Origin of the sequence: Psychrobacillus lasiicapitis (assembly GCF_006861795.1) — a bacterium.
Taxonomy (GTDB): Bacteria; Bacillota; Bacilli; order Bacillales_A; family Planococcaceae; genus Psychrobacillus; species Psychrobacillus lasiicapitis.
Map to the genome: position 1 here is coordinate 169,928 of NZ_VDGH01000004.1, position 54,065 is coordinate 223,992.

Annotated in this window: 82 protein-coding genes and 1 riboswitch (1 of these 83 cut by a window edge); of the genes, 67 read left to right on the forward strand and 15 right to left on the reverse strand. The window is 35.8% G+C overall.

Annotated elements, in window-relative coordinates; all coding sequences use genetic code 11:
* The 6 genes in view from comGB to FG382_RS22595 are tightly spaced (at most 14 nt apart) and all read left to right on the forward strand, a layout consistent with a single transcriptional unit that may run on beyond the window.
* On the forward strand, positions 1 to 680 hold the 3' portion of the coding sequence (gene comGB, locus FG382_RS08175) for a competence type IV pilus assembly protein ComGB (RefSeq protein WP_211356379.1). The gene continues 355 nt to the left of window position 1, outside the view; 680 of the gene's 1,035 nt are visible here — the last part of the coding sequence; its start codon lies beyond the left edge, outside the window; its stop codon occupies positions 678 to 680.
* Positions 681 to 694: 14 nt separating this feature from the next.
* Positions 695 to 1,018 (forward strand): competence type IV pilus major pilin ComGC, encoded by a 324-nt coding sequence (gene comGC / locus FG382_RS08180; protein ID WP_142538407.1) that lies wholly within the window; start codon positions 695 to 697, stop codon positions 1,016 to 1,018.
* Positions 1,019 to 1,021: 3 nt separating this feature from the next.
* Positions 1,022 to 1,474 carry a competence type IV pilus minor pilin ComGD gene (gene comGD / locus FG382_RS08185; RefSeq protein WP_142538408.1) on the forward strand — a complete coding sequence of 151 codons (453 nt, stop codon included), beginning with the start codon at positions 1,022 to 1,024 and terminating at the stop codon, positions 1,472 to 1,474.
* Complete coding sequence (locus FG382_RS08190; protein ID WP_142538409.1) at positions 1,464 to 1,772, forward strand: hypothetical protein; 309 nt, start codon at positions 1,464 to 1,466, stop codon at positions 1,770 to 1,772. The genes comGD and FG382_RS08190 overlap by 11 nt, the downstream gene beginning before the upstream one ends.
* The gene (comGF, locus tag FG382_RS08195; protein WP_142538410.1) at positions 1,751 to 2,206 is read left to right on the forward strand and encodes a competence type IV pilus minor pilin ComGF; all 456 of its coding nucleotides are present in this window, start codon (positions 1,751 to 1,753) and stop codon (positions 2,204 to 2,206) included. The genes FG382_RS08190 and comGF overlap by 22 nt, the downstream gene beginning before the upstream one ends.
* Positions 2,184 to 2,360: a hypothetical protein gene (locus FG382_RS22595; RefSeq protein ID WP_170206476.1), complete on the forward strand. Its 177-nt coding sequence runs from the start codon at positions 2,184 to 2,186 to the stop codon at positions 2,358 to 2,360. Before comGF ends, FG382_RS22595 begins: the two co-directional genes overlap by 23 nt.
* A gap of 87 nt (positions 2,361 to 2,447) precedes the next feature.
* Here the strand turns inward: FG382_RS22595 and FG382_RS08200 are convergent, their stop codons facing one another.
* From FG382_RS08200 to FG382_RS08230, 7 genes are all read right to left on the reverse strand, one after another.
* A complete protein-coding gene (locus FG382_RS08200; RefSeq protein ID WP_142538411.1) occupies positions 2,448 to 3,608 on the reverse strand; it encodes a tyrosine-type recombinase/integrase in 1,161 nt (386 codons plus the stop codon).
* 130 nt (positions 3,609 to 3,738) lie between these two features.
* Positions 3,739 to 4,209 (reverse strand): ImmA/IrrE family metallo-endopeptidase, encoded by a 471-nt coding sequence (locus FG382_RS08205; RefSeq protein WP_142538412.1) that lies wholly within the window; start codon positions 4,207 to 4,209, stop codon positions 3,739 to 3,741.
* Positions 4,210 to 4,282: 73 nt separating this feature from the next.
* Entirely contained in the window at positions 4,283 to 5,134 is an 852-nt protein-coding gene (locus FG382_RS08210; protein ID WP_142538413.1) for a DNA adenine methylase, read from the reverse strand.
* Positions 5,135 to 5,184: 50 nt separating this feature from the next.
* Positions 5,185 to 6,900, reverse strand: a complete 1,716-nt coding sequence (locus FG382_RS08215; RefSeq protein WP_170206477.1) for an ATP-binding protein — start codon at positions 6,898 to 6,900, stop codon at positions 5,185 to 5,187.
* 77 nt (positions 6,901 to 6,977) lie between these two features.
* Complete coding sequence (locus FG382_RS08220) at positions 6,978 to 7,241, reverse strand: excalibur calcium-binding domain-containing protein (RefSeq protein WP_142538595.1); 264 nt, start codon at positions 7,239 to 7,241, stop codon at positions 6,978 to 6,980.
* A gap of 117 nt (positions 7,242 to 7,358) precedes the next feature.
* Positions 7,359 to 8,144, reverse strand: coding sequence for a hypothetical protein (locus tag FG382_RS22930; RefSeq protein WP_142538415.1), 786 nt, complete (start codon positions 8,142 to 8,144; stop codon positions 7,359 to 7,361).
* Positions 8,145 to 8,336: 192 nt separating this feature from the next.
* Positions 8,337 to 8,696, reverse strand: a complete 360-nt coding sequence (locus FG382_RS08230; protein ID WP_170206478.1) for a helix-turn-helix domain-containing protein — start codon at positions 8,694 to 8,696, stop codon at positions 8,337 to 8,339.
* Between the two features lie 159 nt (positions 8,697 to 8,855).
* On the opposite strand from FG382_RS08230, the gene FG382_RS08235 reads away from it, so the two are divergent.
* From FG382_RS08235 to FG382_RS08280, 10 genes are all read left to right on the forward strand, one after another.
* Complete coding sequence (locus FG382_RS08235) at positions 8,856 to 9,086, forward strand: helix-turn-helix domain-containing protein (protein WP_142538417.1); 231 nt, start codon at positions 8,856 to 8,858, stop codon at positions 9,084 to 9,086.
* Positions 9,087 to 9,100: 14 nt separating this feature from the next.
* Positions 9,101 to 9,862, forward strand: a complete 762-nt coding sequence (locus FG382_RS08240; protein WP_142538418.1) for a phage antirepressor — start codon at positions 9,101 to 9,103, stop codon at positions 9,860 to 9,862.
* A 39-nt stretch (positions 9,863 to 9,901) separates the two neighbouring features.
* Positions 9,902 to 10,195: a DNA-binding protein gene (locus FG382_RS08245; RefSeq protein WP_142538419.1), complete on the forward strand. Its 294-nt coding sequence runs from the start codon at positions 9,902 to 9,904 to the stop codon at positions 10,193 to 10,195.
* An 88-nt stretch (positions 10,196 to 10,283) separates the two neighbouring features.
* Positions 10,284 to 10,805: a helix-turn-helix transcriptional regulator gene (locus FG382_RS08250; RefSeq protein ID WP_142538420.1), complete on the forward strand. Its 522-nt coding sequence runs from the start codon at positions 10,284 to 10,286 to the stop codon at positions 10,803 to 10,805.
* Positions 10,805 to 11,074 (forward strand): hypothetical protein, encoded by a 270-nt coding sequence (locus tag FG382_RS08255; protein ID WP_142538421.1) that lies wholly within the window; start codon positions 10,805 to 10,807, stop codon positions 11,072 to 11,074. Before FG382_RS08250 ends, FG382_RS08255 begins: the two co-directional genes overlap by 1 nt.
* A gap of 219 nt (positions 11,075 to 11,293) precedes the next feature.
* Positions 11,294 to 11,500 carry a hypothetical protein gene (locus FG382_RS08260; protein ID WP_142538422.1) on the forward strand — a complete coding sequence of 69 codons (207 nt, stop codon included), beginning with the start codon at positions 11,294 to 11,296 and terminating at the stop codon, positions 11,498 to 11,500.
* Positions 11,501 to 11,601: 101 nt separating this feature from the next.
* A complete protein-coding gene (locus FG382_RS08265) occupies positions 11,602 to 12,537 on the forward strand; it encodes a YqaJ viral recombinase family nuclease (protein WP_142538423.1) in 936 nt (311 codons plus the stop codon).
* Between the two features lie 13 nt (positions 12,538 to 12,550).
* On the forward strand, positions 12,551 to 13,399 hold the full coding sequence (locus FG382_RS08270) for a recombinase RecT (protein WP_142538424.1): 849 nt from the start codon (positions 12,551 to 12,553) through the stop codon (positions 13,397 to 13,399).
* A 55-nt stretch (positions 13,400 to 13,454) separates the two neighbouring features.
* The gene (locus FG382_RS08275) at positions 13,455 to 14,435 is read left to right on the forward strand and encodes a Lin1244/Lin1753 domain-containing protein (protein WP_142538425.1); all 981 of its coding nucleotides are present in this window, start codon (positions 13,455 to 13,457) and stop codon (positions 14,433 to 14,435) included.
* A gap of 362 nt (positions 14,436 to 14,797) precedes the next feature.
* A complete protein-coding gene (locus FG382_RS08280; RefSeq protein ID WP_142538426.1) occupies positions 14,798 to 15,232 on the forward strand; it encodes a DUF1064 domain-containing protein in 435 nt (144 codons plus the stop codon).
* 42 nt (positions 15,233 to 15,274) lie between these two features.
* Here the strand turns inward: FG382_RS08280 and FG382_RS08285 are convergent, their stop codons facing one another.
* Positions 15,275 to 15,454, reverse strand: a complete 180-nt coding sequence (locus FG382_RS08285) for a hypothetical protein (protein WP_142538427.1) — start codon at positions 15,452 to 15,454, stop codon at positions 15,275 to 15,277.
* A gap of 421 nt (positions 15,455 to 15,875) precedes the next feature.
* Positions 15,876 to 16,259: a VOC family protein gene (locus FG382_RS08290; protein WP_142538428.1), complete on the reverse strand. Its 384-nt coding sequence runs from the start codon at positions 16,257 to 16,259 to the stop codon at positions 15,876 to 15,878.
* A 124-nt stretch (positions 16,260 to 16,383) separates the two neighbouring features.
* On the opposite strand from FG382_RS08290, the gene FG382_RS08295 reads away from it, so the two are divergent.
* From FG382_RS08295 to FG382_RS08495, 43 genes are all read left to right on the forward strand, one after another.
* Positions 16,384 to 16,626, forward strand: coding sequence for a hypothetical protein (locus FG382_RS08295; RefSeq protein ID WP_142538429.1), 243 nt, complete (start codon positions 16,384 to 16,386; stop codon positions 16,624 to 16,626).
* 40 nt (positions 16,627 to 16,666) lie between these two features.
* Entirely contained in the window at positions 16,667 to 16,873 is a 207-nt protein-coding gene (locus FG382_RS08300; protein WP_142538430.1) for a hypothetical protein, read from the forward strand.
* Positions 16,870 to 17,361, forward strand: a complete 492-nt coding sequence (ssb, locus tag FG382_RS08305; RefSeq protein WP_142538431.1) for a single-stranded DNA-binding protein — start codon at positions 16,870 to 16,872, stop codon at positions 17,359 to 17,361. The genes FG382_RS08300 and ssb overlap by 4 nt, the downstream gene beginning before the upstream one ends.
* A gap of 13 nt (positions 17,362 to 17,374) precedes the next feature.
* Positions 17,375 to 17,566, forward strand: coding sequence for a hypothetical protein (locus FG382_RS08310; protein ID WP_142538432.1), 192 nt, complete (start codon positions 17,375 to 17,377; stop codon positions 17,564 to 17,566).
* An 84-nt stretch (positions 17,567 to 17,650) separates the two neighbouring features.
* Positions 17,651 to 17,851 (forward strand): XtrA/YqaO family protein, encoded by a 201-nt coding sequence (locus tag FG382_RS08315; protein WP_142538433.1) that lies wholly within the window; start codon positions 17,651 to 17,653, stop codon positions 17,849 to 17,851.
* The gene (locus FG382_RS08320) at positions 17,848 to 18,492 is read left to right on the forward strand and encodes a hypothetical protein (protein ID WP_142538434.1); all 645 of its coding nucleotides are present in this window, start codon (positions 17,848 to 17,850) and stop codon (positions 18,490 to 18,492) included. Before FG382_RS08315 ends, FG382_RS08320 begins: the two co-directional genes overlap by 4 nt.
* A gap of 262 nt (positions 18,493 to 18,754) precedes the next feature.
* Positions 18,755 to 19,945, forward strand: a complete 1,191-nt coding sequence (locus FG382_RS08325) for a hypothetical protein (protein ID WP_142538435.1) — start codon at positions 18,755 to 18,757, stop codon at positions 19,943 to 19,945.
* A 93-nt stretch (positions 19,946 to 20,038) separates the two neighbouring features.
* A complete protein-coding gene (locus FG382_RS08330) occupies positions 20,039 to 20,230 on the forward strand; it encodes a hypothetical protein (protein WP_142538436.1) in 192 nt (63 codons plus the stop codon).
* An 11-nt stretch (positions 20,231 to 20,241) separates the two neighbouring features.
* A complete protein-coding gene (locus FG382_RS08335; RefSeq protein WP_142538437.1) occupies positions 20,242 to 20,727 on the forward strand; it encodes a sigma-70 family RNA polymerase sigma factor in 486 nt (161 codons plus the stop codon).
* A 124-nt stretch (positions 20,728 to 20,851) separates the two neighbouring features.
* Positions 20,852 to 21,181 (forward strand): YjcQ family protein, encoded by a 330-nt coding sequence (locus FG382_RS08340; RefSeq protein WP_170206479.1) that lies wholly within the window; start codon positions 20,852 to 20,854, stop codon positions 21,179 to 21,181.
* 98 nt (positions 21,182 to 21,279) lie between these two features.
* Complete coding sequence (locus FG382_RS08345; RefSeq protein ID WP_229677371.1) at positions 21,280 to 21,699, forward strand: terminase small subunit; 420 nt, start codon at positions 21,280 to 21,282, stop codon at positions 21,697 to 21,699.
* Positions 21,692 to 22,924 carry a PBSX family phage terminase large subunit gene (locus FG382_RS08350; RefSeq protein WP_142538440.1) on the forward strand — a complete coding sequence of 411 codons (1,233 nt, stop codon included), beginning with the start codon at positions 21,692 to 21,694 and terminating at the stop codon, positions 22,922 to 22,924. The genes FG382_RS08345 and FG382_RS08350 overlap by 8 nt, the downstream gene beginning before the upstream one ends.
* Positions 22,925 to 22,941: 17 nt before the next feature.
* On the forward strand, positions 22,942 to 24,324 hold the full coding sequence (locus FG382_RS08355; RefSeq protein WP_142538441.1) for a phage portal protein: 1,383 nt from the start codon (positions 22,942 to 22,944) through the stop codon (positions 24,322 to 24,324).
* On the forward strand, positions 24,302 to 25,213 hold the full coding sequence (locus FG382_RS08360; RefSeq protein WP_170206480.1) for a phage minor head protein: 912 nt from the start codon (positions 24,302 to 24,304) through the stop codon (positions 25,211 to 25,213). The genes FG382_RS08355 and FG382_RS08360 overlap by 23 nt, the downstream gene beginning before the upstream one ends.
* Before the next feature lie 167 nt (positions 25,214 to 25,380).
* Positions 25,381 to 25,569, forward strand: coding sequence for a ribosomal-processing cysteine protease Prp (locus FG382_RS08365; protein WP_142538443.1), 189 nt, complete (start codon positions 25,381 to 25,383; stop codon positions 25,567 to 25,569).
* Between the two features lie 31 nt (positions 25,570 to 25,600).
* Entirely contained in the window at positions 25,601 to 26,251 is a 651-nt protein-coding gene (locus tag FG382_RS08370) for a capsid assembly scaffolding protein Gp46 family protein (protein ID WP_142538444.1), read from the forward strand.
* Between the two features lie 13 nt (positions 26,252 to 26,264).
* A complete protein-coding gene (locus tag FG382_RS08375; protein ID WP_142538445.1) occupies positions 26,265 to 27,215 on the forward strand; it encodes a phage major capsid protein in 951 nt (316 codons plus the stop codon).
* A 56-nt stretch (positions 27,216 to 27,271) separates the two neighbouring features.
* Positions 27,272 to 27,424, forward strand: a complete 153-nt coding sequence (locus FG382_RS22605; protein WP_170206481.1) for a hypothetical protein — start codon at positions 27,272 to 27,274, stop codon at positions 27,422 to 27,424.
* The gene (locus FG382_RS08380; RefSeq protein WP_142538446.1) at positions 27,411 to 27,785 is read left to right on the forward strand and encodes a phage head-tail connector protein; all 375 of its coding nucleotides are present in this window, start codon (positions 27,411 to 27,413) and stop codon (positions 27,783 to 27,785) included. Before FG382_RS22605 ends, FG382_RS08380 begins: the two co-directional genes overlap by 14 nt.
* Positions 27,757 to 28,266 (forward strand): hypothetical protein, encoded by a 510-nt coding sequence (locus FG382_RS08385; protein WP_142538447.1) that lies wholly within the window; start codon positions 27,757 to 27,759, stop codon positions 28,264 to 28,266. The genes FG382_RS08380 and FG382_RS08385 overlap by 29 nt, the downstream gene beginning before the upstream one ends.
* Entirely contained in the window at positions 28,263 to 28,604 is a 342-nt protein-coding gene (locus tag FG382_RS08390; RefSeq protein ID WP_142538448.1) for a hypothetical protein, read from the forward strand. The genes FG382_RS08385 and FG382_RS08390 overlap by 4 nt, the downstream gene beginning before the upstream one ends.
* Positions 28,597 to 29,079 (forward strand): phage neck terminator protein, encoded by a 483-nt coding sequence (locus FG382_RS08395; RefSeq protein WP_142538449.1) that lies wholly within the window; start codon positions 28,597 to 28,599, stop codon positions 29,077 to 29,079. Before FG382_RS08390 ends, FG382_RS08395 begins: the two co-directional genes overlap by 8 nt.
* Positions 29,079 to 30,080, forward strand: coding sequence for a DUF3383 family protein (locus tag FG382_RS08400; protein ID WP_142538450.1), 1,002 nt, complete (start codon positions 29,079 to 29,081; stop codon positions 30,078 to 30,080). Before FG382_RS08395 ends, FG382_RS08400 begins: the two co-directional genes overlap by 1 nt.
* A 15-nt stretch (positions 30,081 to 30,095) precedes the next feature.
* A complete protein-coding gene (locus FG382_RS08405; protein ID WP_142538451.1) occupies positions 30,096 to 30,500 on the forward strand; it encodes a phage structural protein in 405 nt (134 codons plus the stop codon).
* A 44-nt stretch (positions 30,501 to 30,544) separates the two neighbouring features.
* Positions 30,545 to 30,874 carry a hypothetical protein gene (locus FG382_RS08410; RefSeq protein ID WP_244950526.1) on the forward strand — a complete coding sequence of 110 codons (330 nt, stop codon included), beginning with the start codon at positions 30,545 to 30,547 and terminating at the stop codon, positions 30,872 to 30,874.
* Between the two features lie 179 nt (positions 30,875 to 31,053).
* Positions 31,054 to 33,087: a phage tail family protein gene (locus FG382_RS08415; protein ID WP_142538453.1), complete on the forward strand. Its 2,034-nt coding sequence runs from the start codon at positions 31,054 to 31,056 to the stop codon at positions 33,085 to 33,087.
* A gap of 2 nt (positions 33,088 to 33,089) precedes the next feature.
* Positions 33,090 to 33,671, forward strand: coding sequence for a LysM peptidoglycan-binding domain-containing protein (locus FG382_RS08420; RefSeq protein ID WP_142538454.1), 582 nt, complete (start codon positions 33,090 to 33,092; stop codon positions 33,669 to 33,671).
* Between the two features lie 6 nt (positions 33,672 to 33,677).
* Positions 33,678 to 33,995, forward strand: coding sequence for a phage baseplate plug family protein (locus FG382_RS08425; protein WP_142538455.1), 318 nt, complete (start codon positions 33,678 to 33,680; stop codon positions 33,993 to 33,995).
* On the forward strand, positions 33,992 to 34,795 hold the full coding sequence (locus FG382_RS08430; RefSeq protein WP_142538456.1) for a phage protein: 804 nt from the start codon (positions 33,992 to 33,994) through the stop codon (positions 34,793 to 34,795). Before FG382_RS08425 ends, FG382_RS08430 begins: the two co-directional genes overlap by 4 nt.
* A complete protein-coding gene (locus FG382_RS08435; protein WP_142538457.1) occupies positions 34,792 to 35,223 on the forward strand; it encodes a Gp138 family membrane-puncturing spike protein in 432 nt (143 codons plus the stop codon). The genes FG382_RS08430 and FG382_RS08435 overlap by 4 nt, the downstream gene beginning before the upstream one ends.
* Positions 35,224 to 35,232: 9 nt before the next feature.
* On the forward strand, positions 35,233 to 35,592 hold the full coding sequence (locus FG382_RS08440) for a contractile injection system sheath initiator (protein ID WP_142538458.1): 360 nt from the start codon (positions 35,233 to 35,235) through the stop codon (positions 35,590 to 35,592).
* Complete coding sequence (locus FG382_RS08445; protein ID WP_142538459.1) at positions 35,582 to 36,766, forward strand: baseplate J/gp47 family protein; 1,185 nt, start codon at positions 35,582 to 35,584, stop codon at positions 36,764 to 36,766. Before FG382_RS08440 ends, FG382_RS08445 begins: the two co-directional genes overlap by 11 nt.
* Entirely contained in the window at positions 36,759 to 37,397 is a 639-nt protein-coding gene (locus tag FG382_RS08450) for a DUF2612 domain-containing protein (RefSeq protein ID WP_142538460.1), read from the forward strand. The genes FG382_RS08445 and FG382_RS08450 overlap by 8 nt, the downstream gene beginning before the upstream one ends.
* An 11-nt stretch (positions 37,398 to 37,408) precedes the next feature.
* Positions 37,409 to 37,936: a hypothetical protein gene (locus tag FG382_RS08455; RefSeq protein WP_142538461.1), complete on the forward strand. Its 528-nt coding sequence runs from the start codon at positions 37,409 to 37,411 to the stop codon at positions 37,934 to 37,936.
* 12 nt (positions 37,937 to 37,948) lie between these two features.
* Positions 37,949 to 38,296: a hypothetical protein gene (locus FG382_RS08460; protein WP_142538462.1), complete on the forward strand. Its 348-nt coding sequence runs from the start codon at positions 37,949 to 37,951 to the stop codon at positions 38,294 to 38,296.
* 14 nt (positions 38,297 to 38,310) lie between these two features.
* Positions 38,311 to 38,619: a hypothetical protein gene (locus tag FG382_RS08465; RefSeq protein WP_142538463.1), complete on the forward strand. Its 309-nt coding sequence runs from the start codon at positions 38,311 to 38,313 to the stop codon at positions 38,617 to 38,619.
* A gap of 23 nt (positions 38,620 to 38,642) precedes the next feature.
* Entirely contained in the window at positions 38,643 to 38,798 is a 156-nt protein-coding gene (locus tag FG382_RS22610) for a hypothetical protein (RefSeq protein ID WP_170206482.1), read from the forward strand.
* A 107-nt stretch (positions 38,799 to 38,905) separates the two neighbouring features.
* Positions 38,906 to 39,241 carry a hypothetical protein gene (locus FG382_RS08470; RefSeq protein ID WP_142538464.1) on the forward strand — a complete coding sequence of 112 codons (336 nt, stop codon included), beginning with the start codon at positions 38,906 to 38,908 and terminating at the stop codon, positions 39,239 to 39,241.
* A gap of 130 nt (positions 39,242 to 39,371) precedes the next feature.
* A complete protein-coding gene (locus FG382_RS08475) occupies positions 39,372 to 40,166 on the forward strand; it encodes a hypothetical protein (RefSeq protein ID WP_142538465.1) in 795 nt (264 codons plus the stop codon).
* The gene (locus FG382_RS08480; protein WP_142538466.1) at positions 40,167 to 40,634 is read left to right on the forward strand and encodes a Panacea domain-containing protein; all 468 of its coding nucleotides are present in this window, start codon (positions 40,167 to 40,169) and stop codon (positions 40,632 to 40,634) included.
* A gap of 156 nt (positions 40,635 to 40,790) precedes the next feature.
* Entirely contained in the window at positions 40,791 to 41,153 is a 363-nt protein-coding gene (locus tag FG382_RS08485; RefSeq protein WP_142538467.1) for a hypothetical protein, read from the forward strand.
* 18 nt (positions 41,154 to 41,171) lie between these two features.
* Positions 41,172 to 41,447, forward strand: a complete 276-nt coding sequence (locus FG382_RS08490) for a phage holin (RefSeq protein WP_142538468.1) — start codon at positions 41,172 to 41,174, stop codon at positions 41,445 to 41,447.
* 3 nt (positions 41,448 to 41,450) lie between these two features.
* Positions 41,451 to 42,170: an N-acetylmuramoyl-L-alanine amidase family protein gene (locus FG382_RS08495; RefSeq protein WP_142538469.1), complete on the forward strand. Its 720-nt coding sequence runs from the start codon at positions 41,451 to 41,453 to the stop codon at positions 42,168 to 42,170.
* Between the two features lie 422 nt (positions 42,171 to 42,592).
* On the opposite strand, the gene FG382_RS08500 is transcribed toward FG382_RS08495, so the two are convergent.
* The 3 genes from FG382_RS08500 to FG382_RS22615 all read right to left on the reverse strand — a co-directional run bounded on the left by FG382_RS08500 (position 42,593) and on the right by FG382_RS22615 (position 44,506).
* Positions 42,593 to 43,567, reverse strand: coding sequence for a hypothetical protein (locus FG382_RS08500; RefSeq protein ID WP_142538470.1), 975 nt, complete (start codon positions 43,565 to 43,567; stop codon positions 42,593 to 42,595).
* A 298-nt stretch (positions 43,568 to 43,865) separates the two neighbouring features.
* Positions 43,866 to 44,114 carry a helix-turn-helix domain-containing protein gene (locus tag FG382_RS08505; protein ID WP_142538471.1) on the reverse strand — a complete coding sequence of 83 codons (249 nt, stop codon included), beginning with the start codon at positions 44,112 to 44,114 and terminating at the stop codon, positions 43,866 to 43,868.
* Positions 44,115 to 44,356: 242 nt separating this feature from the next.
* Positions 44,357 to 44,506 (reverse strand): hypothetical protein, encoded by a 150-nt coding sequence (locus tag FG382_RS22615; protein WP_170206483.1) that lies wholly within the window; start codon positions 44,504 to 44,506, stop codon positions 44,357 to 44,359.
* A gap of 148 nt (positions 44,507 to 44,654) precedes the next feature.
* On the opposite strand from FG382_RS22615, the gene FG382_RS08510 reads away from it, so the two are divergent.
* The 7 genes from FG382_RS08510 (at position 44,655) to gcvPB (ending at position 50,634) form a co-directional block, all read left to right on the forward strand.
* On the forward strand, positions 44,655 to 44,876 hold the full coding sequence (locus FG382_RS08510; RefSeq protein ID WP_142538472.1) for a transcriptional regulator: 222 nt from the start codon (positions 44,655 to 44,657) through the stop codon (positions 44,874 to 44,876).
* Entirely contained in the window at positions 44,876 to 45,229 is a 354-nt protein-coding gene (locus FG382_RS08515; protein WP_142538473.1) for a YhjD family protein, read from the forward strand. The genes FG382_RS08510 and FG382_RS08515 overlap by 1 nt, the downstream gene beginning before the upstream one ends.
* A gap of 51 nt (positions 45,230 to 45,280) precedes the next feature.
* Complete coding sequence (locus FG382_RS08520) at positions 45,281 to 45,463, forward strand: hypothetical protein (RefSeq protein ID WP_142538474.1); 183 nt, start codon at positions 45,281 to 45,283, stop codon at positions 45,461 to 45,463.
* A 361-nt stretch (positions 45,464 to 45,824) separates the two neighbouring features.
* Complete coding sequence (locus FG382_RS08525; protein WP_142538475.1) at positions 45,825 to 46,337, forward strand: shikimate kinase; 513 nt, start codon at positions 45,825 to 45,827, stop codon at positions 46,335 to 46,337.
* A gap of 117 nt (positions 46,338 to 46,454) precedes the next feature.
* A riboswitch (glycine riboswitch) is annotated at positions 46,455 to 46,550 on the forward strand.
* Between the two features lie 127 nt (positions 46,551 to 46,677).
* Positions 46,678 to 47,811 (forward strand): glycine cleavage system aminomethyltransferase GcvT, encoded by a 1,134-nt coding sequence (gcvT, locus tag FG382_RS08530; RefSeq protein ID WP_142538476.1) that lies wholly within the window; start codon positions 46,678 to 46,680, stop codon positions 47,809 to 47,811.
* A 23-nt stretch (positions 47,812 to 47,834) separates the two neighbouring features.
* Positions 47,835 to 49,181, forward strand: coding sequence for an aminomethyl-transferring glycine dehydrogenase subunit GcvPA (gene gcvPA, locus FG382_RS08535; protein WP_142538477.1), 1,347 nt, complete (start codon positions 47,835 to 47,837; stop codon positions 49,179 to 49,181).
* A complete protein-coding gene (gene gcvPB / locus FG382_RS08540) occupies positions 49,174 to 50,634 on the forward strand; it encodes an aminomethyl-transferring glycine dehydrogenase subunit GcvPB (RefSeq protein WP_142538478.1) in 1,461 nt (486 codons plus the stop codon). The genes gcvPA and gcvPB overlap by 8 nt, the downstream gene beginning before the upstream one ends.
* A gap of 32 nt (positions 50,635 to 50,666) precedes the next feature.
* Here the strand turns inward: gcvPB and FG382_RS08545 are convergent, their stop codons facing one another.
* The 3 genes from FG382_RS08545 to FG382_RS08555 form a co-directional block, all read right to left on the reverse strand.
* Positions 50,667 to 51,215 (reverse strand): hypothetical protein, encoded by a 549-nt coding sequence (locus FG382_RS08545; protein WP_142538479.1) that lies wholly within the window; start codon positions 51,213 to 51,215, stop codon positions 50,667 to 50,669.
* A 139-nt stretch (positions 51,216 to 51,354) separates the two neighbouring features.
* Positions 51,355 to 52,623, reverse strand: coding sequence for an ATP-binding protein (locus tag FG382_RS08550; RefSeq protein WP_142538480.1), 1,269 nt, complete (start codon positions 52,621 to 52,623; stop codon positions 51,355 to 51,357).
* 117 nt (positions 52,624 to 52,740) lie between these two features.
* Complete coding sequence (locus FG382_RS08555) at positions 52,741 to 53,100, reverse strand: rhodanese-like domain-containing protein (RefSeq protein WP_373287607.1); 360 nt, start codon at positions 53,098 to 53,100, stop codon at positions 52,741 to 52,743.
* Positions 53,101 to 53,228: 128 nt separating this feature from the next.
* Between FG382_RS08555 and FG382_RS08560 the strand changes: the two genes are divergently transcribed.
* The gene (locus tag FG382_RS08560; protein ID WP_142538482.1) at positions 53,229 to 54,065 is read left to right on the forward strand and encodes a lipoate--protein ligase family protein; all 837 of its coding nucleotides are present in this window, start codon (positions 53,229 to 53,231) and stop codon (positions 54,063 to 54,065) included.

Here is a 54,065-nt window from a genome sequence, read left to right on the forward strand (position 1 = left end):
TTGTCGCCATTTTTATGTTGTTTACGATTTTCAGAATATATTTTCTTCCCAATATGGAAACTCTGCTCAATACAAGAGAGTCCAGCAAACCAGATAACTCTATAGCTTGGACCAGTGTATTATTGCAGATGCCAAATACTTTTTTAATCATAATGATTGTAGCTATAGTGCTTATAAGCATATTTCTACTTTTTATGAATAAGCGAACAGTGGAAGAACAGCTTAGTTTCTATCGGAAGATACCAGTTGTAAATAGATGGTACAAACTATTGTTGACTAGAGTGTTCTCTAGAGAAATAGGTGGACTAATCGAAAGTGGTATGCCTCTGCAACAATCTTTAGATGCATTAATTCAACAAAAAGAACATAAAGCCCTGCAGTTTATGGCAATACAAATGAAAAACAAAATTGTGCACGGTGAGTCTTTTTCTAAATCAGTTTTACTATTAGACTATTTCACGGAAGACTTTCATCAATTTGTCGTGCACGGAGAAAACAGTGGGTATCTTGGTAGGGAATTAACATTATATAGCGAGTTTCTATCAGATCGGATTGAAACAAAACTTTCACGGTATTTAAGCATTCTCCAACCAACATTGTTTTTCATATTAGCTGTTTTCATTATCGGTGCGTATTTAGCAATCTTATTACCAATATACGAAATGATAAATATTGTCTAAGGGAGATAATTATTATGAAGAAAATATGGAAAAATCAACGAGGCTTCACTTTAGTAGAAATGATGATTGTTTTACTTATTATTTCGGTTTTGATACTTATCTCTATTCCAAATGTTACGAAGCATTCTGCCAATATTGATGAGAAAGGCTGCGATGCTTTTTTGAAAATGGTGGAAGGACAGATTCAGGCATATAAAATAGAAAATAAAAAAATACCAACCATGGAGGAACTAAGTGAAAGCGAATTTTTAAATGGGATGGATGCGTGTCCAAATGGAGATAAAATAGAAATTGCCGCAGATGGAAGTGTGGATGTCATAAAAGGAAAAACGGAATAATAGATGGAGCAATTCAAACGAAATGAACAAGGCTTTACATTAGTGGAAACAATTCTTGTATTATCTATCGTGATGGTTATTACAGCCTCCGTTGTTTATGTGACGACTTCAAGAATAGAAGCTGCAGAAGAAAAACGTTTTTTTAGACAGTTTCATTTAGATATGCAAAAAATCCAATCTATTGCTATTGGAGAAACCAAATATACACATATTTATTTTGATGAAAATGGCTCTAAATATGTGGGGGAATGGGCAAACACTCGTCTATTTGAGTATAAAGTGCCGAAGCATATACGTCTTTCTGCTGATAGTAGTTTAAAGAGGGTCTCTTTTCATCCAAATGGCATGGTGAGTCAATTTGGAACATTTTTATTTGAGATTAAAAAAGGTACTAAAACAGTTACAAAAACGGTTACAGTGTATATCGGCACGGGCAGGTTAAATTATGAGGAATAGTGATGGGTTTTCTTGGCCTGAGACTATACTGGCACTCAGTATAACTTTTATCATTGCGACCACTCTACTTCCATTACTAAATAATATGCAAGTTCAATTAGAAGATAAGAAAAGAAAATATCATGCCTCTGTTGTTATGCTGGAAGCTGCTAAAAAATATGTAACAGAAACTAGCTTAAATGGATCAGTGGATATTGAAAAGGTTACGTATGCGTATGAAATTCATAATCATCAAATTTGCGTGTACTACGAAGGAATGCGAGAGGAGAAGTCGAAATGCGTAACTTTTTCAAATTGAGCATGAGCAACCAGGAAGGATATACACTAGTGGATGGAATTATACAGTTATCTGTATTAATGCTTTTTTCACAAGTATTTGCCGTAACGGTCGGCTGGACAAATAAAGTAGAAGAAAGTATAACAAATCCACTGGACACGGAATGGGCATTATTTGTTCAAAACGTAGAAACATATTTAAATGATATAGACTCACTCATCATTCAAAAAGAGCAACCGGGAATACGACTCAAAAAAGGTGGAGAAGAGTATGACATCGAATTGTACCAAAATTTAATAAGAAAACAAAAAAATCGTTTGGGACACGAGCAGATGTTATTACATGTAAAATCTATCGCGATATCCATCGAAGGTCAAATTCTACACTTCTCTGTCGATTTTTCGAATGGAATGGAAAAGGAGCATACTTTTTATGTTAAATTTCGTTCAGAATGAGAAAGGAGTATTGTTTCCAGCTGCAATGTTACTATTATTAATCGTTTGTTTGTCCTTATTTTCGACAGCCGCTGCATATCAATCTAAATATCGAACATATGATTCGTTGGAATTGAGCAATATTAATGCTACTATCATTAAAATAGTAGTATAAAATTCAAGAAACGTTGACATATAAGCTTTAAAGCAATAAAAAATGCGAGTTAAAAATGCAAAAATCACATTTCACTCACATTTCTTTTTATTTCTTCTTAAAATCCATTAAATCGTTAAATAGTTCTCCAACTTTTTCTTGAACTTGTTCTCGCATACCTTTTGTTACATGCATATAAATTTGAGTAGTGGTATCAGAATTTTTATGACCTACTTGTTTCATTATGAATGGAAGACTGAATCCTTTTTCTGCTAACATGCTAATATGTGTGTGCCTTAAAATGTAAGGATACAATTTTTTCTTGATTGGAGTTGTTGCACGAATTTCATTTAATGCCTTTGCTAAGTACTCTTCTTTAATAGGATAACCATCTGGTGTGGAAAAAACATGATCACTTTTAGTGAAATGATGTTTTTCTTTGTATTCCAGCACATTTTTTATCATATTCATTATTCTTTCTTCCATATCGATTAACCTTATGCTAGTTGTATTTTTGGGAGGAGTAAGCTTAAATACTTTCTTTAAATTTTTCTTTCTATAAATCGTCTTGGTAATACTTAATTGATTCGATTCGAACAATACATCTTTTTCTTTTAACGCGATTGCTTCGCCGGGGCGCATTCCGGAAAAGGCGATTGTATAAATTGCAATCACATTCACGTAGTTATAATACTTGTCCGCAGCATTTAACAACTCCCATAATTCTTCTGTCTCAAGATATTTTTCTGAGACGTTATCATTTTCAATATCTTCTACAGTCTTTTGTTTTTTAGGGATTTCCGCATTTAGCGTTGGATTGGATTTTATCAAATTTATTTCAGTGGCATATCTAAAAATCATCCTCGCAGTAGTGTGGATCATTTTCATCGTATTCAAGGATTGTTCCTTTTTAAATAAATCATTTAAGATTTTTTGATAATGCGTTAATGTGACGCTTTTCATTTTCAGACTTCCTATATACTTTATCAGGACTTCTATGCAATATTCCCTTATTGCATATGTCGATTCTTTTTGACCTTTAAGTAGGTACTGTTCAAACCATTGATAAGCAAAGTCTTTAAAAGTAATATTAGGGTCATATATTAGATTGTGGTCGATTTCTTCAATAGCAGCTAATACCTTTGCTTTTGCTTCTTTCTGGCTTTTACCTCGCCTAGATATTTGTTTTCTTCTTCCGGTAGCTGGATCACGCGGACCATCAGCAACACAAACCCATTTTTTCCCCTTTATTAATTCGCGACAATACATAAAATCACTCCTTACTATCACGCTAACACAGATTTTCAGGATAATAGGTCTCTTTAGGTGAGCGTTTACACCATTATGTGAGCCGTAGGATTAATGCTTTGTCTTAAGCATTAAAATTACTTTCACAGGCTCATTTGTTGATGTATTGTTTCCGATTACTTAAGTACTGGTGAAGCCTTTTTTCTGCAAATTCATAGTTGACGCGGAACGTCTTCTGAAGCACCCAGACAGCTTTCTTTTGATTTGTGGGTAAATCTATTCGTTCAAGCATAAAAGTCGGTACACAGGCATGATAGGCGAAATTTGACGCTTTAAATTCTTGATACTCCAAAAATGAAGAGGGGAGAACTCTCTGATTGCCATCGTGCCACTCAATATGGCATAACTCATGACCAAAATCTTGCCATTGTTCGCATTCAGTCAATCTATCATCTATCAAAATAGCATTTCCTACCGTCATGGAGCTGTATGGTAGATAGACAAGGGTTGTACCTAAACGTGCAGCTATAGATTCCATATCTAACTGATGCGGCCAGTAAATGCCGATTGAGTTGTACATCTTTCTCACGTATTCTTCCATAATGTTGTAAGTATATCTCATGAAGTTAACTCCTTTTGGAACGTATGTTCTATTTTAAGTATAAAAGAAATCCCTGCAAATTGGAAGCAGGGATTCAAACTATGTTAAGAAAGTCATTAATATTACCAATTTCAATATTTTTTGAGAAAAACATAAACTCTTGTCCTTTAGAAGGAGTAGCAATTGAATAGTTAAGTGAGTATTTAGTAGCGCGATTGTTTTTATACAACTCTTCTATTTGTTCAGCAATATCATATGTTAATATCCAGTATCTATTTTTCATAACTGATTTAATTTGATTGGCCAACTCAACATGATCCTCGTGTGAATAGAAGTTAGTATACAAATCGGGACCCTTTAAATAATAGGGAGGATCAAAGAAAGTTAATGATTTTCTAGTATACTTAATTTCATTGTCAATAAAATCTTTTGCGTCCATATTGCAAACTTTAATTTGATTTCTAAACGAATGGATTCTTTCAATCCGCTTAATAATATCTTCTTTGTTAAATCTACAATCTAACTTATAGATACCGTCTTGTTTTTTTCCGCCAATTACACCAGCTTTTATAATCCCTGAACGATTAGTTCGATTTAGGAATAGTGTAGAAAATGCTAAAGATAATTCATCTGCTGTCATTTTTTCTTGCTGAATTTCTTTTTGTTTATACCATTCTGTCATCGTAATCGGAGTATTTCTAACCAAAGAAATTAGCGAATCAGCGTTTGTTAAAAGGGTACTCCATAAAGCATATATACTTCGATCATAATCGTTTATAATTATCTTTTTTACATCACCATTTAATAAAAGTCGAAGTGCAACGGCAGCTCCTCCTGCAAAGGGTTCAATGTAAGTTGAAATGTTATTTTGGTTAACTAAATGTTTCACATAGTTATACGTTTTATCTTTCCCACCAGGATACCGCAATGGAGATAGCGTAGCCATTTTATCACCTCTTTAATATAATATTATAATTTGATAAAAATGGCCATTGTTTAATTAGTTTTTTCTAGTAAGGTAGATTTAACATAATTAATAGAAAGATTGAATTGATTAACAAAACCTTTAATGACATCAGGATTATCGTTCATCCAGTACTGGATTAATTTAGTTTTGTCAAAAATAGGTTCATAGTTTCTAAACCATTTCTTATATATTTCTCTGATTTTTTCTTGTTTAGCTATTTGGTCTAGACTCTGTGATAGTTCTTGAAGTATTTTATCCCTAACATATTGGATTGTTAATTCATCGTTATCAAACCAAAAGCTATGATCAGGTTGTTGAACTAAAAGAGTTAAATAAGATTCTATAGTTTTCTCAGGTGTTTCACTACCTGGCAGCGTGCATATATTTAAATTATCTTCTAGCATATTTCGGTAGTTCTGTTTTCGTTTAACATCTTCATCAAGAACTATAACAACTGACTTAAAATATGTATCTTTGCTTGGTAACTTAATTAATGTGTCACATCCAATTTCAGCACTAATTTTATTTAGATTTACTTCATCTAAATCTAAAGAAGATGTGAATTCTGATATTTTATTAAAAAAGTAAAGGCCTTCGTCATCTTCAAAATAAATTTTTATCTCCTGTTTAGTATCAATAAATAAAGTATCTTTTAAAAACATATCACTTTTTATTTTCTTATATGTCGGATCCCTCATTATCTTTGGTGATACAGTATCCTTTATGTAGATAACATTGTAATAAAGTGTATGATCGCTAGTATTTATTGAAGTTTTAAATTGCTTGTTTAGAACGTTCTTAATTATTGTTAGTGAATGTGTTGTGCAAATAATTTGTAAGTTTAATTCCTTAGAACATCTATCTAAAATATTTAGTAATTTTTCTTGAGCATCTGGATGCAAACAAGCATCAATTTCATCTATTACAAGTATTCCACCAGAATAGGTCTCATTTAAATCTCGTTTTAGTTTTTTAAATGATAGTAATGCTGTAAAAATTGTAGATAAACTATCTTGTCCAAGAGAAACAGCGTGATATGAATAGTCTCCAAAAGCTGGACCAATTGATTTTTTAGTAGAATCTTTTAAGTTCTGTTTAATTACTTTTGTTGAATCTATATTTTCCTGCCCCATGACTTCTTGATACCATATATTCATTTGATTACTATCTTCTACTTCGATTGTGGATTCTTTTAATTCATAACTAAGTTTTTGAGATTCCCCAATAGGAAAAACCCTGCTCATTCCAATATATAGTGTGGGAATAGGAATTTTAGAACTTGCTTTAACTCCTGATATCTCCTCTTGAATTTGTTTTCCGTTCTCATCTGAGTTTCTAGGTACTATTTTTAATCTTTTTATTTGTATAGTCTTTTCTGATGCAGAACTGCCATTGCCTGTTTTGACTGTTTTACTCTCATTATGCTGAGTTATTGTACAAAACTTGTAAAAAGGGGAAGATTGAAAATTATATTTCAAAATGACTGAATATTTTTTATCCAAATCTTTAGTAAAATCTTTTTCTATATCAAGTCTAAAAATTTCATTAAATTTAGATTGAAAAATTTTATCGAAATAGCTCTTATAACCTCCTAATTCACTTCCATTTGCAATTAAGCCTAGGATTGTTGATTTACCTACACCATTATGACCGGATATTATCGTAATTCTTTTAGCAACATTTATGTGCATTTCTTTAAGTTTTCTAAATCTCTGGATATGCACTTTTTCTAAAGTATTTGACATAAAAACCCTCCTATTCATAGATAACTATATCTCATGAAAACAATGAAAAATAATATGACATACTGTCTTATTATTACTTACCTCTCACAAGCAATCCCATCTTTGTCTCGATCACTTTTGACGTTAGCGTCATAAATTTCTTTCGATACAAATGGCGTATATTTTGTTTTTCCACCTTTATTTTTAATGTTTGCGGCTTTTGCTACTCCACCTTTATAGGTTTTGTTTAACTCTGTGCAGTTTTTAAATGTCTTTCCCGCAGCATCTGCTTGAGTGGGGGAGGCAGATGAAACACTAAGTACCAATGTAGTTGCTAATGCAATTGATAAGATTTTTTTTATTTTAGTTCCTCCATTTTTTGGATAAATTCTTATCAAAAGAATAGCCCAGAAGGGCTATAGCTTGTGTTAGATTCCTAATAACTCTTTCTTATTCTCACCAATTTCTATCTAAAAATTTTATTCTCTTTCGACCTCTAATGTGGCCTCTAAAGTTGTTAATGAAATGATCGCTGATAACATTTCGGAATCTGCGTATTCCACATCACCTTTCATCTTATCCAAGCTTGAAGGGCTAAAATCTCCTTTGTCAAACATTTTTTGTGCTTTAATAGCAGCCTCAGCTCTCCACATAGAAGCGTTTCTCATTTTTGATTTAAATTCGGAGAATAATTTTTGGTTTTCTTTAGATAATCCTTCGTCCGAAATAGCAGGAATAGAACTTTGTAGAGTTTTATATCTTTGCTCTACAGTTTTCATATTGTCATATGCTGTGTATACGTCTACAGTTCCGTTTCCAACTCCTTCAAAGGTTGGTTGCCAAACGGAACTCCATGCATCATCATACATTTGCATTTGTGTATCCACTTTAGACTTTATTTCATTTATGTAGTATTCCTTTTCTTTAGCGAGTTTCTTTTTAGATTCCTCCGCTTTTTCAGCCTCTTTAGCTTTTTTCTCTTCTTCAGCTTTTGCTTTTGCTTCAGCTTCATTTTTTGCTTTTTCCTCAGCAGTAGGTTCCTCTGTTTTTGCTACTTCACCTGCAGTTTCTACTGTTTCAGTTTCTTTTTTCTCAGTTTCTTCAACACTTGGAGAAATTGCTGCGCCTAAGACCGTTAATGCAAACGCACCACCAGTAATTAGCCCCCATTTTTTTTTCGGTTTTCTTCGGATTAGTAATATAATTAACATAAAAATTCCGACTGTAAATCCTAAAGAACCGACTAAAATAAATAATGCTCCCATAATAACACTCCTATTATTAATTATTAAATAAACGCTATGTTAATAGCATGAATTTATAACTCCATATGATTCTGCTAAATTCCTTTTATGGAAAAATGAGTGTATATATAATACGATTGACTTGCGTAAATATAACTATCTCATATCTATAAAAAAGAGACGTAGCAAAAACTACATCTCCTATTTAAGAAATTAAAGCTTTCCTTGACCTTTCAAAATTTCCCACATCTTCAGCAAAGCTTCTTTTTGTTCGTCGGAACTTTCGTTAAATTCCTTGAATAATATTTTCGAGCGTGGATCATTAAGCCATTTATCGAATTCATCATTTCCTGTATCAGTGGATTGATGTTTAATTTCTGATATTCCTATTATGTAATCTGCTGAACAGTCTAAAGCTTTTGCTAATTCTTTTAAATCTTCTTTTCCGATTTCCGTATATCCTCTTTCCCAGTTAGAGATTACTTGGGAAGACACGTTTATTTTATCTGCCAGTTGTTTTTGGGTTAAATGTAATTCTTTTCGAAGCTGTCTTATGCGATTTTCGCCTGCCACAAGTAACACTCCCTTCACATTAAAATATAACAATAAGTAACGGAATATGATACATAACTAACGATAATTGAGAATTTTTTTATTAATTATGTTGACACTAACGGAAAACGTTAGTATAGTTGTATTAACGGATTACGTTAGTTTATTGGAGGTGATTTAATGGTTTTTGAAAACTTAAAAAGAATACGTCTCGCTAAGGGTGTTACTCAAATGCATTTATCTAAGAAGCTAGGGATTAGTAATATGGCTTATAGTCGAATGGAAAATGGCGAGACGAAAATTGATGTAGAAAGATTAAGAGTAATAGCAGTTTTACTAGGAGTTGATATTAATATTTTTTTTGATAAAGAACTAACGGAATTCGTTATCGAAAAACACTATGTTTCATAAAAGGAGGAATGAAGATGAATCAATTACAGGTGTTTAACTTTGAAAGCCATTCAGTTCGTGTCATCGAGCAAGAAGGAGATCCTTGGTTCGTAGCAATTGATGTATGTGAGTTTTTAGGTCTTACAAATCCAACGATGGCTTTATCCAGATTAGATGATGATGAACGCGCTAAGTACAACTTAGGCCGTCAAGGAAACACGAATATTATCAACGAATACGGATTATACTCACTTATTTTGGCGAGTCGAAAACCGGTTGCTAAAAAATTTAAAAGATGGGTTACCCATGAGGTGATTCCTTCAATTAGAAAGCATGGAGCATATATGACACCGGAAACAATTGAAAAAGTTCTAACGGATCCGGATACTATTATTCAACTTGCTACTAATTTAAAAGAAGAACAAACGAAACGTCGAGCTGCTGAATTGAAACTGGAGGAACAAAAACCGAAAGTACTCTTCGCTGAATCGGTAGAAACAAGTCAATCTTCCATATTAATTCGTGAATTAGCTATCTTGCTTAAACAAAACGGAATTGATACTGGAGAAAAACGTTTGTATGAATGGTTACGAGAAAACAACTACCTTATTAAACGATTTGGTACGGATAGAAATACTCCTACTCAACGTAGCATGGATCTTGGCTTGTTCGAAGTTAAAGAAACGCCTATTAATCATAACAGCGGAATGATTTCAATTAATAAAACTACTAAAGTCACTGGCAAAGGACAAGTTTATTTTATCAATAGGTTTTTAACAGCTAAAAAAGCAATTTGAGGGGGCTGTCAATCGACAGCCGGGAAGGAGGAACACAAAATGTTAAACGTTCAGTTCGATGCAGAGGCATTGCGGCAGATTATCCGCGAGGAAATTCGTGAAGCGGTGATTGATACACAAAAGGCGAGAGAGCTTCCGCCACTTTTAACGAGAAAAGAGCTTATGGAGTTACTTCATATAGGCCAAACAAAAACATCGGAGTTACTAGCTCGCTCAGACTTTCCGGTGTTTCGAGAAGCAGGATTGTTAATACCTACTGACCTCTTATTCAAGTGGATTGTAAAGAATACTAAGTGGGTTGAAGAAAACTCGAACTATCTCTCTGTAAGTTAATTATAGCTTTATTGACTATAAGCAACGGTCTACAAGAAGTTAACTCGGAAATGAAATGTGAATTCAATTAAATAGAAAGGTTGGTAAAATGACTAGAACAAAAGTGGGGGAAATGTTGAAAGAAATGAGAGGGGAACAAACGCAGTTGTCTTTAGGGCTAGATATCAATTTAACTCGTGAAACTGTGTCGAAATATGAAAATGGACGTTCGAAGGTTCCTTCGGACATATCTAGAACACTAGTGAACAAATACGATAATCCGAAATTCGCAATGACAATTCGTAATGAATATACAGGTACTGGTCCTAAATGGCTTGATGGTCCAAATGTAGATCTCCATCGCTCAAGTGTTAAAGAGAAAACATTAGAGGAATTACGTGAGGCATTAGAAACACTTGAAAGTTTTAGCTTAGCAAAGCCTTTAAAAAAACTACAACTATTCGAAAGACAGTTGCTTGAGCGTGTATTGGATGAATTAGTAGAAGCGCAAACAGCGATAGATCATATGGTTGCGGTTGTATGCAAGGAAGCGGACATAAGCTACACCGGAGTGTGGGATAAGCATTATAGATCGCTTGCATCAGCTGGATATATAGGAGGAGCGAAATGATGAGACAGGAGCTATTCAGAAAGCAAGATTATCATGCAGCATTACGAGAACATGCGAGCATCATCGATTGCGGAAAAGCGATAGAAGATTGCATGCGTACAGGCGATTTAAAAGAAGCGCTTATGTTTGTTCGGGACATTAATAAATCGTTAGAAGCATTAAAAAGCATGGCGGTAAAAAAGCAACTGGATGTAAAAGTTAAGAGTTTGCTAGACGAACTGGTAGCTGCAGGAGTAAACGTAATGGTGGTGAAAAGACGTGAAAGTTAAAGTATCTGAGTGGTTGGCAATGGAACCAGTTGAACGGTACTTGTTAATCGTAAAAAAAGCAAATAAAAAAACTAACTGACTCGGCAAAGTCAATTAGCAAAATTGAATACGTATGAATATTATAACATGAGAGCATTTGCTCTCGTCAAGAAGTCTGAGATTTCCCTTTGATATCTAAGATTTCTTGTTGGGGTTCAACTATTAGAAAGAGGTGGAAACATGTTGGAAAATAGTATGGTAGCAGGCTATGGATACGAGGAGCCATTACGAGAACCTAGAATGGTTGGTCAATGCATCTACAAACATTGTAGAGAAGAACTGTACGAAGGTGAAGGTTACGAACTTTATGGTCATTTATATTGCTCTACAGGATGCATGGGAGAACATCTTATCGAAAAAGGCGAGGCAGTCGATTTAAGCGCATAAGAAAATCCACTATTAGAAGTAGTGGATTGGTAAGAAGCTCTAGAATTAAATTTATATTTTTATTATATCGGTAGGCATCAGAAATTTCAAGGAGGGGTATTGTGCAAGCCAAAACGTTTATAAAAACTGTTGATTTGACCCGTGAAGAGTGGTTGGAAGCAAGAAAGCTTGGTATTGGTGGTAGTGATGTATCAGCAATTGCAGGTTTAAACAAGTGGAAGTCACCAGTTGGAGTTTATTTAGATAAGGTCGGTCAAGCACCTCATGAGGATTTGGCTGGGGAAGCTGCATACTGGGGCAATGTTATGGAAGATATAGTTGCTAAAGAATTTACTGTACGAACTGGTTTAAAGGTACGTAGAAGAAACGCAATATTGAAACACTCAGAATATCCTTTCATGTTAGCTAATGTGGACCGTTTGATTATTGGTAAACGAGAAGGTTTGGAGTGTAAAACAACTTCTGAATACCTAAAAGGTGAGTGGGATTGTGAAGAAATACCAACCGCTTATATACTCCAATGTCAGCATTACATGGCAGTTACAGGCTTCACAGCTTGGCACATAGCAGTACTTGTTGGAGGAAATAAATTTGTCCATAAAAAAATCGACCGTGATGAGGAATTAATCACATACCTCATAAATATAGAAAAAGATTTTTGGGAAAACCACGTGTTGAAACAAATTCCGCCTGCATTTGATGGTTCTGATGCATCTGTAGACTTACTAAAAGCACTTTATCCTGAATCGGATCATGACACAGAAATTAATCTACCTACTGAAATGGAAACACTTATTGATGCATTAGACCAAATAAAAGTTGATATGACTGAACTTCAAACAAAAGAGAAGGAATATAAAAATCAAATCAAAGCGTTTATGGGTGTGAACGAAAATGCTTTTACAGCTACTCGGAAAGTGACATGGAAATCAAATGATGTAACACGCATTGATTCAAAACGCTTAAAAGAAGAGGAACCAGAATTATTTAAAAAATATTCGAGTACTACTTCGGAACGAAAATTCTTAATCAAATAGGAGGAAAACAGTAATGGCAACAAATACACAAGTGAAACAACAATTAGCGAATAAGGTTAACGGTGGCTTACAAAAAAATGTTCCTCCAGAGCAAACATTAAATGCGCTGTTAAAGCGCATGGGTCCAGAAATCCAACGAGCATTACCCAAACATATGGACGCAGACAGAATCGCACGTATCGCTCTTACAGCGGTACGTACTACACCTAAGCTACTAGAATGTGACCAGACATCTTTCTTAGCTGCAATAATGCAATCTGCGCAACTCGGAGTAGAACCAAACACAGGATTAGGACAAGCTTATTTAATCCCTTATGGCAAAAACGTACAGTTCCAACTAGGTTATAAAGGGTTAATCGATTTATCGGTGCGTAGTGGTCAATACAAAGCGATTTACGCTCATGAAGTGTACGGAAATGATGAGTTTGAATTTCAGTATGGCTTGAATAAAGACTTGATTCATAAACCATCTACCACTCCAGAAGGTGAACCAATCGGTTACTATGCTGTGTATCACTTGAAAAACGGCGGATTCGATTTTGTGTACTGGACAAAAGAACGCATTGATCAACATGCTCAAAAGTTCTCACAAGCAGTACAAAAAGGATGGACAAGCCCTTGGAAAACTAATTTCGATGCAATGGCAAAGAAAACAGTATTAAAAGAGGTACTTAAATACGCTCCAAAATCCATTGAGTTGCAGAAGACGATTGAAGCAGACTCAACTATTAAAAATGAAATTTCGGCTGATATGAGTGAAATTATCGATGTTACTGACTATAGCGTGATTGAAGAGCAGGAAGAGCAAAAAAAAGAAGATGGAAAAATGCCAGGTCAAGTATTTGAGGACAAGCTAGTTTAATTCGGAGGGGGTTTCCCCTCTAATTCTTATCAGGCAAAAATGAGGAGGAAGTGTAATGGCGAGACCGAGAAAACAAGGGCTGGATTACTTTCCACTTGATGTAGATATCGACCAAGATGACAAAATCCAGTTGGTCGAAGCCGTGCATGGTCCAGTCGGATTTGCAGTAGTAATCAAATTATTAATGCGTATTTACAAAGACGGTTATTTCTCTAAGTGGACAGAAACAGAACAATTACTCTTTTCAAAGAGAGTTAATGTTGACATTAATATCATTAATGAGGTCATTAATGATTGTGTTAAATGGGATCTATTCGATAAAAGTATATTCGAAAACTACGGGGTACTTACGTCTAATGGTATACAATCGAGATTTTTAGAAGCAGTAGGACGTAGGCAAAAGGTTGAAATGGTGCAAGAATACCTACTTTTGGAGTTAGAGGACATTAAAGTATACAAAAACCTCTCAATTAAAAGCATTAATGTAGACATTAACTCGATTGATGTAAACATTAATCCCCAAAGTAAAGTAAAGCATAGTAAAGAAAAGAATAGTAAAGAACAGCATACAAAAACAGATGAAATAGTTGCTGACGATTTAACAATAAAAAATTCTGAAATGAATGATGCAGGATTCGCGGTTATAACTCAATTTTACTTAACCAACATCGGACCTTTAACTCCTCATATCGGCGAGGAATTAGGACACATGTTTGATAACCATCCAGTTGAATTAATACTAGAAGCATTTAAAAAAGCACTGGAAGCAAATGCTACAAACAAAATACGTTATGCAAATTCTATTTTAACTAACTGGAAAAACCAATTATTAAAATCACTGGAAGACGTTAAAGCAGCTGATCAACGTAGAACGAATTCATTTGCTAATCAAAAAAGTACAAGGATTGAGTTAGTACCTGAATGGTTCGGAAAGGATAAGCGGCCAATGGAAAATGTAGCTGAAGAAGATGTTGATTTAGATGCTGAACGAGAAAAATTGAAGCGAGAATTACAAAAACTTTCAAAAGTGAGGTAACGAAAATGAAAGTAATCGTGGCAGTATGTGAGAATGATCGTTGCGAAATGGTAATCCACAAAGGTGACAGAGTATGGAACAAGGGCTCTGAACTGTATTGCTCAGGGAAATGTCTATTCGAGTCATTCGGACACGTTAAACAAACGGTTTTGTGTGAAAAACAGGTTGTTGGAGGTACGAGATAAATCTTACAAAATTATTTGAAACTCAGAGGGTGCTAGATGATTGAATCATGCGACAAAACCTGAGCTGAGAGGTCAAAATAATCCGGATTGGAAAATACTCGTTTTGCAAGTTGAACTAGGAGAATGTGCGAATGAGTGGAGAGGGTTTAACCTCTTTAATTATAAGGGAGTGGCAGCATGGCGGAGACAAAGACTAAATATAACAGTAAAAAAATCGAGCTAGATGGGCATGTTTTTGATTCTAAAATAGAAGCGCAATATTACGAGGAATTGAAGTTGCAACAGCAGCAAGAAAAGATATTATTCTTTCGACTACAACCAAGATATGAGTTGCAAGAAAGCTTTAGGAAAGATGGTAAGCTACATCGAAAAATTGAATTAGTTGCTGATTTTGAAGTACATCACACGGATGGTTCAATTGAAGTAGTAGATGTTAAAGGTTTTCAAACAGAAACATTTGGAGTTAAACGTAAGCTCTTCGAAAAGAAATATCCTCACAAGTTAAGTCTATTGACCTTTTCACAAATCGATGGTGGTTGGATCGAGCTAGATGACTTAAAAAAGGCCAGAAAGGAACGGAAGAAAGCAAAGCAGTTGTCAGTATCATATTAAATTCCTTATACGATATAAGTAGGAATGAAATGAATGGTAATACTAGTTAGATTCTAAGGGTAGGGTAACTTCTGTTTTAAGTTCAGTTTCATGAGAGCTCAATAATGCATCAGTTAAAAAAATAAGATCATTTAAAATAAGCTCTTTAATATGAAGATCAGGACATTTGTAATAATCATCTACAAGTTGATTAAGTTCTTTATACATCAATAAAATAGTCATAAATACACTCCTTCATAGTTCCTTTTTCTTAGTTCCATTATGCTCTATTTTTTATGGAATTGTAAGTCGAATTAAAAAATTGATATTCTCATTTCGTAAATTAAGTACAACAACTGGTATTCATCCTTTCTTACGGTATTCCTTTATAAAAATAAAATAAATAAAGGTGCTGTATAGAAGGCTAATAGCAACGATTAATGTAATTGGATGCATGGCCCACCTCGTTTGAATTAAAAACAACAGAACCTAGATCGGCAAAAATCAACAGAGCTTACTATGAACTGCTTTCGGTTCTGTGTAAGCATTATTAGCAAATGAAATTAAATTTATACTTTAGGGTTCATAGAAACGTTGCAGTAGACACAAACTGTGTATTAAAAAAGAGCAATGATTAGTTAAAACTAACCATTGCTCAAAGCATTTAACAATTGCAGATCATTAATACGTTTCCATCTAAGTCTTGAAAGTTAAAATAGGCAAAATCACCAATACGTTCTATTTCTCTAACAACTGTTATCCCATGGTTTTTGATAAATTTGTATGCTTCATCTATATCTTTGACGAAGAAGTTAAACAAAACATGGTTTGAAGGATTTAATTTGAAGCCTGGATCGAAAGTATGATCATCTAAAGTAAGCCCTGTATCACCTGAAACAGGGATATTGTAAACAGGCGATGATACATGATCCTTTTGAAAAGGTATACCAAGTAGTTTGCTGTACCATTCGACGGATTTTTCTAAGTTACTAACATGGATAAAAACATTATTTACCTTACAAGCAATTGGAGAAGCAATCAAATTCATAAACATTCCACCTTTTCTGTTAATAAAATAAATTATTCGATAGATAAAGAAAAAAACCTTTAAAAATTTCAAGAGAAGTAAGATGCAGTTCGTAGACTTAGAGAATTAGAAGAGGGGGAAAACAGTGGATGGTTTTGTAATATACCTATCTAGTGAGAGTTACCGAAGTAGTTCAAATGACTATGGTTATTGGACGGGTAAAGTATTCAGAGGTGAAGATGTAACATACCCAGGTTACGAAGATGATAAAACCCATAACAATGTAAAAGTATACACAAGTAAAAAAAGAGCCGAAAATATGGCGAAAAAGTTGGAGAATAGATGTACCTATGTATTCACTGCAACAGTCGAAAAAGTAGAGGATTAATATACAGTTCGTAAATAAAGCGAAGTAAAGGGTGGTTTGAATGGCATCCGCAAGAACACGATTGAGAAGCATTCGTAAAAGAGCGAGTAAGCGAACGGATCCTAAGAACAACATGATTGAAATTGCTGGTGATGACTTCTGGTGGATTATGAATCTTTTTTATCAGGCCGACAAAATTGAACTGTTGGAAACTAATCTGAAACTGCAGGAAAGAATAAAAGAATTAGAGATGGAGGAAAACTCATGATTAACCGAGTCGTATTAGTTGGAAGGCTCACAAAAGATGTTGAGCTTAGATATACTCCTTCGGGAGTAGCGATGGCAAGATTTACACTAGCTTGTAACAGACCATTCAAAAGTGAAGGTGGCGAGCAACAGGCAGATTTTATAAACATCATCGTTTGGAGAAAGCAAGCTGAGAACACAGCAAACTTCTTGAAGAAAGGAAGTTTGGCAGGTGTTGAGGGACGTATTCAAACAGGCAGTTATGAGGGCCAAGATGGTAAGCGTGTCTATACGACTGACGTTGTCGCTGATAGCGTTCAATTCCTTGAAACGAAGAATGGACAGGCTAACCAAAACAACGGTACTACAGAGCAACCTAACGACCATCAGCGAAGCCGTTCAGAGTACCAGCACCCACAAACTCAGCCAAATTATACGAGAGTGGAAGAAGATCCATTTGCTAATAGTAGTGGACCCATCGAAGTGACCGATGATGATCTCCCGTTCTGAGTGAGGTGATATCATGAATTACTATTTGTTTGAGGATGATAAGCACAGAGTCAATATGATATTTCAAGAGTCAGAGCTAGAAGCGTTTGTATGGTACTGGAAAGAAGGCTATGACATTACGAAAATAGCGAAAGAAATGAAGAGGAAGCCGATTGAAGTGTTGTTACTGGCTTTAGATAGGGCGGAAAGGAAAGATAAAGCGTAGGAAACATAGTATTTTTGGATAACAAAAAAGACAGGACTCCTCCTGTCTCGCACAACTCAATTATAACACAATGGAGGGGTCTTGATGGATACAAACAATTTAGAAATAGACACTAGAACTATGCAGTTAACTGTCGATATAATGGATATACCTACCAGTTGTGTGATAGTAATCTGTGACGGCAAAGCAAAACTCAGAGAACTTCCGACTCACGGTGAATATAAGATTGTGACGCACCAAGGGAAAGTGAAGAGGATGAGGACGGAAATGGGGGAAGAGTTTTGAGTGAAAGTAAACTTGAAAAGAAAATATTATATACTCTTGTCTGCGTGTTACTAGGAATATTGCTAGCGCTGATTTTAAGAATGAATATCACTCTTTCAGAAATTAAGATATCAAGTTCTCTAGCTACTTTTTTAGGAGCTCTAGCAGGTGCTGGAATATCAGGTGGTACAGCAATTTATGTAATGCATAGAGATATCTCTTTTAGAAAAGATGAAAAACAAAAGGAAGCAAAAGATAACTTTGATAAATCATTGGAACTAATTCGAATGTGGACACGGTCTTATTTATTAACTGTCGGTAATATAAACAATTTTATGAATTTGAATGGAGGCAAAGCAAAACAGTCTTTATTGCAAGAATTAGAAGCCATTAAGAAATGTAAAGCTAGTCTAGATAATATAAATGATGATTATATACCTAGAGATATATATAAACATTTCCTTGAGTTAAAATCTTATATAGAACTAAAATATCACCAGTATAGCGCTTATGTATCTACGATAGAACTTACCTATGGCGATGACGAGGTTATTGTTGTCAAAGAGAATGAGTCTTTAAAAGAATTTCTTATTGATAATTATAAACAAGACAAAGAAAGTATTAGATCTAGATTTTTTGAAATTTCAAATTATAAAATTTAATTATAAATGTTCTACCAGCCAACTGGAGGACAACATTTGATTACAGCAACCGCTGTGTCATTTGTTGTCTTTTTTTATATCAAAAGTTAAATAATGTTGAAAGTAGAAAACTCTTTTCTGATATAATGGAACTATATAAAGAAAGTGACATTAGATTCATATGAAAGTAGGTAAATCAAAGTGAACCACCATAGAGAATTTAAGAATGTAACGCATCAGGAAAAGGATATGAGGAGGACACGTAGGGAAGAAGGGAAAGATCTTGAGTAAGGACAGTAAGAATATATTTTATATTATTCCAATTATCTGGTTGCTAGGATTTGTTTCTTTATTGGTTACAATATATTTTTCTTCAATAATAACTTCGATATTTAATTGGCCAAACATTTTATATAATTACTTTAATATTTTTCAGTCTAATGATGAGGATATCAAGGCAAATATCTTTATTACTGTTATAGTAATTTGGTTTCTGTTATCATATTTTGTTTATTTGTTATTTGTAAAATTTTTAATGAAAAAATCTTTGAGTTTTCAAAGGAGGTATTTAGAGTTAAATTTAAAGAGGATTGTAGCCATATTAACTATTATGATAGCTTATTTAGGCTTTATTCCACTTTTTCTAACGTTTATCGTTATTGAGCAAAATGTAATCACCAGTATAAGTAATTTCTATTTATTAGTATTCATGGGTTTAATTTTACCTTATACAAATTTTATTTTAAACGAATCTAAAATTTCAGATAGTCAGTCTAATTTTCAAGAAGAAAAGGATGAAGTCATGAAATATGATGTATATAAAATTAAGAGTTTAAAGCTTCATTTTACTTATACTGCTATAATTTTGATATTACTTACTTGTTTGGTAGGGGGGTTATCATTATATCGTCAGGACCTAGCAATTTCAGGATTATCAAATGCTTCTTTACTTTTATCTATAGTTCTAGCTGTAATTGCTATTTTAATAACACTTTGGGATGTAGCAGGACAAAAACAAAATGTTTATGATATGAAAAAAGAAATTGAAAAATTAAATAAAATTGTGAGGAAATCTTCTAATTTTTCTCAGGAACTAGAAGATGGTTTATCAAAGATAGAAGGTATGAATAAAGAGAATCTTAGTTTGTTAACATCTTTACAAAAGCTAATGATAGAGAGTAAAACAAATGATAAACCTGAGGAGTTTTATGAAAAAGTAGAAGAGTTATTGAATTATAATAATTTTATTAATAATTACAATACTATTAGTGGTTCTAGAGATATAAAGATTGCAAAAAAAGAAATTATGAGATATGTTCTAACAAATCCTGGATTAAATTCTAATGAAATACTATATAACTTTAAAGGCAAAAGTCCTTCACATTATCTTTTTTATAAAGATGCTCTAAATGATTTAATCTTTAGTAAAGAACTAGAGGTAGACAACGAGGGGAAGTTGAAAATAACATTTTAGTCCACCCAGCCAACTGGAGGACAACAAACGATTACAGCAATCGCTGTGTCATTTGTTGTCCTCTTTTTTATTTCATCTGAGGGAGAGAAGGGAATGGGAACGTTACAAACAGAACTAGTCGAAAAAGGGATAAAACAAGCTACTAGGGGTGAGTTAGTCAATCCGAATACAAAGACGAGTAAGAAGGGTAAAGAACGCTATTCTCGTAGGGAAATTGAAGAATTGATGGGGTGCAATCGACAAACGTACATAAGAGTTAGTGGAGCGATTCGAAATAAACGATAGGAGTGATTGATATGTTCAAAAGCAGAAATTCAATAGCATCAATAATCACAGATTACCAAATGATGAAAACAGAGATAGAAAGACTAGAGCGTATATTGTATGGTTATAAAATTCCTATGTATGATTGGGGTGTCGCTCAATACGGATTAGATGCTGCTATGCCGAAAGGTTCTTCAGGTAAGAGTGAAGCTGAATTAAAAAAAATGGATATTCGAGAACGAAAACAATTAGAGCGACTTACTTATATGAGGTACTGCGTACACATATTAGAGAGTTTCACCAACTCATTTGCAGACTTACGAACGAATATTGTTTATGATCACATTTTAGATGGTTGGACGTATCGACAAATTGCTGGCGAACTAGGTGTAGGCGTCACTTACGTAAAAGAAAGAAAGCATCAAATAATAGAAATCATTGTAAGCGCACGAAACGCACAGAACGCACAAAAAGCACAAGACGACCAATATTTGCTAAAAGAAAAATCTGCGGTGTAAACTGGAAGGAGGGTCGGCTAGGTAGGTCCCCCGGGCGAAAAATAGTTTTCGTTTACCATCTTACGATGCTTTGTAGGAGGATTTTCACTTTCTTTGGCGAATATTGTCAATGGGAGGTGAGAATATGGCGAATGACACAAAAGATATTATTGTAGCTATATTAAAATATTTAGAAGACTCTTTAGACGAGGAGAGAATAGACTTTAATAAAGTAAATCCAGAAGCGTTAGGTATTTCTGCACCTAAACACAGCAGAATCTTAAGTATGATGATAGAAGAGGGCTATATAGATGGCTTAAGAAAAATTCCAACTTTAGGAACTACTTACAGTGGCTACAAAGCTTTGGAACCTCGAATAACTTTGAAGGGAATAGACTATTTAGAAGCGAATAAACCAACTGCAAAGGTATATACAATTCTAAAAGAAATAAAGGAATGGATTCCTGGTTATTAAACATGCACGTTTAAGCATCTCAACGGAGGTGCTTTTTTTATGCCATAAAAAGCAAATAGCATAATGGGGTGATGCCATTGATTGAACAGAAATTAACTATGAAACAACAGGCGTTTGCAGATAACTACATCGAGCTGGGTAATGCTACAGAAGCTTATTTAAAGGCTTATCCGAATGTAAAAAAAGAAGCAACAGCTAGAGCTAATGGAAGTAGGCTGCTAACAAATGCTAACGTTTCTGCCTATATAGAAAGCCGAATGGAAGAATTAAAGTCGGAACGAGTTGCAGATCAACAAGAAATTTTAGAATACCTAACAAGCATTATGCGTGGAGAACAACAAGAACAAACGCTTCGAGGTATGGGTGAAGGTTATCAGTCGATAGATGATATAGACGTCAGTGCCAAAGACAGAATCAAAGCGGCAGAAATGCTTGGTAAACGATATGCGATGTGGACTGAGAAACAACAAATAGATGGCTTAGTTCCAGTGACGATTGTGAATGATTTAGATGACTAACGTAAGCTTAAAGAAAGTTGTTGGTGGAGGATACAAAGATTACTGGAATTATAAAGGTCGTTACCGAGTAGTTAAAGGTGGCCGTGGTTCTAAAAAATCTACAACTACTGCATTAAACTTTATTGTGCGAATGATGGAAAATCCAACTGCAAATTTATTAGTTATCCGGAAAGTTTTTAAAGATCATCAAGATTCCACATACGCTCAATTAAAATGGGCAATCAATCAATTGGAAGTAGCCCATTTATGGGAAGCAAAGTTGAGCCCGTTGGTCATCATCTATAAACCTACCGGACAGAAGATAATGTTTCGTGGATTAGATAGTCCGATGAGTGTTACCTCAATCACAGTAGATAAAGGATATTTATCTTGGGCGTGGTTCGAGGAAGCGTTCCAGGTAGTAGATGAAGATGATTTCAACAAAATAGATATGTCTATCCGTGGTGACACTGGAGGACTATTCAAACAAATTACGCTTACGTTTAACCCGTGGTCAGATAAACACTGGTTGAAGAAGCGTTTTTTTGATGTAGAAAATCCAAATGTCTTAGCGATGACGACCAATTACCTTTGCAATGAATTCTTAGATCATTCGGATATCGATTTATTCGAATGGATGAAGAAGCATTCTCCTAGACGTTACAAAATTGAAGGTCTTGGTGAGTGGGGTATTGCTGAAGGCGGCATTTATGAAAATTGGAGAGAGTTTGCATTCGATAAAACAGAAATCGCTAAAAGAGAAGGAATTAAAGCGGTGTTTGGACTTGACTTCGGTTATACAAATGACCCGTCAGCATTGGCATGTGCATTTGTAGACGTGAAAAACAAAGAGATGTTTTTGTTTGATGAAATGTATGAGAAAGCTTTGTTGAATGATGAAATAGCTAAGAAAATAACTGACAAAGGGTATTCGAAAGAACTGATTATTGCGGATTCCTCTGAACCTAAGTCAATTGTCGATTTAAGACGGTATGGCTTACGGAAGGTGAAGGCTGCAGACAAAGGACCAGACAGTATTAAAGTCGGCATCCAATTTATTCAACAGTTCAGCATATTCGTACATCCTACCTGTACAAATTTCAGCATAGAGCTAGCCAACTATGTTTGGGATAAAAACAAGGAAGGCAAGCCAATCAACAAACCGATTGATGAATATAACCACTTACTAGATGCATTGAGATATAGCTTAGAACCTATTAGAAAACGCACTAGAAAAACAGGATAAACAAAGGGGGGAGATAATTGAACACGTACAAGTATTTAAAAGCCTTCCGTGAAAAAGGTGCGGATCCATCGTTAATACAAAAAGTTATCGAAGAACATAAAAGTACTAAAGAAAAACTACTGAAGTTTTACGAACGCTACAAGGCTTCTGTTACAGGAGTGCCAATTTTAACGCGAGAAGCTGTCGATTATGAGGACTTTGAAACAGGCGCCATTAAACGTATCGATAACAAAGTAAACAATCGATTAAACAACTCTTTCGATGCTGAAATCGTTGATACGAAAGTCGGGTACATGTTTGGTCATCCCATTGGTTACGATGTGGACGAGAAATCTAAAGACCAATTGCAGACATTAAAAGATGAGATTGAATTTTTCAAACTACGTAATAGTGTTGAAGATAAAGACAGTGAGTGGGGCAAGAAATCAGCTATTTGTGGTTATAGTGCACGATTAGCTTACATCGATTTAGATGGGAAAGAGCGTATCATCAACATTGACCCTTGGGAAACAGTCATTATCTCAGCAAGTGATTACACAGAGCCGGAATTTGCAATCAGATACATCAAAATAGATGATAACGAACAGCGTGTCGAGTTTTACGACGACGCTTATTTTTATGTCTTTGAAACAGGAGCAAACGGACTTGTAGAAGTTGAGAAAAAACTACACACATTTGAATATTGTCCGTTATTTGGCTTGCCTAACAACGAAGAACTAATGGCCGATGCTGAAAAGGTTTTTTCTCTGATTGATGCGTACGATCGTACTCTTTCTGATGCTTCCAATGAGATTGAGCAATACAGGCTAGCGTATCTGATACTGAAGGGGCTTGGTGCTGATGATGAAACGTTGGCAGATTTAAAGAAGTCAGGAGTAATTGAGCTATTTGGTGATAACGATGAAGTGAAATACCTCACTAAAGACATCAACGACACAATGATTGAAAACCATTTGAACCGCTTGGAAGAAAACATACTTCGATTTGCCAAGTCAGTGAACTTCTCGGACGAATCATTTGGTGGAACCATTACAGGTGTCGCTATGAAGTACAAGCTCATGTCCTTAGAAAACAAATGTATCACGATGGAGCGAAAGATGGTTTCTGCTTTGCGATACCAGTTCAAAGTACTGTGTAGCGCATGGTCCAAGAGAAGTATTTGCGAGAAGGAAGACTATTTGAAGGTGTGGTTTAGCTTCAAGCGTAATATCCCAGTGAACTTACTGGAAGAAGCACAGACGGCTGTCATGTTGAAAACAGTCACATCTGAGAAAACGGCTATATCGACGTTATCTATTGTTGATGATGTAGATTACGAGTTAGAACAACGTGAGCTAGAACGTGACAGTATTCCTCCTTTGATGGATGGTGAAGATAATGGATCTGGAACAGTACAGTGAAAAGCTTGAGAAATGGGTGGATAAAGAGCTTTCAAAGATAGAAGGTTCTATTCGTCTTTTTTATCGCCAGTTGGTTAATGTTGCATTGTCAGAGCTGGGTAAAATCTACGCTGATTACGAGGAAGACGGACAGTTAACTTACGAGAGTCTAATTAAGTACGACCGTTTGAAGAAGTTCATTGATTCATTGAATGAACACGTCGATACGATGTCACAAGAAACACAGAAAAGCATAAGCGCTCATTTAGCAGAATCATATGTTTACTCTTACGCATGGATGGGTTGGGTTATTGAAAGTGAAGCTCAAAAGAACCTTCAATACAAAACTCTGAAAGCGGAACAAATTAAAGCTGCCATCGATAACCCTGTTAAAGGTCTCACGCTCTCTAAAACGCTCGAAAGAAATAGACGTGTAATAATCTATAAAATCCAACAAGAGGTCACACAGAGCCTTGTCAGAGGTTCTACTTATAAGGAAATGGCTACAACTCTAAAAGATACGTTCGAGGGTGATTACAACAAAGCTATTCGTGTAACTCGTACAGAAACCCATCGAGTACGTGAGCAAGGTACTTTAGATAGTGCCAAGCGAGCGAGTTCTAAAGGCGTAATCATGTTGAAGAAGTGGCGAAATATGAAAGACAGTCGTGTTAGGAAGTCGAGCAAAGCAAATCATCGGAAGATGGATCAAAAAAAGATTCCTGTTGATGATTTATTCGATTTAGGGAATGGAGAACGAGGTGTAGCACCAGGTAATACGGGTTATGCACATCATGACATCAACTGTCGATGCATCTTGGTTTATGAGATTGAGAGTATCAAGGGACAAACGAATGATGATCTTGCTCAGCAGACGTTTGAGGATTTTAGAGAAGCAATGGAGTCGTAGAAATACGGCTTTTTATTATGCAATAAAGGTGGTGGTGAGTCTTGTTTTTCGTTATGTCAAATTCGAGAAAGGTACGGTGATCCACTATCTCGGAACTATCCGATAAATAGTGCTTATCCTTGCACTTACTGGCTTGTACTGTAAGGGCACATGAGAGGGTGTTATAAATGCCGACTGAAATTACAGTCAAAACTAATCCAGATGGTTATTTGAGTATTGAAGCGAAGGGACATACGAAATCGGTTGTATGCGCTGCTGTTTCTACTCTTTTGCAATCATCTGTACGTTATTTGCAAGATTTAGAAGAACAATTTCCGCAAGATTTATCTGTAAAAATAATCGAAATGAACAAGTAGGCTCGAACTACTTGGCATAGGAGGAAACCAAATGTTAGAGATGAAGAAAAAAGAGCGTTTAGCCGTAAAAATCAATCAGTTTGATGGTGATTCAATTACTTTTGATCAAGTAAAAACGTTTTTAGATACGCACAAGGATAGTGCAGAAGTGAAAGCATACTACAAGTCGAATGTATTGACCGCCGATAACGTAAAGACGTTCTTAGAAACTAGTGAAGCAAAGAAAGTATTGCAACCTAAACTGGATGCACACTTTACTAAATCACTTGAGACATGGAAAACGAACAACCTTGATTCACTTATTGAAGAAGAGGTTAAAAAACGCAATCCAGATGAAACACCAGAACAAAAACGTATTCGTGAGCTTGAAGAAAAGCTACAAAGCCAAGAAAAAGAAAGCAAGCTTTCAAAATTAAAAGAGACGGCATTAAAACATGCGACAAAACAAGGCTTAGATAGCGCATTTGCTAGTAAATATATCGAAAGATTCATAGGTGATGATGAAACAGCTACAACAACATTACTCGATGAATTAAAAACAGATCTTGATGGACTTGTTAATACTCAGGTAGATGCAAGGTTCAAAGAAAATGGCCGTCACATTGAACACGGTAGTGGAAATGCTAACGTAGGTTCAATCGATATTGGCAAATTAGCTGCAGATGCAAGCATTAGAAATTAGGAGGAAAACATACATGAAAAACAAACAACTATTAAAGGCAAACATTAAGCAATTCGATTTTAATCCTGATAACGTCCTATTGATGGATGCTAAAACAGGAACAATCCCAACAGAACAAGGAACGTTGGTTCTAACGGATTTTATGCAGAACTCAGTTGTTGCTCAAATAGCAACTTATGAAAATATGACGAAACCAAAGAAAGAATTCACGTATTTAGCTGATGGTCCTGGAGCTTACTGGGTAGGTGAGGCAGAACGTATTCAAACAAGTAAAGCAGAATGGCTAAAAGCTTCAATGGAAGCGAAGAAGCTTGGTGTAATCATTCCAGTATCAAAAGAATTCTTGAGATATTCTGTTTCTGATTTCTTCAACGAAGTTAAACCGATGATTGCTGAAGCTTTTTATACAAAATTTGACCAAGCAGCTTTATTCGGAAATGGTTCTCCGTATACAGCTGGTACATCAGTATGGGAACGTATTACAGCAAGTGGGAACACAATCGAAATTGGTTCTACACCGAATCTTTATACTGATCTAAACGGTCTTGTTGCTCTTGTAGAAGATGGAGACCATGATGCTAACGGTTTCACTACTACTCGTAGGTTCCGTCAAAAGTTACGTGGTGCTGTAGATGGTCAAAATAAACCAATTTTCAACGATACAACAGCAGGTGCAGCTAACCAAGTATTAGGCATGCCAGTTGGTTATGTAGACGGAAAAGCATGGGATTATAGCAAAGCTGAACTAATCACAGGAGATTGGAAGTATGCTCGTTACGGAATCTTACAAGGCATCGAGTATGCTATCAGTGAAGATGCTACTTTAACGACTATTACTGCTGATGGTGGTCCAGTTAACCTATTTGAACGTGATATGTTTGCTCTGCGTGCTACTATGCACATTGGATTCATGACTTTAAAAGACGATGCGTTTGCGGCATTAACTCCAGACGTAACACCTTAATGACAGGCGATTAAATACCGCCTGTCTTTTTATATTCTTTGAAAGGAGCGATTCAAGTGGCTGAAAAAGTACAGATTGAAAAAGACGGCAAAGTCCTAGAGGTAACAGAAAAAGCTTATGAGGTCGTGTATAAAGCACATGGCTATAAACTTCACGAAAAAACAAAACCTGCACGCAAAAAGCAAGGTGTAGACGATGAAGCTAAATGAGTTAAAGGTTTTGTTGCAAATGACGGATGATTATTCCAAAGATCCTTTTCTGACGTTGAAACTAGAGGAAGCTATAGAATTCGTACAGAGCAATTGTAATCAAAGCTTCTTATTAGATGGAGTGCTGACATTACCGGCAGTGGCTAAAGGCGTAGTAGCTTCGTATGTACAGTACGAACTCAATGGTAATACTGGTGTGAAAAGTGAATCTATCGGAGGTATGTCACAAACTTTCGAATCTAGCGAAGAACGTGACAATGCTCTTATTAAACGTTTGAGTATGGCAGGACTTCGGAAGCTTAGATTTAGAAAGATAGGGAGGCGTGATGTCTATGAGTCCTATCCGTATAACAGTAAATGACGATAATCGCATTCCTCAAGTGTTGGCAGACCTTTCAGTAGCAAAACAAAAGAAAGCTAAAATCGGCTATATGCAGAATACTGAACTAGGCATGATTGCCAGTGTTCATGAGTTCGGTGCTAGAATCCAAGTAACGGATAAGATGAGGGGATTTCTTGCTTCTCAAGGTCTTTATTTGAAGGCTTCTACAACTCATATAGTCATACCTGAGAGGTCTTTTTTAAGAACCGGTACGGATGCCAATATACAAGCGGTTCAAGATAAGGCGCAGGAGTTAATTACAAAAGTAGTTGATGGTAATGTGTCGGTGGAAACATTTTTCGAGATGGTAGGACTCGAGTTGAAAGGTAAGATTCAAAAGTATGCTATTGATTTAAATAATCCTGTCAATCATCCTTTCACTGTTGAACGTAAAGGTTCGAACAATCCGTTAGTAGATAACGGTGGTTTAATCCAAGCGATGGAGGTTGAAATCGAATGAGTATGTATAACTTCGTTCGCCTAATCAATAAGTACAGTGGTCCTATTACTGCGTATGAAAAGAGTGAAGGCGCTTGGATTAACGGTAAATGGGTGGAGGGTAAAGAAAGTCCTGTCATCAGAAGTGTTGCAATCATTCCGTTTGATATGAAAACTATCGCTCAACTAGGTGGTCTAATAACAAATGGTGATGCTCAGATTTATTCACTCAAAACATTTCAACACGGCGACAAAATCGAGAGGAATGGCCATAAGTATCTCGTAGATACATCGGGAAATTTCACTCCATTCGGTGACTTTTATCGTTATATCGCTAAAGGGGTGAGTTCTTTTGATTGAATACGATGACTGGTGGATTCCGGTTCAAAAAGGTTTAAGCACATATATCAGTAAGAATGTTATTCAAGCAGAAACGACTGGTAAGCAACCGCCTTATCCGTTTGTCACTATCAAGCAGACCACTCAGGCTATTGGCATAGGCTTCTCAGCTGTTTTTACTGGTGATGGTACACAGACTATTCACCAAGATTATGAAATGGTACTATCCCTCACTGTTCATTCAGAAAGCATTGAGGAAACAACAAATTTAGCTAATAAAGCCCGTAATTATTTTTTAGGAAAAGGTACAATTGAATTATCAGATGCTTACATCGCTATTGTAGACGTTTTGCCGGCTACTAATAGGGATGTTTTTTTAAATATCGAGTATGAACGTAGAGTGGGTTTTGATGTGCGTTTACGTGTACGAGATATAGAAACATACAACATTGATGTGATTGAAAAAGTCACAGTCAGTTCGAAGGAGGAAGAATAATGCCATTAAAAGACGTTACAGTCATTATCAATATTAAGAAACCGTCTGCATTAATTGGACTTGGTACACCGTTGATTTTGGCTGAAAAGGCAGGCGAGCCATCATTTAAGATTTATGGTGATATTGAAGGTGTGAAAGCTGATTTTGCGGAAGATACAGATCCATATAAAGCGGCTCGTGTTGCATTCAAACAAGGCGATACCAGTACTGCAAAAGTAGCAATTGCCACTTATGATGGTACGGAAGTTACTGCAGCAGAAGCGCTTGAACAGTATTACAACGAAGACTGGTACTTTGTATCACTTGCAACTGGTACTGTTGCAGATTTTATTGCTATTTCTGACGTTGTGGAGGGCGAAGGTTTCAAAATCGCCGCGCATACAGTTGATAGCCTTGAAGATTTAACAACATTATCAGCAAAGAAATACGATCGTACATTTGTCATGATGCACGACAAGTTAGAACAATATCCTCATCTAGCATTAATAGGTGGACATGGTTCTAAACCTGTTGGTTCCATCACATACAAATTTAAAAAGCTAATTGGTGTAGATCCAGCACCATATGATGCAACTACATTACTTGGAATCCATGCATTAAATGGTTTCGCATACGTTGCTAAAAATGGCAACTATCAAACATCAGAAGGCACTGTGCTTTCAGGTGAATACATTGACGTAATTCACGGAAAAGACTGGGTGAAAGTCAATATGGAACAAGCTATCTCCACTTTGTTTATCAATAATGACAAAATCGCATTTGATGATGTCGGTATACCTCAAATTGAAGGGGAAGCACGTACTATCCTTGAAATTGCAGGTCAACAAGGGATTATTGCGGCAGACGATGCAGGACAACCACTTTACACACTTACAGCGAAAGACCGTGCTCAAACAAGCGCTCAAGATCGCGTAGAACGTCATTATAAAGGATTATCATTTAGCCTTGAACTAGCCGGAGCAATCCACGAAGCTACTGTTTACGGCGAAATGGTAGTTTAAGGAGGGATATAATTAATGACAGGACATATCGGAACATATGATGCTCGAAAGGTTGTCGTAACAGTTGCTGGAGTATTTATTACTGGTTACGCAGATGGAACGATGGTTAAAAGTTCAAAGGATAACGATAACTTTGAGTCAAGTTCTTCCGCACAAGGAGATGCAGTGATTTCTGTAAACGGCGATAATATGGGTACTATTGAAATCACATTAAATCAAACGTCACCTTCCATATCTTATTTAGATAGCCTTGCTAATAGTCGCACGCTTGTGCCTATTTGGGTGAATTCAAACAACGAAATCAAGGAAGTAACTGGTGGTACAAAGGCGATGGTAACAAAGCCGGCTGATAAGGAATACGGAAAATCGGCTAGTAATCGTGTATATACACTGAAAGTTTTTGATTACACAGTTAAATAAAGCAGAAAGGGGAGTGAGCATATGCTCGCTCTTTTTAATTTGCCATGAAAAAACGACATATTACAAATCATTTAAAACGAAAAGAATGGGAGCGAAAGCAAATGGCTAAAAAAGGTGAACAACAATCATTCGAAACAAAAAATAAGGAAAAGTACACATTCCAACATCCGGGGTTACGTGAAGCAATTCGAATGCGTGATCAATCAAAGAATGAACACGGTGTTCAACAAGGTGAAAAACTTTATGAATCTCTGATGGAACATGTGGTTTTCAAAGAAGATGGAACAAAAGTAAACTTCGAGCACTTCGAGGAAGTAGGAGGATTCACAGAAGTGATGTCCGCGGCAGTTAAATTTACATTTCAAGAGGGCTAAACCAGCTCATGTACACCGGCAAACAGTCGATGAAAACTGGGTTTTCTGGCGTCCAATTATGGAAGGAAAACTTAGTTTTGAGCGTGCTGAAACCATGACGTTAGACGAGCTATTAGAAGTTAATGCCGCTATAGATAGCTATGCTCAACGATTAAAAGAAGCGAGGGGAGGTTGATTGAATGTCGTCGTCCTTACGTGATGTTAACGTTGCCATCGGAATGGATATATCAGACGGACCCCTTGCTGATTTAAACAGAAGAATAGACGATGTGATGAGTGCGTTAGGTGGCATCGATATATCCTCTATAGATAGTGCAGTTGATAATGTTGGAGACTTGTCTCACGAATTTGGTGATCTAGAGGATTCCATTGTCGATGCAACAGACGAAGTAGAAACCTTAGATAATACCAATCTAAGTAATCTAGAAAGTGAAGTAAGTAACGCTGATAGGGGCATGGGATTACTCAAGAAAACAGTGCTTGGTATAGGTTCGGCTTTACTAGCACTCGGTATTGGTGCAGCTTTAAAAGACTTCACGACTGGATCCATTGAAGCGGCAGCTAGTGCTCAAGCAATGAGTGCTCAGTTTGATGCAGTATTTGACGAGCTCGAAAAAGAATCGACCTCAAGTCTCGAAAGCATAGCAAAAGAAACGGGCATGCTTCCAAATAGGCTTAAAGGTAGCTTTACTCAGATGGCGGCATTTGCTAAGACTACGGGAGCTAGCACAGCAGAAGCCTTATCACTGACTGAACGAGCCACGTTAGCGGCGGCTGATAGTGCGGCATTTTATGATAAATCGATAGAAGAAGTTTCGGAAACCATGCAATCATTTTTAAAGGGTAATTTCGAAAACGATGCTGCATTAGGTATTTCTGCAACTGAAACCACTAGGAACGCAAAGGCTAACGATCTCTATGGAAAGTCTTTTATTAAGTTATCGGAATCTCAAAAGCAACTTACCTTACTGGCTATGGTTGAAGATGGAAATAAACTTGCAGGGGCGTTAGGTCAAGCCGCTAAGGAATCGGAAGCTTATGAAAACCAGATGGGGAACTTGAAACAGGCATGGGAAGATTTCATGGCTAAAGCAGGAGCTCCAATACTAGAGCAAGCTGTTAGAGTGTTATCGACTCTTAGTGATGTTATATCGAATCTTGATCCAGGGCCATTTATGGAATTCGTATCTACTGGAATTTCTGGACTAAATACGCTTAAAGATGTAGTCATCGACACTTTAGGTTCTATCAAAGATGTTAGTGATATATCAGAGGTTCTCCAATCCTTAGGTATACCACCAGAGATTGCAGATGTTTATCAAGCCTTTGGTGAAACTATCCTTTTAGCTTTTGAGGGTGGAAAAACGGCAGTGACATCTTTCGTAGACGAGGTTATTGTCCCGTTGATGCCAGTTGCACAGGAATTTATAGGCGTTGCTATGGACTATATAGGCAATATGGTTTCAGGTGCAATGAATATATTTGATTCATTAAAAATGATTATTGCCGGACTTATAGAAGGAGTCATTATTCCTTTAATGCCTATGGCAAAATCTGTAATAGAGACTGTTTTCAATGTCATTTCACCAATTTTAAGGATTGCCGGAGCGTTATTTGAGGGAGTTTCTGGCGCAGTTAAGTTTTTAGTGTCAGAAATAATCGTCCCTTTGCTACCTTTAGCATCGGCAACCCTAATTGCTACATGGGATTACATGAAACCTGTGTTAGATGCAATAATTTCTGCATTTAACGGAATAGCTGATGCAGTTGAATGGGTAGTCGACAAAATAAGTGGTCTAGGAAAAGTAATGAAGATTCTAGATATCGGAGGCAAGATAAGTAACTTCGTATCTAAAACAACGGATAACTTACCTGGCTTTGAAGTTGGTCTAGGCCGTGTTCCTATCGATGAAATGCCAGCACTTTTGCATAAGGATGAGGCTGTATTGCCTGCTGATGAAGCGGAAGCATTGCGTAGTGCCGGGATTCTAAAAGGTGATGGTACAGACCCGACACTAGATTTTGATGGAGCAAGTTATAACAATGCACCACCAATTACGAATAGAACTACTAATTCTACTGTACAAGCACCGGTGACTATCATCGTTCAAGGTTCTGATAAACCACAAGAAACCGCTAAAAGTGTAAGAGAAGAATTCGAAAGTTGGTACGCTGACTTGAATACTGTATTTCCTGTAATAATGGAGGGATAGAGATGGCAAAAATAAACGGAATAAAGATTGATGTATTGAAAGAAAGTCTACAAAATGACGTTGAGTTGCCATCTCACCCTGTAGAGAAGGGAATCAACTTAACAGATCACGTCGAACGAAAGCCGGTTGTGTTATCAATCAGCGGAAAGCTTATTCGTCCGGATAACACGACTTTAGAAACACTTCTGGGACGTTTATCTACAATTGAAACAAAAGGTACACTCGTTGCATATGAAGGCCGTAGAATCTATCATAATTTGATGATTGCGGCTTTTTCTTATGATGCTGATTCAAAGATCATGAATGGTTTTAACTTTAGTATGACACTTAAAGAGGTACGCTTTGCAGCACCTTCTTATGTATCGCTACCTGCCAAAACCAAAGCAGCAGTAGCAAAAAAATCATCTGTAGGCCGTAAGCAAACAGTGAACAAAAAGCAATTGCCTGTTTCTCATGTGGTTAAAAAAGGCGAGACTTATTATGATATAGCACAAAAATACGGTGTTAAATGGCAAGACGTTCAGAAAAATAATAAGTATCCATCTAAACAAATTCCGATTGGAGTAAAAATAAAGGTAGGGTGATGAGGAATGGACTTTGAATATATCGAAATAGAAAAAGAGCTCATTCCTTATCGCTTTGAAATTGAGCTCGGTGCAGAGTTGTTTGAGATGGAGATTAACTATAATTTAATGCATGATTTTTTTACGATTGATCTATATAAGGACAATGAAGTACTTGTGTATGGCGAAAAGATAACATACGGAGTGCCATTATTTGCTGAAGTATACGATTCACGTTTTCCAGGTCCAACAATCGTTCCTATTGATGAATCTGGACAGGAGCAACGTGTAACCTTTGAAAATTTGAACGAGACAGTGTTTTTAAGGTTGGTGAATGACTTATGAGTACTATTCAGTTCGGACGTGTCACAGAGATAATAACGAACGATTTGAAGATATCTAGTGATACATTGGAAATTGAATTTAATATTCCTTTTGACGATGATCCAGACCCTAACGTAAGTGAAATTGTCGTTTATAACCTATCCGATACTACTCTAAGCAAGCTTAAAAAAGGTGTGAAGCTTACGATGAATGCCGGATATAAAGCGGACAAGGGAGTTATTCTTTCAGGATTCATCTCAACGGTAGCATCCGAAAAAGGTGGAGCTGACAGAGCTACTAAAATATCAGTGGTAGATAGCCAACCAATCGACAATAAAAAAACACTGAAAAAGACGTTCAAAAAAGGTATCAAAGGTGATCAAATATTAAAGGAACTAGCGAAAGCTATTAAACTGAAAATAGCTGTAATCAAGCTACCGAATAATGTTGTTTATAAAAAAGGCTTCTCAGTTAATGGACCTGTTGTCGATGCTATGAAGAAGATTGCGAAGGATTGTGGAGCGAGCTTCTATATTAGCCGTTCTAATGTCTATATTCGTTCGATTAAAGAAGGGGATAACACTCAGTTCATCCTTAACTCAAACACTGGGTTAATCGGCTCTCCTGAGTATTTTGAGGAAGAAAGAGACGGTAAGGTATTAAAGGGCTATAGAGTGAAGTCCTTGCTTCAGTATCGCATGAATACGGCTTCTATTATCGAATTGCAATCGTTATTTGTTAAAGGGAAGTTTAGAGTTCGTAAAGGCAAGCATTACAGGAAAGGCGATGTTTATTATTCAGAAGTTGAGGTGATTGCATGAGTAATTCCTCTGAGTTTTATTCGAACTTTAAAAACCAATTACTTCTGTCCATTAACACTTGTATGCCTTGCAAAGTTCTTGCTTACAACGAGAGTAACCGAACGGCAAAGATTCAACCTTTGTTTATGATAAAAGAGATAAACCGAGCACCTGAGAAGCTTTCTGTGTTAGAAGATGTTCCTGTACTGTTTGAAAGAGTGAAGATAAAAAACAATACGGCCATCTCAGTGACCATACCAAATAGTGATCATACTCAAATAACATTTAATGAATCAGTAGAACTAGTACCCTCAATTAATGTCGGCGATATTGTCTTAGCGGTTTTCGCTCAAAGAAGTTTAGATGATGCAATTGAAGGTAATGTAGTTTACCCTGGTACTTCTCGTTTATTCGCTGTTCACGATGCAATTATCGTAGGAATATTGTGAGGTGATTGAATGAAATCAATAGAATTAACAAGTGATGGAGATTTATTTTTTGAAAACGGTGATTTTAATGTCGTAGAAGGTCCTTTAGAGGTTAAACAAGTATTGACTATATCACTATCAACCAACTTAAAAGAATGGTTCCTAAACCTGCAATTTGGGTTAGATTTTACGAAGTTAAGAGAAAAACCAACTGATGAAGAAATTCGCTCGGAAGTCATTCGCGTTATTGGTCAAGAAGAGCGTGTCGATATTATTAATGAAGTACAGATTGTTCAAAATCGTAAAGAACGACAATTATTCGTCCGCTATGAAGTCCAACTGATTGATGGCCAGATATTAAACGGGGAGGTGGTCTTAGGTGGCACTTGATAGCAAAGGATATAAAAGAAAGACGTATGATGATTTATTAAATGACATGTCAGCAAAAGCTAAGCAACACTTTGGAGAGGATGCAAACGTATCTGAGCGCTCTGTGCTTGGTATTATTCTTCGGATAATGGCATGGTTTCTGTCGTTAGTATGGCAAGACAATGAAAACGTCTATTACTCTGCATATCGAAAGACTGCAGAAGGTGCACAACTAGATATGTTACTGCCATATGCGGGTATAACACGAAATTTAGATCAATATGCTTTTGGAGCATTAGAAATAACCGGCACACCGAATCATTTGGTGAGTGCTGGTTTTTTAGTTTCTAAAATAAACTCTGACATATTCTTTGAAACCACTGAAGATGTAGTGATAGGTTCAAACGGAAAAGGAATAGTGGAAATAAAAGCCGTGGAATTAGGGAGTATCGGCAATACGGCAGCAAACACTATCACAGAAATCGTTAACCCGGATGCGGATGTTATTAGCGTAACTAACCTTGCTGACACATCGGGAGGACGAGAGAAAGAAACTGAGTTAGAAGCTCGTGAAAGAGCATCTATAACGGTTGAAGGAATGGGTTCGGCCACTACAAATGCAATTAGAGCAAATCTTTTAAAGATACCTTCTGTTCGTGCTGCAACAGTCACAGAGAACTTTGGTGATGAACCAGATGTATATGGTGCGCCAATGAGATCCATACAAGCATTCGTACTAGGTGGGACAGATGAAGAAATAGCCTATGCAATTTTCGAAAAGAAAGCCGGAGGGATTCAACCTTACGGGACTACCTATGTGAACGTTATAGATGATAGCGGAAACCCTCAACTAATTGGATTTACAAGAGCTATCGAAATACCAATTTACATTAAAGCTAATGTTACTACCAATTCTTCTTTTCCTAGCAAGGGTATAGATCAAATAAAGTCTGCTTTGATTAGATATGTTGGAGGAGTAGATGTTGATTCATCGGTGTACGCAGGGTTGAACATGGGCGAAGATGTAATCGAATCTCGATTAATTGCTCGTGCATATCAAGTTATAGGGCTTGAAGATATCACCTTTGAATTATCTACAGATGGCATTGATTACAGTGAATCCAATGTCAATATTGGTTTGCAAGAAGTAGCGCAATTGAATGCGGCAAATATTGAGGTGACTGAAAATGTTTAGTACAAAGCTAATAATGAGTAGATTTGCCGATTATTTCGCTAAACACCCTACTTCGAATTTATCGAAACTAATCAGTATTTTTTCAGATGAATTACAAGTTTTACAAAAGACCAATGAAACCATTCTAGAATGGCGAGATATAGACAAAGCACAAGGAAAAGCGCTTGATTTGGTTGGAGAGAACGTGAATCAACCACGAGGAAAAGCTTCAGATGAAGTATACAGGATTCTTTTAAAATCAAAGATTGCTAGAAACATGTCGGATGGTTCGATTAATGCAATCATCCATGTTATTTCAATCGCTCTATCCACGGATCCATCTGCAATTAAGATAGTGGAAAAGTGGAATGACTTCGATGATCCAGAACCTGCAGCTATAAAGGTAATAGAATTGCCATTAAAAACAATGAATAAAGCCGGATTAGATCCTACGAACTTCACTCGAATTGTTCAATGTACTGTAGCAGCAGGCATAAAAGTTGGGGTCATTGAACTGTCAGGAACTTTTGAATTTGGTACAACAGCGATGGAAGTAGATAACTTAAAAGGGTTCGGAAATATCAATGGAACTGTAGGGGGATATTTAGGAGCCGTTCTTATACCGTCAACATTTGAACAATTACCGATATAGGAGGGATATAAATGCCATTTGTTAAACCACTTCCTCATTGGGAAGCACCAGGAATAGAACCTCCACTTTCCCTTAGACAAAATGGTTGGAAAGCAGGAGTTAAACCACCTGATGAGTATTTTAATCATTTACACAGCAAGGCTTATGAAGCTTTAAAAGAACTACAAGAGTATGCCCTTCACAAAGATGAATTGGATTTATCGGGATTGGCTACTGATACCGAATTGCAGGCTGTAGAGAAAATTATTTCCACACATTTATTAAATATAGAAAATCCACACAAGGTCACAAAAAAGCAAGTAGGTCTTGAATACGTAGAGAACTATAAAATCGCTACACAAGCAGAAGCGGAAACGGGTTCGTTGAATAATAAATACATGACACCTGAAACAACTAAACAAGCAGTTACAAAGTTCACACCTAAAGATGTTCCAGGAGGATTCCCAGTATTAGATGAAAAGGGGAAATTGAAATCGGACCAATTGCCAAATGATACAGCGATAGGAATAGAGTTATTGAAAATCACAAGTTTATATTAGGAGGAAATAAAAATGGCAATGACTACAAAAGGTTATTATAATGAGGTTTCTGCATTATCGGCAGATGTACCTCTAACAACAGTGTTGGATTTTGTTGGGACAGGGATGTTGAAAACTGCTTTTGTAACTTCTCAGAACTCAACTAACTTGAATCTAAGACTCACTATAGATGGAAACATTATCTATGACAGAAATATAGCAAATTTTGTCGGGTTTATTGGTTTATATACCTCAGAATTTAGTAATAGTAATAGAAGTTTTAATTTGCCTTTTAAAGAAAGCATAAAATTAGAATATTATAGTACTCAAAAAACTTCTGGGCTTTACCACAGTATTCAAGCGGTAATAGTTCATGAGTAGAGGAGGCAAGCTTTATGAAAACGTTATTGATTTATAAAAAGGATAACAATTCTGTTTTAGTCGCCGTGAGGTGGTCAAATGATGAGGATTTTCCTTTAGACGATTTCCTTAGTGTAAACAACTTGAAAAGGGAAGAAATTGAACTAGTCACAGACGAAAGAGTTTTCACCCATGAATACACAATAGAAAAAGGTGAAATTAAATTTGGGGATTTAAAACCTTTACCCGATCCAGAACCACAACCACCAACAGAAACTGAGCTTTTAACAGACTATATCGTAGATGTGGATTATCGGGTAACTATGATTGAATTAGGACTATAAAAAAATTGAATGGAGAATGAAAAATGAACTTAACTTATCGTGCATGTAAATCGCAAATCGAGCGCCAGTCTTATACTACGAAAGAGGATATGCAACAGAAACTAGATATTTTTCTGGTTGGAGATCGTATTACACAACCTCAGTATGAAGAGTTATCAACACAACTAAACGCAGCATAAGCTAGCGTTATTTTATCAAAGATCATGTTCAATTCCTTCTAATGCGATTGAAAATACTAATTTTGAATTAATTCTTTTATCTCCTATAATAGAGGGGGGGGATAATTATGAGGGTTACTTCTGAATATTTTGAAAACGAAAGATATTCTTGTCGAAGTTGCAATAAAATTCTACAAGAAAAACAAGTAAACACGGAGACTTGGCGTTGTGATGCATGCGGGAAAAAGTTATTAATTGATATTGGAAAAAGGAACAAATTAGTGAGATTGTTACCTAGTGAAATGACAGAGTATGACACAGTTTACGATCAATATACAGAGAAGCTTCATGAATTAAAAGGCATTAATAGCAAAGGAGAGAAATATATATTTGGAGTTAAGGGTTATCGTGGGATATCAGTTAGTGAGGATGAATTTGTAAATTGCATGTGGAATGATCAATAAGTTCATTCACCGACATATTTGGAACCAACTGTGAAATAACTTACAGACAAGTAAAATAACAAAAACTTATTAAAGGAAAATCCTCACCTTTTGTCGAATAACATAATAAGGCAAGAGGGAGGAAATGATTTTGAAAGCTTTTTTCAAAAATATTCTTAGTTTATTTTCGTTTATTTTTAATCTAAAAAACCTAAAATACTATTGGAGTCAAATTATAATTGTAATCGTTCCAATCATATTAGTACTATTTTCTAATTTACCTTCCGCAATCGCTTCTCATTGGATTTTTATTAGTTTATTTATTTTAGCATTAATCTTGTGTGTAATTTATTCACTAAATATATCACAAGAATTAATGATTAAAATCAGAGATGTTGGAGAGTTGGAACACCAAAATAATGATTTGACTTCATTTTTACAAACTACACCTGAAAGGGTAATTAAGAGTATATATAAATACCTGGATTTCGGATACACCGAACGAATAACAGTCTATCGTTATGCGGATTCACATTTTGTTCCGATTGGTAGATATTCTAAAAACAGTGAATTTAAAAAAGGCGGGAGAAATCGATATCCAAATAGTGAAGGTTATATCGGGATTGCTTGGAAACAAGGAGAATTGATTATTGATGGTTTACCGGATCCGGACAAACAGTTCAAAGGTTATATAAGAGAAGTAAAAACGAAATGTAATATAGAAGAAATTGTAATTTCAGAAATGAGAATGAGAAGTAGGAGTTACTACTGTCTTAATCTTGATAATCTAAACGGGGATCCTATTGCTGTAATAGTATTTGAATCAACAAATGAATCACTACCTAAAAAGACAACAGAGATTAAAAATTTACTGGACAGTTCATTTGGTCATTTAATTGTCGATATGATTAACATGAATCTTCCACCAGGAAGGAGGGCCGTATAGATGGTCAAACTTAAATATTTACTTAGATATTTCACTTTAAAATATCCTTATAAATCTGAACTATCAAAAGCAAGATTAACAAAAATGGTATATTTAGCCGATTGGTTTTCAGCGAAAAGAGATGGTAAACAAATCACTAAAATAGATTGGTATTTTGATCACTATGGCCCTTTCGTCACCGATGTTTATGAAGAAGCTAAAAAGGATAAAAAGTTAGAAATTAAACATGAGTGGACAGCATTTGGAACACCAAAAGAAACAATTTATTTAAAAAATGATGATGATGACGACATAGTATACAAAATTACAAGGCAAGAACAACGGATACTAGATCAAGTAATTAATGAAACTAAATTCTTGAATTGGTCAGAATTCATTGATTACGTGTATAATACTTATCCTATCCGTACACAAGATAGATATAATTTTTTAAACTTAATACAGTTAGCTAAAAATGACGAAGAATAAATAACTAATTGCAAAAATTAATTCTCAAAGCACTCTCTTTTTAGGGTGCTTTTTATATTGTGCCTTAGGAACCAAAAGCGTAGTAAGAGAAAAGAATAAATTTTATGAGGAACGTCTATTGGGCGTTCTTTTTGTTTGCGCAAAAGAGGTGAGAGGATGCAAACAGTGGAGGAAAGCACACAAAATAAGTTGATTGAAAAAATGACTGATAGTGTTAATGCGTTAAATGTAAATTTCGCCAGAGTGGAAGGGAAAATTGATTCGGCTTTGGAGTTGAAAAAAGATGTCGGCCTACTATCCGAAAAAGTAGATACTATAAAAACCGAATCATCGACGACAGTTAATGAACTTAAAAATGCAAAAGAGGATATTCAAATCTTATTTAATAAATCTAGAGAAAGGGATAAAAAGGCTGATACCGATCGTAAATGGCTAATTGGGGCCATTATATCTGTTGCTGGATTAGGTTTAACAGTCCTTGGTCTTGGAGTTGCTGCAATCAATTTAATAATTAAATAAATAGAGGAGAAAAATATTATGAATATCAATTGGAAAGTAAGGTTCAAAAATAAACAATTTTGGTTAATGGTATTACTTGCGATAACAGCACCAATTTCCGCTTATTACGACGTTAGTGGTAGCGATTTAACTACATGGATGTCTGTTTGGGATTTGGTTGTGTGTATTGTGTCTAATCCATTTGTATTATTCTCTATCGGTGTAGGGATTTACAATGCGATTCCAGACTTAACCACAGTAGGTGTTAGTGATAGTCCTCAAGCTTTAAAATACGAAAAACCAAAGGAGCGATAAAAAATGGTAAAAGTATTTATCGATGCAGGTCATGGAGGCAGTGATCCAGGTGCAGTTGGCAATGGATTAAAAGAAAAAGACATTACATTGAAATTAGCAAAGTGTGTGGAAGCGTTACTCAAAGAGTATCACGATGTACAAACGAAAATGAGCCGAACAGGTGACACATACCCATCTCTTTCAGACCGCACTCGAGAAGCGAATAAATGGGGAGCTGATTTCTTACTGTCCATACACATTAATGCAGGCGGAGGTAATGGTTACGAAGATTATGTTTACCCGGGTAGCACCAAATCAATCTATTATCAAAACATTATCCATGCGGAAATCATTAAGAAGATTGGTAAAATGGTGAATCGTGGTAAGAAACAAGCAAATTATCATGTGCTACGTAAGTCAAATATGCCATCCATATTAACTGAGTGTGGTTTTATCGATAATTCTTCCGATGCTGCATTACTAAAACAAAATGCGTTTATAGAAGGTTTAGCACAAGGTCATGTGAATGGATTGGTTAAAGCATTTGGATTGAAGAAAAAGGAGGGAACGGAAGTGGCCGAACAAAAGTTATCAGATGCACAAGAAAAAATTCGTCAAGAAGCTATGGAATTAGGTATTACAGATGGCAATGATCCATTCCGACAAGTAAACCAATATTATGTGTGGAACGCATTATTACCGTTTGCAAGAGAATTAGCTGAATTAAAAAAGAAAATAAAGTAACTATCAAGTATAAGATGTATATTAAATGTAAGTAATCTACGGATGCTTTAATAAAAAATGAAATTTAAAAATGCAAATAAAAAAAGCCCCACTCAAGTTAATGAGCAGGGCTTATCAATTTTAAGGAGAATCCATTATGTAGTAACAAATGGATTCTCCTTTCTTTTCTTTGCTCTTGACAGAGCGACACTATGACTCAGTTTAGCTTATTTAATTTTTTTCTTAAATAATAAGAAGAAAATCCAAATCAAGCCAATAATCATGAAAAGTATAGATCCATAAGAAGAAATCCAATAGATCTTACCTGTTGGTATAACATAGGTCGCTAAGATAAATAGAATGACTCCGAAAAATACATATAGGTGTGGTAATATATATTTCGTTATATCCTTCTCCTCCTATCTAATGCTATTATCATTTAATTATTTGGGCATCTGGGCGTGAGGTTGCGGTTGGTGTATAGTGAAATCTTTCTGTTGGGACACAGATATACCAAGGACACCCTTTGAAATTGTGAATGATGGTGAAACATTAAAAGTTGTTTCTTGATGAGCGTAATGACCGTATGCGTCAATCAAACTTACGCTGCTAACATTTGGTTTAATATCATACTTCATAGAAATTTTATGAATTTGACATCTAACGCATCCTACCCCACCATCTACTAAATCGACTGATAGACCGTAATCCCCATTTCGATTCCATTTAGAACTACTACTTGAATAGTTTATAGTTTGAATATGATTTTGATAAATGGCACCTCGCACTACTTGAGTACCATACTCTGTACCTCTTACCGGTGATGTATTTCCATTTATACCAATTCCGATGATATCTTCTTTAGTATTCAGAGCTCCTGTAGACCAATCGACTACATTAGTAACTGTATAAACACCTGTGCTTTTTTTAGACACAGAAACAGTCATTGTTTTATATGAAGTAGTTGATTTATCTGAGTCACTATATATTGTTACCCTTTCTTTATATTCTTTAAGCCTTTGCATATATTCCTCATAACTAACTTCTTCAATACTAGTAACAGGAAGAGAAGCTTTAGAATTCAAATTCAAATAATCTTTCTGGATAGAAGGGTTATTAATAGTAGTTATGTAATGTTTGGTGGAATTGCTTACAAATTCCCTTTTTAAGATATCTTCTTTACTCTCACCTGAAGAAACCAAAAGTGTAATTACATCTAGGGTGAATCCTTTGTCTGTTAATGATTTTAACTCATCCTCCGAAAAAACAGGCTCTAATACTTTGACATGATTCTCATCCATTTCTAGTCCGTATACAATTTCTTGCGCTTTAAGATTTTCACTTTCTGCGCTAGCAATAGTATTCACTGAAAAGACAAATAATGTAGATAAAAGAATTGCTGTTAAAACTTTCTTCAATTTCATCACTCTTTTCTATTTTTTTAGTACACACTATAGTTCATCATCTAATTGTGTGTATCCTAAAAATAACATTTTTTCTTGAAATGCCAAGATATTATGCACAAATGGATATTATCTTTTTGAAAAATATCATATTTTTTGTTTCAAAATAGAATTAACAAAAGCCACGTACGCAGTACTTTGAATTGAATTCAATATTCAACTAATGGGTGCTTTAGTTGAATAAGGAACAAAAAATAATGTATATAAATGTAAAGACCATGATAGCTTAATTGCCGTCATGGTCTTTTTTGGTTTAATCGTCATATGGTCTGTATTTTGCAAAAAGTTCCTTAGAAGCTTCTTTCCTACCTTCTATATCTTCTCTTAAAAACAACTTATCTCGACTAAGTTCTTTAACGGGAACTAATTTGCCGCGTTTTACTAGAGAGCTTAATGCCTGCCTTGATATTTGTAATTCTTCTAATACCTCTGATGAAGTCAATATTTCTGTTCGTACTAAGCTAATAAACTCTTCTTTGGTATCGACTTTGTATACAGTCATTTTATAACTTCCTTTTCAATTTCATTTTCTTGATATAAAGAATGATGTTCATCACAATTAGTATTAAACATATTGAGTAAATGATTATTATCGTGTAATCAAAAAACTGTGGTTCTTTCCAATTCACAACATCAATCAAAATGTACAATGCGAATGCTAAGGCTACAACATAAGAAAAATTTTTCATAATTAGATGGATATGATAAGATTTAAGAAGAGAGGGGAATTTCTTCCCCTTCTTGCTATTTGCGACGTTTTCCTTTGCGGGGGGAGCGTCGCTTTTTGTTTTTCTTACCTTGTCGCATGTCGTAGATGTTTTTTACTGAACCTGTCAGTAAGTTAATCACCGTAGCTAGTGCGACTAGATAAGCTAAACCCTTATCATAATCCATTTAGTTCACCTCCTTTCTATACTTTAATTATATTATAACTATTTACTATAGTTAATAGATTTAGGTAAAATTTTCTATAAAATATAAAATTACCATGTATACAAAACAAACAAATGTTCGTATAATTAATAAAAAGGAGGGAACGAGTGTGCGTATAAATATTTTAAAAGTAATGGAACATAACCAAATTGTAGAAATGATTTACATGAAAGAAAACGGTGAAATCAGTAAGCGAAAGGTGAAAGTATTAAGTGTAGATGACGATACATTTAAAGCTTATTGTTTTCTTCGCAACACAAAAAGGATTTTTAAAATAGATAATGTGCTCGCATTTGTTCCAGTAATTAATAAAGAAAGAAGTGTCATTTGATGCCTGTGATTAAAGAAAAGGATTTAATGTACTTCGAAAATAAATTGTACTTGCCGATGATTATTAAAGTGCTAGAAAAAGATCTTGAGTCAATCGATAAGTTGCCATTTAAACTAAATAGACCTTACATTAAGCTGGTAGAGGACGCTCTAAAATTAGTACATAAGGATTTAAAATCTGCTGATATATATTTAATAAGAAAGCAAATGCAGTTAACCAAATGGGAATCAACAGCCGATTCCACAACCTTTGCATTTATTTATATGGGAACAGAAGAACGCCATAAATATTTACATACAGAAATAAAAACGAAGTGTGAGGAAATACTTTACAAATATTTTACAATTAATTAAAAGGCTTTTTCTTAAACATCTAGAACTAGATAGCAAAGCGAGGTGAGAAAAATGAAAAAGTACGACGTGAAAATAGAAATGTATAGCGGCCAAACATTTGAATTTGAAACCGATTCGGATGTAAGGACTTTAAAACCAATGGAGATAAACGGAACACGAATGATTGTAACGGAAGAAGAATGGGCATTTAATATTATTCATATTAAAAATATGAAAGTAACTGAAAAAGTTTAATGTACATAACCACCAACCATTAATTTGGTAGGTGGTTTTTTTATTTCTTCTATTTAATAGAAAAAATTTGTAGCTTTTTAAAATACCTTGTAATAGTCAATACAGGTCTCTATAATAAGGATAACTTTAATGAATATTAGAATAAATAAAAGATAGCAGCAAAAAATCACATAAAAGTCACAAAAAATATGTGAGCGAATGAAAAAATATGAAGAAAACAGATGGGTAATCGGAATATAACCATTATATTAGAGCCTTCTATATTAATGTGAAGACACACGAAAATTGTGTGTACTATCATTAAAATAGATAATTTTAATGAGCGAGAAAATAATCTTGATATGTAGCGAGTTGGTGAAGCATGTACAAAGTATATTTAGTTGGATTTATGGGAAGCGGAAAAAGTGCAATCGGAAGAAGACTGAGCTATTTGTTAAAAATGCCATATTACGACATGGATAAAGAAATCGTTAATAAGCAGAAAAGGACAATACCCGAAATATTTGAACAGGAAGGGGAAGCATACTTTCGACAATTGGAAACTGATTTCTTGAAAAACTTCCGTAAAGAGTCCTGTATTATCTCTACAGGTGGTGGAGTCGCGATGAATGAAGAAAATGTTCGAATTATGCGTCAAACTGGTTTAGTGTTGTATTTAGATGCGACATTCCATGATATTTGGATGCGTATTAAAAATGATAAGAACAGACCGATTGTGCAGAGTAGTACAAGAGAAGAGTTAGAGCAATTATACAATAAGAGAAGAAGAGCTTATAAAAAAGCAACACATATTACAATCCTTACCGAAAATCGTCCATTGCGTCAAGTTACAGAGTATGCCGGTTACCAAGTAAATCGATTAAAAGGCGAATGAATGAATATAAAATTTATTAATTGTTCGTGTTTTAAGTAATTTTATAAAAAGTATTGCGTCTTTTAATGTTCAATGTTAGGATATAGACAAAGCAAGCCATTTATACAGATATCGCGGTTGAGTATACGGGGAGAGAACGCTGTAGGTAGCGTCGCCGAAGGAGCAAGTAATAGCTATTATGAATCTCTCAGGCAAAAGAACTCGTATAGGACGCAACTCTGGAGAGTGCTTTCGTTTAGTATCACGCAAAGCCACCAAAGAGGAAAGCCATTTAGGTAAACTTTCAGGTGCCAGGACAGAGAACCCTTGTTAATCTACAGGGGGTACTCTGTCCTTTTTTATGTGTGAAAAACTTAAGGAGGAGATTTTATTGTCAGAACAGTTGAAGCGTACACCTCTATTTGATGATTATGCTACATATGGAGGAAAAACAATTGATTTTGGTGGTTGGGAATTACCTGTACAGTTTTCTAGTATTAAAGAAGAGCATGAAGCAGTAAGGACAAAAGCAGGATTGTTTGATGTCTCTCATATGGGAGAAATTATCGTTACAGGTTCATCAAGTGAGGCGTTTTTACAAAAAATAATGACAAATGATGTTTCCAAATTAGTAAATGGGCAAGCGCAATATACTGCAATGTGTTACGAAGATGGTGGTATAGTAGATGATCTATTAGTCTATAAAGTAGCAGAAAACCACTATTTATTAGTAGTAAACGCAGGCAACATTGAAAAAGATTTTGACTGGATGAAACAATTCGTGACTGAAGGTGTAGAACTAGTAAATAAATCGGATAAATACGGTTTACTGGCACTACAAGGACCACTTGCACAAGAGATTTTACAAAAGCTTACTTCCAAAAATCTAGACGAGATTGGATTCTTCCGTTTCGCAGATAATGTCGAAGTTGCTGGAAAATCAGTTCTTGTTTCTCGTACTGGTTATACAGGAGAAGATGGATTTGAAATCTATGCATCTAGTAATGATGTAAGAGACTTATGGAGCAAAATTTTAGAAGCTGGAAAAGAAGAGGGACTTCTACCTTGTGGACTAGGGGCACGTGATACATTACGATTTGAAGCATGCTTGCCATTATATGGTCAAGAGCTTTCGAAAGATATCTCCCCACTCGAAGCTGGCTTGGGCTTTGTTGTGAAGCTAAAAAAAGAACAAGACTTCAATGGGAAAACTGTTTTAGCTGATCAAAAAGAAGACGGCGTACCAAGAAAAAGTATCGGAATTGAAATGATTGATAAAGGGATTCCGCGTACTGGTTATCCAGTGTATGCAGGGGATAAACAAGTTGGTTTTGTTACTACAGGAACGCAATCTCCTACACTCAAAAAAAATATCGGTCTAGTGTTAATTGACACAACATTTGCAGAAATCGGAAAAGAGCTAGAAGTAGAAATAAGAAACAAACGGTTAAAAGCAGTTACTGTACCTACTCCATTTTATAAAAGAGAAAAATAAGCCAAGAAAGAGGTTGTCCATCGATGAAGCATCGTTATTTACCAATGACTGAGCAAGATCAAAAAGAGATGTTAGATGTAATCGGCATTTCTTCTATTGATGAATTGTTTGCAGACATTCCTGAAAAAGTACGTTTTAATGGTGAGTATAATATTAAACCTGCGAAAGCAGAATCTGCGTTACTGAAAGAATTAGCAACTCTTGCTGATAAAAACGCGGATAGCAAAAAATATGCTTCTTTCCTTGGTGCTGGAGTATATGACCATTTCAAACCAATAATTGTAGATCATGTTATCTCTCGTTCTGAATTTTATACTGCATATACTCCGTATCAGCCAGAAATTTCACAAGGGGAATTGCAAGCAATTTTTGAATTCCAAACGATGATTTGTGAATTAACTGGTATGGATATTGCAAACTCTTCTATGTATGATGGTGGTACAGCGCTTGCTGAAGCTGGTAATTTAGCTGCTGGGCACACTCGTCGTAAAAAAATAATTATTTCTGAAGCGGTTCATCCTGAATATATTGATGTAGTAAAAATGTATGCTAAAGGACAAAACGTTCAAGTGGTAACAGTGCCAATAAAAGATGGCTTAACTGATTTGTCGAAACTAGAAGAATTAGTGGATGAAGAAACAGCAGCTGTTTTAGTTCAGTACCCAAACTTCTTTGGTCAAATTGAAGATTTAGCAAAAGTAGAACAACTAACACATGCTCAAAAAGCGTTATTCGTTGTTTCTACAAACCCACTTGCACTTGGAGCTTTGACACCACCAGGTAAATTTGGTGCGGATATTACAGTTGGAGACGCGCAACCATTTGGAATCGCGGAAGCTTTTGGTGGACCTCACTGTGGTTTCTTCGCAGTAACATCTAAATTAATGCGCAAAGTTCCAGGGCGTCTGGTTGGAGAAACAACGGATGAAGATGGTCGTCGCGGATTTGTGTTAACATTACAAGCACGTGAGCAACATATCCGTCGTGATAAAGCGACCTCTAACATCTGTTCGAACCAAGCGCTAAATGCACTTGCAGCTTCTGTTGCAATGACAGCACTTGGAAAAAAAGGTGTAAAAGAAATAGCCATTCAAAATATCGCAAAAACCCACTACGCGAAACAAGCTTTTGAAAAAGCTGGCTTTGAAGTACCTTTCCAAGGAGCACATTTCAACGAAATCGTTGTGAAAGTAAATGGTTCTATTGCGGATGGAAACAAAGCACTTCTTGAAAAAGGAATTATCGGAGGATTTGACTTAGGTAGAATGAACTCCGATCTTAAAAATCACGTATTAATCGCTGTAACTGAGCAACGTACAAAAGAAGAAATAGATGCACTCGTGCAAGAAATGGGGGCTCTTCATGCATAAGGATAATCAACCACTAATTTTTGAAATTACGAGAGAAGGCCGTGTAGGATATAACCTACCTGAACTAGATGTTCCTGAAGTAGATATAGCGTCATTATTACCACAAGGTATGCAACGCGAGGAAGAGGCGGAATTACCAGAAGTATCAGAGCTAGATATTATGCGCCATTATACTGCTCTATCAAACCGTAACCACGGTGTGGATACAGGATTCTACCCACTTGGATCTTGTACGATGAAATACAATCCGAAAGTTAATGAATCGGTTGCACGTTTCCCAGGTTTTGCTAACATTCATCCATTACAAGATGAATCTTCTGTTCAAGGTGCGATGGAGCTTATGTATGATCTTCAAGAGCATTTAATCGAAATCACTGGTATGGACGAAGTGACACTCCAACCTGCAGCTGGTGCGCATGGTGAGTGGACTGCTCTGATGATGATTCGTGCATTCCATGAAGCAAATGGGGACTTAGATCGTACGAAAGTAATCGTTCCGGACTCTGCTCATGGAACGAACCCTGCATCTGCAACAGTAGCTGGCTTTGAAACTATTACAGTAAAATCAGATGAAAATGGATTAGTAGATTTAGAGGACTTACGTCGCGTTGCTGGTCCAGATACAGCAGCCCTAATGCTAACAAATCCAAATACATTAGGTCTATTTGAAGAAAGCATTTTAGAAATGGCTGAAATCATTCATGGTGTTGGTGGTAAATTGTACTATGATGGTGCTAACTTAAATGCGGTTATGTCTAAAGCGCGTCCAGGAGACATGGGCTTTGACTGTGTTCACTTAAACTTACACAAAACATTTACAGGTCCTCACGGAGGCGGTGGTCCAGGTTCAGGTCCAGTTGGAGTAAAATCTGACCTTATTCCATTCCTTCCAAGTCCAGTACTTGTAAAAGAAGAAGATAAATATACATTTGACTACAATCGTCCACAAGCAATAGGACGTGTAAAACCGTTCTATGGCAACTTTGGCATTAATGTTCGTGCTTACACGTATATCCGCTCAATGGGGCCAGATGGTCTAAAAGCAGTTACTGAGTATGCAGTACTAAATGCTAACTATATGATGAGACGTCTTGAAGAACATTTCGATCTTCCATACAACCGTCATTGTAAGCATGAATTTGTATTGAGTGGCCGCCGTCAAAAGAAACTTGGTGTTCGAACTTTAGATATGGCGAAACGTCTGCTTGACTTTGGATATCATCCACCTACAATCTACTTCCCACTGAATGTAGAAGAAGGTATGATGATTGAGCCAACAGAAACAGAGTCAAAAGAAACATTAGACGCATTCTGTGATGCACTCATCCAAATTGCAAAAGAAGCGCAAGAGGATCCAGAAATCGTTCAAAACGCACCACATACAACAGTTATCAATCGTTTAGATGAAACAAAAGCTGCTCGTAAGCCAGTTTTACGTTATACAAAAGCATAAAAAAGTGCGGTCCTCAAATGGACCGCATTTTTTTAGTCTTCAAATGGTATATCATATTGCCTTGCTTTATGGTAAATGGCACTTTGTACAGATCCATTTACGACTCCAGAGACAGGAAATTCAAAGACATCCCCATCTGTAAACTCAAAAATATATATTTCATCTTGTTTCTCTTCTGGTTCCTCTAATACATGGACTACCTTCGCAAGGTTTTCCCAATCATGTACTACTTTATTTCCGAAAAGTGGATTGAATTCTATTTTGTCTTCATGTAGATAAACATAATTTTGAACACCTAGCGCAAAAATGAGTATAAACCCAATTGCTGCCACAATAACTGTTATGACCTTTAACATATTAGATTTTAGAAAATAGGACGCACAAAGAAGCACAACTGCAAAAACAAATGAGAATGCAAGCGCCAAAAAACTCGTGCTAAGTGGTACAAAAACAATCGATCCAGGGCCGCTATAAAATGTAATCGACGTAATGACCGGAGTGAGGATGCAAGCAAATGGTGCTACTATTAATAAAATAAGTGCAAAAATCCAAAACAAATCCTTGCGATTTCCTAGTGCCAAAATAATCCACCTCATTCAAATGATTTCATAATGAAACATCATGTTGATTGTTATACGAAAATAGAAGTGGGAAGTTTCAGGAATTATATGAAAAGAAAAAAAGAATCACAGCGGATTCTTTTTGTTTATAGATAAATGGTTAAAATCCAATAGAAGATTCGTCTTTCTCCCAATCGTTTTTTATGGATCGTTTGTTTTGTTTTATCAGTTCCTCGATCCGTTTTTCATAAGCGAGCTCTCCGTCATAATGCCAATTGAGCGCGACCGACATATAGAGCTCGTTCAATTGAGACATAGATAATCCTTTTGAACGTTTCGCCATATCTGCAAATTGTTCATCCGTGAAAATATGCTTAATATCCAGTTTGCGCAAATAGTTTTTCCGCACTTTTTCAGGAGGGGAAGGAATTTCGTATGCACGATCAAAACGACCAGCCCGATTAATAAGCGCAGGATCTATTTTTTGCGGGTAGTTTGTCGTCCCTATGATAAATAACCCTTCTCTTGATTGAGCACCGTCTAAAGTGTTTAAAAAGACGGAACGCGTGTATTCTGGCATGGAATCGATATCTTCAATTACTAAAATTGCCGGTGCTAGCCGAGTGACAATTCCAAATACTTCTTGTACCGAATGACTACCAGTGAATTCAGTTATTTGCCAATAGACAACCGGAGCCTTGGTTGAACCGGTAATCGATTTTACTAAAGTTGTTTTGCCGTTACCAGGTGACCCGTATAGTAATATTCCACGTTTATAGGGTAGTCCATAATCTTTGAAAAAGTGACCATCTTCTTTAAAAAATTCATCGATTGATCGGAAAATGTCTTGTTTAATACTTTCAGATAGTAATACATCATCACGACTTACCGCAGCTTGCTCGCCGTATTTTCTGCGTTGCACCCCATGCTCTGTATCTACCAAATAGGTAACGGATTGCATAAGCAGCTGACGCATTTTTTCGTTTATTTCTTGCAAGAATGTAAGAGCTGTTTCAGCCGAAATTGAAAAGAAATAGTATTCTGGCCAACTGTTCCCACCAGAGTAGTTAAAAGAGAATGTCATTGCGACATCATATTCGGGGAAAAAGATTAGATTATTTTCGAAAGAATCGACAATCTCTAGCTTACTTTCAACTGATAATTGTGATTTACTTGTAATTTTACTTTGTGCCCTTGTTTCAAATACAGATGCTAAAACTTCATAGGTAACGAGATTGTTTTCCATCATTTCTAATAGGTTTCCGTCTAATTGTAAAATAGATTCTCCTATGTCGATCGTCTGCCAATTAGCGTATTTGCGTTCTTTTAGCAAATGAATAATGCGTTTAGATACGATGGCAAAGTCCTCGTAGTTTGGATGTGTTTGTCTGAAATCTTCATTGTGTGAAAATAAAACATGTTTTTGCATCTAATACCTCCATTAGCGAGATGATTATAGAAAAAGGTCCCTCTTTATGAAAGAAGAACCTTTATGTATATCTAGATTCAAAATCTTAGCTCATTTTACAAGGAGCACTTTTAAAAATTATTTTGTTTTAATCTTACCAGTCCAGGTTTTGAAGCCGCCTTGAAGCTGGTTTAATTCAGTATAGCCCTTTTTCTTTAAAAACATTGCGGCACGAGAACTTCTTGCGCTGCTTTGGCAATATAAGTAAACAGGCTTATCTGGACGAATTTCTTTAAAACGTTGACGAAGTTGTGACGAAGGAATATTTCTTGCTCCAAGAATATGCCCTGCATCGAACTCTTTTGGTTCTCTTACATCGATAAGTTGGGCTTTACGGTAACCCGTTATAAACTGCTCTTGCGTAAGGTTTGTAACTGCTTTTTTTAATCGTAATGCTTGAATAATAGCATAAACTATTAACACGACAATTACTGCGATTAAAAAGTATAAAGTATTAGACACGGTCTTTCCCCTTTCTATGTTTCCATATCTATTATAAAAGATTCACTAGATACAATTCAATCTATTTGATAAAATGAATATCGTTGTGAAGGGGGAAGACTTACGTGGAAAAGACAAAATGGTATTTCATTAATTCTGGACCTTGTAGTCCAGCATATAATATGGCACTTGATGAAGCGCTATTAGATTGGCATAGCGAGGGGCTCATCCCACCAGTCGTTCGATTTTATGAGTGGAATCCCGCTACTTTGTCGATTGGTTATTTTCAATCGGTTGATAAAGAAATAGACATGGATGCCATTAAAAAATTAGGACTGGGATTTGTTCGAAGACCTACCGGAGGAAGAGGCGTGCTCCATGAACATGAACTTACATATAGTGTAATTGTGACAGAAAGTTATCCTGATATGCCTGCAACTGTAACGGAAGCTTATCGAGTAATCAGTGAAGGTTTGTTACTTGGCTTCCAAAATCTCGGTTTAGATGCTTATTTTTCTGTTCCAGATACAGAACAAAAAAGAGATGATTTAAAAAAACCGAAATCTGCCGTATGTTTTGATTCTCCAAGTTGGTATGAACTTGTAGTAGAGGGTAGAAAGGTGGCAGGTAGTGCACAAACAAGGCAAAAAGGTGTCATTTTGCAACATGGAGCTATTTTATTGGATTTAGATGAAGATAAATTAATTCAAACATTTAAGTTTTCCTCTGATGAATTAAGGGAAAGAGTAAAAGCGAGTTTGTCGAAAAAAGCGGTTGCTATCAACAAGATTAGTAAAAATCCGATAACGATCGATGAATGCAAGGTGGCATTTAAAAAAGGTTTTGAAGACGCTTTAGAAATAGAATTAGTGGAATATAAGCTAACAGAAGAACAAGAGATGTATGTACAAGAGTTGGAAGCGAAACGTTATGCTAATGATGAATGGAATTTTAGAAAATAA

Bases quoted from the DNA above. Each gene is read 5' to 3' on its own strand.
- FG382_RS08480 (WP_142538466.1), top strand. From the start codon at position 40,167: ATGGTCAAACTTAAATATTTACTTAGATATTTCACTTTAAAATATCCT.
- FG382_RS08215 (WP_170206477.1), bottom strand. From the start codon at position 6,900: ATGTCAAATACTTTAGAAAAAGTGCATATCCAGAGATTTAGAAAACTT.
- FG382_RS08420 (WP_142538454.1), top strand. From the start codon at position 33,090: ATGGCAAAAATAAACGGAATAAAGATTGATGTATTGAAAGAAAGTCTA.
- FG382_RS08240 (WP_142538418.1), top strand. From the start codon at position 9,101: ATGAATCAATTACAGGTGTTTAACTTTGAAAGCCATTCAGTTCGTGTC.
- FG382_RS22595 (WP_170206476.1), top strand. From the start codon at position 2,184: ATGTTAAATTTCGTTCAGAATGAGAAAGGAGTATTGTTTCCAGCTGCA.
- FG382_RS08385 (WP_142538447.1), top strand. From the start codon at position 27,757: ATGAGTCCTATCCGTATAACAGTAAATGACGATAATCGCATTCCTCAA.
- FG382_RS08440 (WP_142538458.1), top strand. From the start codon at position 35,233: ATGAAATCAATAGAATTAACAAGTGATGGAGATTTATTTTTTGAAAAC.
- FG382_RS08465 (WP_142538463.1), top strand. From the start codon at position 38,311: ATGAAAACGTTATTGATTTATAAAAAGGATAACAATTCTGTTTTAGTC.
- FG382_RS08205 (WP_142538412.1), bottom strand. From the start codon at position 4,209: ATGAGATATACTTACAACATTATGGAAGAATACGTGAGAAAGATGTAC.
- FG382_RS08405 (WP_142538451.1), top strand. From the start codon at position 30,096: ATGACAGGACATATCGGAACATATGATGCTCGAAAGGTTGTCGTAACA.
- FG382_RS08270 (WP_142538424.1), top strand. From the start codon at position 12,551: ATGGCAACAAATACACAAGTGAAACAACAATTAGCGAATAAGGTTAAC.
- gcvPB (WP_142538478.1), top strand. From the start codon at position 49,174: ATGCATAAGGATAATCAACCACTAATTTTTGAAATTACGAGAGAAGGC.
- comGF (WP_142538410.1), top strand. From the start codon at position 1,751: ATGCGTAACTTTTTCAAATTGAGCATGAGCAACCAGGAAGGATATACA.
- FG382_RS08435 (WP_142538457.1), top strand. From the start codon at position 34,792: ATGAGTAATTCCTCTGAGTTTTATTCGAACTTTAAAAACCAATTACTT.
- gcvT (WP_142538476.1), top strand. From the start codon at position 46,678: ATGTGTGAAAAACTTAAGGAGGAGATTTTATTGTCAGAACAGTTGAAG.
- FG382_RS08430 (WP_142538456.1), top strand. From the start codon at position 33,992: ATGAGTACTATTCAGTTCGGACGTGTCACAGAGATAATAACGAACGAT.
- gcvPA (WP_142538477.1), top strand. From the start codon at position 47,835: ATGAAGCATCGTTATTTACCAATGACTGAGCAAGATCAAAAAGAGATG.
- FG382_RS22610 (WP_170206482.1), top strand. From the start codon at position 38,643: ATGAACTTAACTTATCGTGCATGTAAATCGCAAATCGAGCGCCAGTCT.
- FG382_RS08360 (WP_170206480.1), top strand. From the start codon at position 24,302: ATGGATCTGGAACAGTACAGTGAAAAGCTTGAGAAATGGGTGGATAAA.
- FG382_RS08245 (WP_142538419.1), top strand. From the start codon at position 9,902: ATGTTAAACGTTCAGTTCGATGCAGAGGCATTGCGGCAGATTATCCGC.
- FG382_RS08380 (WP_142538446.1), top strand. From the start codon at position 27,411: ATGAAGCTAAATGAGTTAAAGGTTTTGTTGCAAATGACGGATGATTAT.
- FG382_RS08315 (WP_142538433.1), top strand. From the start codon at position 17,651: ATGGATACAAACAATTTAGAAATAGACACTAGAACTATGCAGTTAACT.
- FG382_RS08335 (WP_142538437.1), top strand. From the start codon at position 20,242: ATGTTCAAAAGCAGAAATTCAATAGCATCAATAATCACAGATTACCAA.
- FG382_RS22615 (WP_170206483.1), bottom strand. From the start codon at position 44,506: ATGGATTATGATAAGGGTTTAGCTTATCTAGTCGCACTAGCTACGGTG.
- FG382_RS08275 (WP_142538425.1), top strand. From the start codon at position 13,455: ATGGCGAGACCGAGAAAACAAGGGCTGGATTACTTTCCACTTGATGTA.
- comGD (WP_142538408.1), top strand. From the start codon at position 1,022: ATGGAGCAATTCAAACGAAATGAACAAGGCTTTACATTAGTGGAAACA.
- FG382_RS08455 (WP_142538461.1), top strand. From the start codon at position 37,409: ATGCCATTTGTTAAACCACTTCCTCATTGGGAAGCACCAGGAATAGAA.
- FG382_RS08450 (WP_142538460.1), top strand. From the start codon at position 36,759: ATGTTTAGTACAAAGCTAATAATGAGTAGATTTGCCGATTATTTCGCT.
- FG382_RS08340 (WP_170206479.1), top strand. From the start codon at position 20,852: ATGGCGAATGACACAAAAGATATTATTGTAGCTATATTAAAATATTTA.
- FG382_RS08550 (WP_142538480.1), bottom strand. From the start codon at position 52,623: ATGCAAAAACATGTTTTATTTTCACACAATGAAGATTTCAGACAAACA.
- FG382_RS08515 (WP_142538473.1), top strand. From the start codon at position 44,876: ATGCCTGTGATTAAAGAAAAGGATTTAATGTACTTCGAAAATAAATTG.
- FG382_RS08260 (WP_142538422.1), top strand. From the start codon at position 11,294: ATGTTGGAAAATAGTATGGTAGCAGGCTATGGATACGAGGAGCCATTA.
- FG382_RS08425 (WP_142538455.1), top strand. From the start codon at position 33,678: ATGGACTTTGAATATATCGAAATAGAAAAAGAGCTCATTCCTTATCGC.
- FG382_RS08525 (WP_142538475.1), top strand. From the start codon at position 45,825: ATGTACAAAGTATATTTAGTTGGATTTATGGGAAGCGGAAAAAGTGCA.
- FG382_RS08210 (WP_142538413.1), bottom strand. From the start codon at position 5,134: ATGGCTACGCTATCTCCATTGCGGTATCCTGGTGGGAAAGATAAAACG.
- FG382_RS08290 (WP_142538428.1), bottom strand. From the start codon at position 16,259: ATGAATTTGATTGCTTCTCCAATTGCTTGTAAGGTAAATAATGTTTTT.
- FG382_RS08250 (WP_142538420.1), top strand. From the start codon at position 10,284: ATGACTAGAACAAAAGTGGGGGAAATGTTGAAAGAAATGAGAGGGGAA.
- FG382_RS08255 (WP_142538421.1), top strand. From the start codon at position 10,805: ATGAGACAGGAGCTATTCAGAAAGCAAGATTATCATGCAGCATTACGA.
- FG382_RS08520 (WP_142538474.1), top strand. From the start codon at position 45,281: ATGAAAAAGTACGACGTGAAAATAGAAATGTATAGCGGCCAAACATTT.
- FG382_RS08300 (WP_142538430.1), top strand. From the start codon at position 16,667: ATGGCATCCGCAAGAACACGATTGAGAAGCATTCGTAAAAGAGCGAGT.
- FG382_RS22930 (WP_142538415.1), bottom strand. From the start codon at position 8,144: ATGGGAGCATTATTTATTTTAGTCGGTTCTTTAGGATTTACAGTCGGA.
- FG382_RS08470 (WP_142538464.1), top strand. From the start codon at position 38,906: ATGAGGGTTACTTCTGAATATTTTGAAAACGAAAGATATTCTTGTCGA.
- FG382_RS08190 (WP_142538409.1), top strand. From the start codon at position 1,464: ATGAGGAATAGTGATGGGTTTTCTTGGCCTGAGACTATACTGGCACTC.
- FG382_RS08415 (WP_142538453.1), top strand. From the start codon at position 31,054: ATGTCGTCGTCCTTACGTGATGTTAACGTTGCCATCGGAATGGATATA.
- FG382_RS08285 (WP_142538427.1), bottom strand. From the start codon at position 15,454: ATGACTATTTTATTGATGTATAAAGAACTTAATCAACTTGTAGATGAT.
- FG382_RS08485 (WP_142538467.1), top strand. From the start codon at position 40,791: ATGCAAACAGTGGAGGAAAGCACACAAAATAAGTTGATTGAAAAAATG.
- FG382_RS08345 (WP_229677371.1), top strand. From the start codon at position 21,280: ATGAAACAACAGGCGTTTGCAGATAACTACATCGAGCTGGGTAATGCT.
- FG382_RS08280 (WP_142538426.1), top strand. From the start codon at position 14,798: ATGGCGGAGACAAAGACTAAATATAACAGTAAAAAAATCGAGCTAGAT.
- FG382_RS08200 (WP_142538411.1), bottom strand. From the start codon at position 3,608: ATGTATTGTCGCGAATTAATAAAGGGGAAAAAATGGGTTTGTGTTGCT.
- FG382_RS08495 (WP_142538469.1), top strand. From the start codon at position 41,451: ATGGTAAAAGTATTTATCGATGCAGGTCATGGAGGCAGTGATCCAGGT.
- FG382_RS08350 (WP_142538440.1), top strand. From the start codon at position 21,692: ATGACTAACGTAAGCTTAAAGAAAGTTGTTGGTGGAGGATACAAAGAT.
- FG382_RS08505 (WP_142538471.1), bottom strand. From the start codon at position 44,114: ATGACTGTATACAAAGTCGATACCAAAGAAGAGTTTATTAGCTTAGTA.
- FG382_RS08460 (WP_142538462.1), top strand. From the start codon at position 37,949: ATGGCAATGACTACAAAAGGTTATTATAATGAGGTTTCTGCATTATCG.
- FG382_RS08410 (WP_244950526.1), top strand. From the start codon at position 30,545: ATGAAAAAACGACATATTACAAATCATTTAAAACGAAAAGAATGGGAG.
- FG382_RS08330 (WP_142538436.1), top strand. From the start codon at position 20,039: ATGGGAACGTTACAAACAGAACTAGTCGAAAAAGGGATAAAACAAGCT.
- FG382_RS08375 (WP_142538445.1), top strand. From the start codon at position 26,265: ATGAAAAACAAACAACTATTAAAGGCAAACATTAAGCAATTCGATTTT.
- comGC (WP_142538407.1), top strand. From the start codon at position 695: ATGAAGAAAATATGGAAAAATCAACGAGGCTTCACTTTAGTAGAAATG.
- FG382_RS08235 (WP_142538417.1), top strand. From the start codon at position 8,856: ATGGTTTTTGAAAACTTAAAAAGAATACGTCTCGCTAAGGGTGTTACT.
- FG382_RS08310 (WP_142538432.1), top strand. From the start codon at position 17,375: ATGAATTACTATTTGTTTGAGGATGATAAGCACAGAGTCAATATGATA.
- ssb (WP_142538431.1), top strand. From the start codon at position 16,870: ATGATTAACCGAGTCGTATTAGTTGGAAGGCTCACAAAAGATGTTGAG.
- FG382_RS08370 (WP_142538444.1), top strand. From the start codon at position 25,601: ATGTTAGAGATGAAGAAAAAAGAGCGTTTAGCCGTAAAAATCAATCAG.
- FG382_RS08490 (WP_142538468.1), top strand. From the start codon at position 41,172: ATGAATATCAATTGGAAAGTAAGGTTCAAAAATAAACAATTTTGGTTA.
- FG382_RS08400 (WP_142538450.1), top strand. From the start codon at position 29,079: ATGCCATTAAAAGACGTTACAGTCATTATCAATATTAAGAAACCGTCT.
- FG382_RS08365 (WP_142538443.1), top strand. From the start codon at position 25,381: ATGCCGACTGAAATTACAGTCAAAACTAATCCAGATGGTTATTTGAGT.
- FG382_RS08390 (WP_142538448.1), top strand. From the start codon at position 28,263: ATGAGTATGTATAACTTCGTTCGCCTAATCAATAAGTACAGTGGTCCT.